This window comes from Kitasatospora sp. NPDC005856, from assembly GCF_040629945.1.
GTDB lineage: Bacteria > Actinomycetota > Actinomycetes > Streptomycetales > Streptomycetaceae > Kitasatospora.
On record NZ_JBEXWT010000075.1, the window covers coordinates 1 to 44838 of the forward strand.

The following is a 44838-nucleotide window of genomic DNA, read 5'->3' on the forward strand; positions in this document are numbered from 1 at the left end:
CCCCTCAAACGCGCCCAACACCGCAACTGGCCACCACTACAACCCGCAACAGTCGCGATCACCCAACCAGCGGCAACCTAAAGTCACCGGCATTGGGTCTAACCCTCTTCCGTGGGCGCCAGGATGGCCGAGATCACCCGGTTCAGGGTGCGGTCGAAGGCCTGGTCCGGGTCGGCGGGCGGGCCGGCGGTGGCGAACGCCTGGGCCAGGTGCGGGTATTCGCCGCTCGCCGCCGCCTGGCCGAGGTAACCGACCATCTCGGCCTGCCACTTGGCGCCCGCGGCGGCTGTCTGCTCGTACTGCGCGAACTGGCAGACGAAGCCGTTGAACAGGGCCATGGCCTCCATCCGCAGGCCCCCGCCGAGGCCGGTGGGGGCGGTGACGGCGAGGAAGTGGTCGGTGTAGCGCAGGGCGTTGGGGCCGATGCCGGGGCGGGCCAGCACCAGTGCGGGGGCCCAGGGGTGGCGGCGGAAGATGGCGAGCTGCTGGTGGGCGAGGTCGGTGAGGTCGGCCCGGACGTCGCCGCTCGGCTCGGGCGGCAGCCGGTACTCGGCGGCGACCGCGTCGAGCATCAGGTCGAGCAGGTGCTCCTTCTTCGGCACGTAGTTGTAGAGCGACATGGTGCCCGCGCCGAGCGCCGCCGCGACCCGCCGCATGGAGGCGGCGTCCAGGCCCTCGGTGTCGGCGATCCCGATGGCCGCGGCGGCGATCGAGTCGCGGCTGTGGGCCGGGCGCGGGCCGCGGCCGGTGCGCTCGGGGCGCAGCCAGATCAGCTCGGGGGCCTCGGGGGGCGTGGGCCTGTTGGTCGGATCGGGCCTGATGGACGGCTCGGGCTTGCTGGACGGCACTGGAAGATCACCTCGCGCTCCCATCTTAGATACGTACGGCGTACGTAGTACGATGGCGCCCAAGCGAGCTTCTACGTACGCTGTACCTAGAGAAGGGCAGAGCCATGTCCGACACCACCCGGCCCGCCATCGAGATGGCGGGCGTGGCGAAACGCTTCGGTGCCACCGAGGCGCTGCGCGGCCTCGACCTCACCGTCCCGGCCGGCACCGTCTGCGGTCTGCTCGGCCCCAACGGCGCCGGCAAGACCACCGCCGTCCGCGTCCTCGCCACCCTGGTCGCCCCCGACCGCGGCACCGCCAGGGTCGCCGGACACGACGTCGTCCGCGCCGCCGAGGAGGTCCGCCGGGCCATCGGCCTCGCCGGGCAGCACGCCGCCGTCGACGAGGGCATCACCGGCCGCGACAACCTCCGGCTGCTCGGCCGACTGCACCACCTCGGCGCCCGTCGGGCCCGGGAGCGCGCCGACGAACTGCTCACCCGCTTCGGCCTCACCGAGGCCGCCGACCGGCTCGTGCGCACCTACTCCGGCGGCATGCGCCGACGCCTCGACCTCATCGCCAGCCTGGTCACCAGTCCGCCGGTGCTCTTCCTGGACGAGCCCACCACCGGGCTCGACCCGCGCAGCCGACAGGCGATCTGGGACACCGTCAAGGAGCTGGCGGACGGCGGCACCACCGTGCTGCTCACCACCCAGTACCTGGAGGAGGCCGACCGGCTCGCCGACGACATCGTGGTGGTCGACCACGGCGCGGCCATCGCCACCGGCCCGCCCGACCGACTCAAGGCGGCGATCGGCAGTCAGGTCTCCGTCACCCTGGCCGACCCCGGGCAACTCGCCGCCACCGCCGTCGTACTGTCCTCGATGACCGGGGGCGACGCCCGGGTGGACGTCGCCGAGCGGACCGTCACGGTGCTGACCACGCCCGGTGTGTCCGTCCTGCTGCCCTCGCTGATGAGGGAGTTGGACGGTGCCGGGGTCGTCGCGGAGGACGTCGCGGTGCGGGCGCCCTCGCTGGACGACGTGTTCCTCGCCCTCACCCAGGAGACCGGGGACGCCGCGGAGGCTCAGGAGGCCGCGAACGCCGGGAGGGCCGCCCGATGACCATGGCGCACACCGCCCCCGCGCGACCGTCCGGCGCCGGCCGGCTCGCCTCCGACACCTGGGCCTCGATGCTCCGCGTCCTGCTCAACTACCGCCACTCGCCGGGCCTGTTGGCCGCCTCCCTGGGCGTGCCGGTGGTGATGGTGGTGGTCTTCGGATACGTCCTCGGCAGTGCCATGCAGGTGCCGGGAGGCGGCGACTACCGGGAGTTCCTGATGCCCGGTCTGTTCGCCATGGTGGCCACCAACGGCATCATGACGACCATGGTCGGCGCCGCCCGCGACGTCTCGCGCGGAGTCACCGACCGGCTGCGCTCGATGCCCGTCTCCCGCACCGGGCTGCTGCTCGGCCAGACGCTCGCCGACCTGCTGGTCAGCGTGGTCGTCCTGGCGCTGCTGGCCCTGGTCGGGCTCGCCGCCGGCTGGCAGGCCCGGCGCGGACTCGCCGACGCGGCAGGAGCGTTCGCGCTGCTGCTGCTCTTCCGCTTCGTGATGACCTGGGTCGGCACCCTGTTCGGACTGGCCGTCGGCAAGGAGGAGGCGGCCGGCCAGCTGTCCGTCGCGGTCTTCCCGCTGGCGATGATCACCAACGCCTACGTGCCGACCGGCGGCATGCCCGGCTGGCTGCGGTTCCTCGCGGACTGGAACCCGGTCAGCGCCGTCGTCCAGGCCTGCCGGGAGCTCTTCGGCAACCCCTCGGCGGGCGGGTCCGCCTGGCCGACGCAGCACGCCGTCCTCGCCGCGCTGCTCTGGAGCGCCGTGCTGCTGGCGGTCTGCGTGCCGCTCGCCGTAAGGAAGTTCGCCACCCACGGGCGGTGATCGGCCGGGTTGCGGCAAGTGGTCCGCCGGGATCCGGCCAGTGAATCGGCCGGGTTGCGGCAAGTGGTCGGCCGGGTTCCGGCACTCCCGCGGAATGTGCTGGACAGCAGGAGCCGGTGTGGTCTTGGGTGGGGCGCCATGGAGTACACCCACCTCGGCCGCACCGGCCTGACCGTCTCCCGCCTCTGCCTCGGCACCATGAACTTCGGCCCCCACACCGAGGAGGCCGAGGCCCACCGCCTCATGGACACCGCCCACGAGCGCGGCATCAACTTCTTCGACACCGCCAACAGTTACGGCCGCGACAGCGAGGGCCGGCTGCGGGGCCGTACCGAGGAGATCATCGGCCGCTGGTTCGCCAAGGGCGGTGGCCGCCGCGAGCGCACCGTCCTCGCCACCAAGGTCTACGGCGACATGGGCACCTGGCCCAACGAGAGCAGGCTCTCCGCGCTCGCCGTCCGCAAGGCGGTCGAGGCCAGCCTGCGCCGCCTCCAGACCGACCACATCGACCTCTACCAGATGCACCACATCGACCGGGACACGCCCTGGGAGGAGATCTGGCAGGCGATGGAGGTCCTGGTCGCCCAGGGCAAGATCACCTACGTCGGCTCCAGCAACTTCGCCGGCTGGCACATCGCCCAGGCCCAGGAGACCGCCCGCGCCCGCCACTTCCTCGGCCTGGTCAGCGAGCAGTCCCTCTACAACCTGCTCGACCGCACCATCGAGCTCGAAGTCGTCCCCGCCCTCCAGCACTACGGCCTCGGACTGCTCCCGTGGTCCCCGCTGCGCAGCGGCCTGCTCGGCGGCATCCTGCGCAAGGAGCGCGAGGGCACCCGCGACCGCAGCGCCATGCCCCACGCGAGCGAGCTCCTCGCCAGGCACCGCGACCGCATCCAGGCCTACGAGGACTTCGCCGCCGAGCTCGGGGCCGACCCCGCCGACCTCGCCCTCGCCTGGCTCCTCTCCCGACCGGCCGTCACGGCCCCCGTCATCGGCCCCCGCACCGCGGCCCACCTCGACGCCGCCATCGGCGCGCTCGACCTCAAGCTCGACCAGAAGACCCTCGACCACCTCGACGAGCTCTTCCCGGGCCACCGCCCCGCCCCGGAGGACTACGCCTGGTAGGCCCCGCGGTGGGCCGCCCGTGCCCCGGCCCCGGTCCCCTGCGGGGCCGGGGTACGGCACCCCAGGCCGCGGATGGTGTCAACGCGCCTGCACAGTAGCCGAATTGTGAGAGTGGTGAGCCTTGACCGGGTGGTCCGGCGCTGGTGTAGTCACCGCTGACACAGGCAATGAGCAAGGGGACGGGGAGGCAGACTTGGCCTTGTTCGCCAAGCCGCAGCCGGGCTTCACCACCGCCGCCGCCACCGGCGACACCGTGGTGCTGCTGATCGGCATGCGGATCAACCGGTTCTGGGCCGTGCACCACTGGGGCCCGGTGATGTTCGCGATGTTCCGGATGCTGTACGAGCTGCGCCGCGCCCCCGAGCGCGGCCTGCGCGGCCGCATCCTGCTGACCGCCTCGCCGCGCACCTACTACGTCGTCCAGTACTGGGAGTCGAAGGAGAAGCTGTACGGCTACGCGAGCGCGCCGGACGGCTTCCACCACACGGTGTGGGGCGTCGCCAACCGCAAGCAGCGGGAGGGCAAGGTCCGCGGGCACGTCGGGATCTGGCACGAGACGTACATCGCGCCGCCGGGCGGGTACGAGTCGATCTACTTCGACATGCCGCCGTTCGGACTGGCCGGCGCGACCGGCTCGCTGCCGGTGGAGGCGCGCGGCCGGCACGCGGCGCAGCGGCTGGCCTTCCGGGAACCGGTGGCGGAGCCGGTGTCGGTGTCGGTGCCGGTGTCGACGTCGGTGTTGGCGTCGGTGACCGAGCCGGAGCCGGAGCCTGCGAGTGCCGGTGCGGACCCGGCGACCGGTGGGGCGGGCGAGTCCGAGGTCGGGGCGGTGTCGGCCCCCGGCGCCTGACCGCGGCCCGCGCCGGGAGTGTCGTGAGCGGCCCGGCGGCCGTGCCGTGAGAGCGTCGGGCCATGGTGGATCGGGGCGACGCGCGGCCGCAGGTGCCGGCGCGGTCGGTGCGGGTGGTGCGGTCGGTGCGGGTGGTGCACGAGGTTCCGTACCACGCGCAGTGGGAGTCGGCGGAGCTGGTGCGGGAGATCGTCGACGGGCGGCTGGAGGCGTCCGCCGATCCGCGCTGGGGGCAGTCCGGCGCGGCCACCGCGGAGGAGTACGCGTGGTGGTCCTGGCGGCTGTGCGGGGTGGCCTGCCTGCGGATGGCGCTGGCGCACTGGTGGGGCGTGACCCCGGCGGCGATGGCGCTCGCGGGCGAGTGCGTGACGGCCGGCGCGTACCTGCGGGACGGTGACGGTCTGCGCGGGCTGATCCACGCGCCGTTCGCCGAGTACGTCGAGCGGCGCTGGGGACTGGCCGCGCGGGCAAGGGAGTTGACACCCGAAGAGGTGTCGGCCGAGGTGGCCGGCGGCCGGCTGGTCATGGTCTCGGTGCACCCGTCGATCCGGGAGCCGTACGGGCCGGAGCCGGTGCGGCGCGGCGGGCACCTGGTCCTGGCGGTGGGTGCCACGGACACGGCGTTGCTGATCCACAACCCCTCCGGGTTCCCGGGGGAGTCGCAGGCCTTCGCGCGCGTGCCGTGGCGGTCGTTCGGGCGGTTCTACGCCGGGCGGGGGATCGTGCTCGGCCCGCCCGCGGTGTCCTCGCCCTGACGTCGCGGACCGGGCGTCACTGGTTGTCCGGCAGCCCCATCGGGTTGATCGGGAGCTCGCCGCGACAGAGCGCCGATATCGGCTTCAACGCCGCTGCCAGCCGGTCGAGTTCGGTGCGCGGGTAGTCGTCCCAGACCCGGGCGGCGGACAGGTCGGTGGCGGCCTCCAGGGTCTGGTGGCGGATCCGGCCGAGCTCGGTGACCGTCCCCTCGGCGGTCAGCCAGCCGCGCTCGACCAGGCGTTCGGCGGCCGCCTCCCACTCGGTGTCCGTCCACCCGCGCAGCGGCTGGATCATCTCGCGCCGCATGTCCATCGCGCAGCGGACCACCAGCGCCTCGCAGCCGTCCAGCCCGGCCGTCACCAGGGCGGCCACGTGGCCGTCGCCGCGGTGCTCGCGCATCACCGTGGCGGCCTGCCAGAGCCGCTCGTACAGACCGCTCGGGCGGGGAAGCGCGGCGTTGGCGGCGGCCAGCACCCGGCCGGCGCAGTCCAGTCGGGTGGCGGCCTGCTCCAGGGTCTCGGCGACCAGCTCGACCTGCTCCTTGTCGACGTGCTCCAGCAGCCGGCCCAGGATCGCCGCCGAGGCCTTCAGTCGGGCGGTCAGCGCCTCCTCCGGGCTCGCGTGGTTCCACACCTCCGGCAGGGCGCGCTCGACCATCGCCGGCGAGAAGTTGAAGAAGGCGGCGGTCACCGGCGGGGCGTCCACCGCGCCGAGCGGGGCCGAGCGGGTGGCGAAGTAGCCGTGCAGGCGGCCGTGCAGACCGGCCTCCTCGAAGGCGGCGCGACCCTCGGGCAGGAAGTAGGTGACGGCGTGCACCGGCTCGAAGAGCCACCACAGCGCGCGGGCGGGGTGGACGAGATCGGTCATCGGGAGACCTTCCTCGGACGGAGCTCCGGGCGGGCCCGGGAACTCGGCTGATCGGGACGGCCCGGCGGGAGCCGCGGCAGGAGCCGGGGTGGGGCCGTGGCGGGCCGTGGCCCGTTCCAGGGCTGATGACCACGGCGAGGGCTCCGGTAACCCTGTCCGGGGTGTGATGACGGTCACGTGGAGGGAGCGCTGTGCGCCCGGCGTCGGTACGGCGCGGGATGATGGGATGAGGTGCCCGCTCCGGGGGCGCCCAGCCCTCGCAGGTCCTCGTACGAAGGTAGTCGGTCATGGCCCAGATCAACCCCAGCATCCTGTCCGCGGACTTCGCCCGGCTCGCCGACGAGGCCGAGGCCGTCCGGGGTTCCGACTGGCTGCACGTGGACGTCATGGACAACCACTTCGTGCCCAACCTGACCCTCGGCGTCCCGGTGGTCGAGTCCCTCGCCCGCGCCGCCGACACCCCGCTCGACCTCCACCTGATGATCGAGGACCCGGACCGCTGGGCCCCGCAGTACATCGAGGCGGGCGCGGGCTCGGTCACCTTCCACGTCGAGGCCGCCGCCGCGCCCGTGCGGCTCGCCCGCGAGATCCGGGCCAAGGGCGCCCGCGCGTCGATGGCGCTCAAGCCGGGCACCCCGATCGAGCCGTACGAGGACCTGCTGCCCGAGCTCGACATGGTGCTGATCATGACCGTCGAGCCCGGCTTCGGCGGCCAGGCCTTCCTGGACATCATGCTGCCGAAGATCCGCCGCACCCGGGAGCTGATCGCCAAGCACGACCTGGAGCTCTGGCTCCAGGTGGACGGCGGCGTAGCGGAGAGCACGATCGAGCGTTGCGCGGAGGCGGGCGCGGACGTGTTCGTGGCCGGCTCGGCGGTGTACGGGGCCGAGGACCCGGCCGAGGCGGTCCGCAAGCTGCGGGAGCTCGCCGACAAGGCGACGGCGGACGCCTGGTGGGCCTGCGGCCACTGAGGCCCGCCGGGCCGGTCGTCCGGTCGTCCGCCTCGCCGGTCGTCCGGCTGTCCGGTTGCCCGGCGGTGCGGCACCGCCGGGCGACCGCCGGCGGTGACGGCACCTCCGGATGGCCGGGCGCGGGTGGAGGAACGCCGCACCGTGACGGATGATCGGTGACGATGTCCCCCGAGGACCGTGCCCGGCCCCTCTCCGTACGGTGGTGGAACCGCGATGAGCAACCTCGACCTCAAGCCCGCCCCGGCCAGCTGCGGCCGCGAGGCCAGCACCGGCCCGGTGAAGGATCTGCTGACGGCCCGTCAATTCCCGCTCGGCGGCAGCACGGTGGTCCAGCGCCTGCTGCCCAACCTGGGCCGCCGGATGGTGGGCGCCTGGTGCTTCGTGGACCACTACGGGCCCGACGACATCGCCGACGAGCCCGGCATGCAGGTCCCGCCGCACCCGCACATGGGCCTCCAGACGGTCAGCTGGCTCCACCAGGGCGAGGTGCTCCACCGCGACAGCCTCGGCAGCCTCCAGACCATCCGGCCGTACGAGCTGGGCCTGATGACCTCCGGCCGGGCGATCTCCCACTCCGAGGAGTCCCCGCGCCCGCACACCCGCCACCTCCACGGCGCCCAGCTCTGGGTCGCCCTCCCGGAGGCCGGCCGGCACATCGCCCCCGCCTTCGAGCACCACCCCGACCTGCCCGTGGTCACCGCCCCGGGCCTGCGCGCCACCGTCATCCTCGGCACCCTCGACACCGCCACCTCGCCCGGCACCACCCACACCCCGCTGGTCGGCGCCGACCTCGCCCTCGCCGACGGCACGGACCTCCGCCTCCCGCTCGTCCCCGACTTCGAGTACGCCGCGCTCGCCATGTCCGGCCGCGTCGACGTCGACGGCGTCCCGGTCGAGCCCGGTTCCATGCTCTACCTCGGCTGCGGCCGCCCCGACCTCCCCCTCCGTGCCCACGGCGACTCCGCCGTCCTCCTCCTCGGCGGCGAGCCCTTCGACGAGAAGATCGTCATGTGGTGGAACTTCATCGGCCGATCCGGTGAGGACATCGCCCGGGCCCGTGCCGACTGGACGGCCGGCACCCGCTTCGGCGAGGTCCACGGCTACGCCGGCGACCGCCTGCCCGCCCCGGAGCTGCCCGCCGTCCCGCTGAAGGCCCGGGGGCGCGAGCGCTGAGCGGACCGTGGAGCATACGGCCCCCACCTCACGTACGGTGAGGGAAACAAGCCTCGGAAACGCACTTGGCTGTGATCCGTGCCTGGCGTCAATTCATCTGCGACGAACGGAGGAATTCGCTCGGCGACCCGCTCCATGTCACCCGCAGTGCTTCTCGTGCCCGGGTGCAGGCGACGAACAGGAGGCAGCGCTCGCGCAGTAGGTCGGACTCGTGCTGCAGCGGGTCGATGTCCAGCGGGGTGACCTCCCGGGCGAAGGGCACCGCGTCGGCCGAAGCGCCGAGAACGGCGACGGCCCGGAACTCCAGGCCTTTCATCGCGTGCATCGTCGCCAATCGCACACCGGAGGTACCGGCCGGGGTCTGTCCCTTGCTGCGGACAACCGGCACCCGGGCCGCCGTCAGCTTCTCCTCCGCCTTGTCCAGGGTCAGGTTGAAGCGGGCACAGACGCCGATCTCTCCGGGCGCGATGCCATCGGCGATCCACTGCTGGACCCGCTCCACGAGTGCGGTCACTTCCTCCTGTCGGGTCGTGTATCCGTGCGTTTCCGGCTTGCGGCCGTGCAGGAACGAGCGGTACCCCACCAGCGAATCGCTGCCCTCGCCCTCCAGGGTTTCGATGCTCACCGGTGCCAGCAGCCGCGCCGACCAGGCCAGGATCTCCTCGGTGGAGCGGTAGTTGACACGCAGGCGGAAGCTGCGGCCGGACGTCCGGATACCGAGGGAGCCGAGAGTGACGCGCGAGTCGTAGATCCGCTGGTGCGGGTCGCCGGTGAGGAACAGGTCGTCCGGGCCCGGTGCGACGGCGGCGCGCAGCACTCGCCACTGCGCCGGGTGCAGGTCCTGGGCCTCGTCGACGACGACGTGCCGGTGGTTCGGGCCGTGTGTGCCGAGCAGGTCAGCCGCTCGTGCGCAGATGTGCAGGTGGGTGCTCTCGCCGCGGTCGCGCAGGGTCCGTTCGAAGAGTTCGATGGCCTCCCAGAGCAGTTTGCGCCGACCGCCACCGAGCGGCGTGCCGCGTCCGTGCCGGGGGGCCGCGAGGTAGGAGTCCAGGTCGCGCAGGTCCTGGCCGAGGACGACGTGCCGGTACTCCTGGGCGAGGAACTGTTCGGTGAAGGGCAGGCTGAGCCGCTTGACGATCTTTCCCCATAGCTGCCGCTGCTCGCCGTCGCCGAGCGGCTGAGGCACTCGCGGGTCGTGGCGGCGCACGACTCCGTTGGCGTAGGCGTCGACGGTCGTGATGTCGACCCGGGCGAGGCGGTCGTCGTCGTCCAGAAGGAGGCCGAGGTTGTCCCGCAGGCCCGCGGCGAGGGCGTTGGTATAGGTGGTCAGCAGGATCCGGCCGTCGTCCGAGCGGTCGAGCAGGTGCTTGACGCGGTGCAGTGCGGCGACCGTCTTGCCCGTGCCCGGCCCTCCGGTGACCTGGACCGGACCGCTGTAGGAGGTGCGGTAGGCGACCCGCCGCTGGGACGGGTGGAGGAAGATCCGCCAGGCGGCGAACGGCTTCGCCAGCATCTCCTCCAGCTCGTCGGGTTCGGTGACGAGCCGGATCCGCCCGGAGGTGTTCGCGATGACGGTGGCCAGGTCCTCGACCGGCTCGGCCGGCGCTCCGACCGGGCGGCGCGCGGCGACGACGTCCCGGTAGACGTCTTCCGGGGTGAAGCCCTCCGCGAGGTACTGCAGCACTTCCAGCTGGTCCTCGGGCAGCAGCGTGGCGAAGGCCTCCAGCTGCGCCTTGTCCGCGATCGAGCGGACGGCGCGGAGCACCTGGTCGTCGATGCCGAGTTCGCGCAGCGTCCCGTCGGACACCTTCCGGAAGAGCAGCGCGGGCGCCTGCCGTGCGGCCTGTTCGTACATCGGCGTCAACTGGTCGAGGGCAACCGCGTTGCGGACCTCCAGCGCGCGGGTGGCGGTGTTCGCGCTGTAGAGGCGCTTGGCGGCCCACGTGTAGGCGTCGTCGTGGGGGAGGACGTTGACCAGCAGGAAGACGTCGCTGCCGTCGTCCGGGGCGAGCACAACACCGCGCCAGAAGTCGGTGATGCGGATGGTCCGCATCCGCGGGTCGCGGGAGTTCTCGACGGACTCCAGGTGGAGGCCCTTGTCGGCGTTCAGTTCGGCGACGCTCAGGGCCTGGAACTTCGCCATGGCCTTGCGCACACCGGCGCGGATCGGCTTCTCCAGGGTGTCGTAGCCGTCCCAGAAGCTGTTGGCGAAAGCGAGTCGAGGCATGTTCCCTCTCGTGTTCCGGTACTGGTCGGAGCAGGGCCCGCGGAATCGCTGCGAGCGCGCCGGACGGGGCCGGCATGGGGAGTTCGTCCGGTCATGATCCCAGACGGCTGTGGTCGCGGACCACGCGTGCTGCCAAGGTGCGGAAGACCGTGAGGAGTGCGGCGGGCTCGGCGTCCAGTTCGAGGGCGTGCTGGTGCAGCCTGATGCCCCGTCCGCCGAGGCCGGCCATGCCGCGCACCTCGTGGACGCGGCTGTCCGCCCGGCCGGCCGCGTACACCAGGTGGCCCTCGTCCAGACCGAGGGCCGTGCAGTAGGCGAGCATCTGGTAGAGGTCCTCGTTCGGGTGGGCGCCGCTCTCCTCCGTCTTGTACTTGGCGTCGACGACGGCCACCGGCGTCCGGCCGTCGGCGGCGTACACAACCAGGTCGGGGCGCAGCCGGACGCGGCGGGCGGTGTCCAGGTGGTGCCGGTCCTGGAGGCGGGCGGAGAGCCTGTGCTCGCGGACGGCTTCCCGCAGGGCGCCGGTGACGAAGTCCTCGAAGAGCGAGTTCATGTCGAACAGGAAGCCGTCCAGGCGGAGTTCGCCCGGCCGATGCTCCGGCGTGGAGCCGGCCAGCAGCGCCTCGGCCAGCCGGAGCGCGGGCTGGTAGCGGGCGTTGAGGCGGGACGGGGTCCAGGCGGGCAGTGCGTGCCCGCGCACCAGCGGCTCCGCGTCGACCAGGCGCACCCGCTGGTGCGACAGGCGCCGCCGCACCGGGCCCGGCACGCCAGTCAGCCGCAGCAGTGTCTCGGTGGCGGCCCGCAGGATCCGGTTCTCCGGGATGTCGGCGGTGTACGCGTCATAGGCGACCTCCAGAGGCGGAGTACGGCCGAAGTGCCGGCGGATCTGTTCCGCCTCGCGGATCCGGCCGCGCACGACGAGCGCGGATTCCTCCGTCCGCCGGTAGCCCTGCAGGACGCCCTGCCGCAGAGCCGCGTCGATCTGCCGCTCCACGGCGTGCGCGAGGGCGGGCACCACGTCCTCGTAGGCCCCCGCGTCGACCGTGCCGTCCCGGCCCTGCCGCCAGGCCTTCGCCGGGTCGAGGCTGAAACCGAGGAGGAAGAACAGGCGCCGCACGGGCGTCTTGGGCGCTATCCGGACGGTGAGCGCGGGGCCGCCGCTACCGGGCACGGGGATCCGGACCGCGCCGACCAGGCTCCCGGCCCGTAGTTGCCAGTGCCCGTCCCGGCTCGGGTCCGGTACCGCGCTCTTCAGGACACCCGAGGCGGCCAGCGCCCGGCCGGTGGCGGTGTCCAGCGGCACGGAACGGGCGGGGGCGTGCTCGCGCAGGGAGATGTCGGCGGGGGCGCCGCTGTCGGGGTTCACGGCAGCGACTTCCGCAGGGCGTCGAGCCCGTAGCGGGCCTCGATGTCCTCGCCCTCGCCGTAGTGGTGCTCCTCCAGCAGCGGCAGGATCTTCGTCCGCCAGACGCGGCGCAGCCGGTCGTCGGCGTGGATGCCCGGCTTCATCAGGTAGGAGGGGCCGATGGCGAAGTCGGGGTCCCCGATCCGGTCGTTGAGGGCGTCGAGGAGGCTGGCGGGCTCCGGGCCGAGCTGCTCGCGTTCCAGCCAGCGGTGCAGGAGGCCGCGGGTGGGCTCGGCGCGCGGGGAAAGCTCCACGAAGGCGAAGCGGCGGCGCATCGCGGCGTCGACGAGGGCGATGGAGCGGTCGGCGGTGTTCATGGTGCCGATGACGAAGAGGTTGGGCGGGAGGGCGAAGTCGTCGCCGGAGTACGTCAGACGGACCGACTTCTTGCGGTACTCGAGCAGGAAGTAGAGCTCACCGAAGACCTTGGCGAGATTGGCCCGGTTGATCTCGTCGATGATCAGGAAGTGGGGGAGGTGACGGTTGCCCTCGCGGGAGGCGAGGTCGGCGAGCTCGCGCAGCGGTCCTGCGGTGAGCCGGAACGCGACGTCGTGCGTCTCCGGGTCCTCGGTGGGCCGGAACCCCTCGAAGAAGTCCTCGTAGGCGTAGGAGGGGTGGAACTGGACCAGCTTCACCTGCTCCGGGCCGCCGCCGAAGTGCTCGGCGAGCCGCATGGCCAGGTAGGTCTTGCCGGTGCCGGGCGGACCATAGAGGACGATCTGCCGCTCCTCCCAGAGGAGTTCGCGCACCTCTTCGAGCCAGGCGAGGTCGTGGACGAGCAGGTCGTCGGCTAGGGCGGCTGTGACCCGCGGGAGGGCGAGTTCCTTCGGCTGCTCCTCCGGAAGGTCCACTATCGCGGCCGTGGGGGGCGCACCGAGCCTGGCGAGCGTGTCTGCGACGGTGGTCAGGTCCACCACGTCGTGCTGGACCGACAGCTTCTGCTGCAGTTCCTCGGGCAGGTCTTCGTACGGGTGGCCCTCCGGCTGCCAGACGGCCTTCCGGCGCAGGTTCGACAGGCCGCCGAGGGAGTCGGTCTGCTCGGCCGGGCCGTCGATCTCCCCGAGGTACAGCACGCCGTCGGCGAGGGTCACGATGGTGTCGCCTGCCCGCATCTGGGTCAGGAATGCGTGAATGTCGTCGACCAGGCCGCGCTTCTGGTTGTAGGTGGCGGAACCCTCGTAGCCTTCTTCGACGTAGTTACGCAGGGCGCTCTTGGTCGGGTCCGCCTCGTCGAGTGGGGGGAGATGGGCGCCGGACAGCGAGACGATCCCATCGGCGAGCCAGAGCCGCCGCACCAGGTTGTGCCCGGACACGTTGGAGCCGCGCACCAACCACGCCTTGTGCGGGATGCGCCAACTGCCGGGCAGGTAGTCGGCGAGGGGGTAGCCCTCGGTGGTCCGCCAGGTTTCGGGGCCGCCAGCGTTGTAGCCGAGCACGACAGTGGCGGCGGCCGAGGGCGAGTTGCACTCGATGTCGCGGTTTGCAACCCAGTACCCGGGACGGTCGTCCACGAGTGACCAGTCGGTCCGCAGGGCGGCGCGCAGTCGGCGGCCGTAGTCGCCCAGCTTGGGCCAGTCGGTCGCCGCCGCCGACGATCCCTCCAGCAGCAGGAACTTGGGCGAGCCGTTGTTGCCGATCTCGTCGAGAAGCCGCCCGCGTGCGACGAGGTCCACGCCAGGAAGTTTGATGCGGAACTCGGGGCGATCCGGGTGGGACATGGGGAGCCTTTCCTGCGTCAGCCTGGTGGGCGGCGCGCCTCAGCCTACGGGGCGGCGGGGGTGAGGGGGGTCTGTGCGGCGTTCTGCTTCGCCTGCTGCTTGTCCAGACGGTCCTGGTCGGCCCGGGCGCGGTAGTCGATGGGCTGGATGTGGACCTCGATGCCGAGGCGGCGCAGGGCGCGGGCCGTCTGGAGCAGCGAGATCTTGGACACCGTGAAGAGGGACTCCGGGGTGAGGGCGGCCCCCGTCTTCAGGGCGATGGCGAAGACCACCCGGCGCGGCGTGAAGTGGCCGTCGGGAAAGTCCGGGGACTTCGCCCGCACAGCCTCGACGAAGGCTCGGTTCGCGTCGACGGCGGTGTGCAGGGCGTCGGCCGAGATCCGCCCCTGGACGGCGAGGTGGCTGAGCGGTCCCGATTCGCCGGCCCGCTTGACGTGCACCAGGGTGCCGTCCGGCGCGACCAGGTCGGCCGCCTCGAAGCCGCGCACCGGGTGGAGCTCGCAGCGGATCATGTTCTTGTCGAGCACGTACCAGCCCAGCTTCCTGGCCACCAGCTCGTTGTAGCCGGCCTCGTGCGCGTCCTTGAGCCCCTCGACGCCGGCCTCGCTCTTCGTTGGCCACGCGGGGAAGCCGTGGTCCGGCGAGGCTGTGAAGAGTTCGCGCAGTTCGGTGTCGATGAACTCCTGGTGGTCAGCGCCGATCCTGCGCCACTTGTTCTCCTGGCGGAGGTAGCGACCGCTGTCCAACGAGATCTCGGCCGCGACCCACCTCAGCGCTGAGGTGGACCCGACAGTCACCTCGCCCGCGGGATCGGACACCACGTGGATCCTGGCCTTCCTCAGCGCCGCCAACCGTTTTTCCGCCGGCAGGCGGTCCAGCTGTTCGCGGAAGGCCTCGGCCGTCACCTCGTCGGTGAGGAAGCACTGGCTGTTGCCGGTCGGGTGGACGCGCAGCGCGGAGAACTCCGGCAGGTGGTCCAGCAGCGTGGTGGGCCACGCGAAGGCGACCCGCCCCGAGCTCTCCGGCTCGCCGAGTGCCTCGGCGAGCCGCTGATCGAGGTCCCTGACCAGCGGGTCGGTCTCCGGAAGACCGTCGATGCGCGAGAGCACATCGAGGCCCGGATTCGGCTCCTGGTCGAGCGTGGCCGCGATGGCGCGCAGGTCCGAGACGAGGTGGGTGGCGTCCACCGCGAGCGGGACTTTGAGGGAGGGGCCCCCGGCGACCCGAAGGCCGGCCCCCGGCTTCAGGGCCCGCTCGGCGGTCAGCCCGGTCCCCCGGGCGGTGGCGACCATGCGCGAGCAGATCTCGCCGTACTCGTCGAGCTCGAACTCCCGGGCGTGCCGGCCGCGCGCTGTGGAGGTGCGGTCTGTGTACACGCGCGGGTCCATCCGGGTGTGCGTCAGTTCCTTGAGGGTGTCCGGGTCGGCGGTACGCCGCACGTAGTCCATGCCGAAGGAGGGGGCGATCGACTCGGTCTCCAGCAGCAGGTGGCCGAACCCGAAGCAGACCGCGAAGACCCGGCCGGCCACGGACAGGAGGATGACGGCACCGGCACGACGGCTTGTCAGTTCGACCGGCTCGTCCACGAGCCGGCTCAGCGCTCCCAGCCAGGGCGGCTTTCCCGTCGCGCCGAGGTATCCGTACGCGGAGACGCAGGGGATGCCATCGACCGTGATGTCCCGGACCTGAAACTCCTTCCCCTGCTCGGAGCTCCGGCGGAGTGCCCGGCGCAGAGCCCTGGACGAGGAGCCCACGCCCTGGAGCAGGTAGAGCGTGGGCTCGGCAATCTCAGTGGGGGTGGCAAGGAGGGAGAGCTGTTCGTGCATGGCGGTACCAATCGTCGACAGGAAGCTCTGATGTTAACCAGAGTAGCAGCTGAGTGTGTTGGCGATGCTAACAAGCATGTAGCGTGCACGCTGTTAACTAGCGGTGCTGCTCGGTGCGCTGTCGCCGTGCCAGAAGGAGACGCCGGCTGTCGGCCGTACGAGGTCGCCGCTACGATCCGGAACTCGCTACGGAACCATGGACGGAGTCAGGGCGTGGAGAACGAGAACGAGGCCAGGATCAAGCGGGCGCTGGGAATCCCCTCCTGGAGGCACCTGTCCAAGGACAAGGTCGTCAATTTCGTGGCGGCGATGCCCGAGATGAGCGCCGAGGTGCGCCTGAAGCTCATTGAGAAGTTCCCCGTGTTCAAGGATCTCGCTAAGAACTCCGTGGAAGCGATGGTGGAGGCACACAAGTCGACGCTCTCGGCCAACGAGAAGAGTCAGGAACACTTCCACCAGGCCGCCCGGCAGCACAGGGACGCCCTCCAGAAGGACCTCGACAGGGACGACCTCAGCTGGGAACAGCGACTGTCACTCCATGAGTTCTTTCAGCAGAACGTCAATCAGGAGTCCCAGAAGGACAGCGAGAACAAGCCGTTCCTGGAGAGGACTTACAGGACGGTGGCAGTCGGCGCCGGCGCCGCAATGGCCCTTGGCGCCGTCTTCGTCGGCGCCAGGATCGTGGGTGGGAGCAAGGAGAGTGCCGAGGACTCTCCGGAAGCCTAGTCGCGGGCCTTTGGGTGGGTCATGGCTCATGCAGGCACCTCTGGCGCCTTGTCGAAACTGTGTGACCGGATCCTCCGTTCCGCGAGGATTCGCGCACCCGCGGCCCGGTCGCCCCGGGCAGGCCGGCGGCACCGGTTCGGGTACAGGTGGCGGCGGGTCCTCCGAGGGCGACAACACCTCGAACGGCAAGGGCCCGACGGGCGACGATGGAAGTCGGTGAGGGCGGGGCGGCGGAGGGCGTCTACATGGACTGCTTGGATGGGCTCTACTACCTCCACTCCGAGCGCGGTGGCTGCGAGTGGACCACCAGGCCGGAGAACGTCCAGCAGTTGGGTGCCGCCCGCTTCGTCAACGTGCAGCACCCGAGCCGGCCGCGTTCGGACGGCTCGATCGGAGACGTCGCGTGAAGCCCCGACTCGGTGTGATGGCGCCGCTGTTGTACGCCATCGTCGTGGCGCTCAGCGCACTCGTCGCCCTCGCGGTCGGCTGGCCCATCCGGCACGGACCCATCGGGCCGTGGCTCCTGGTCGGCGGGCTCGTCCTCGCGACCGGAGTGATCGGCGCGCTGCCGGTTCCTCTCTCGTTCAACCCTCCTGGAGAAACCGTGATGACCTCCCTGCCCAGAATTCTGACCGACCCGCCGGGCCGGCTCCCGGCCACCAGGCCCTCATCCTCAACCGCGGCGGGGCCGTCCTCTTGGTCGGCACCACCTGCAAGAGCGGCCTGACCCCTCCCGGCGGCAGCGCCGAGCGCAACGAACTCCCGCACCTCGCCGCCCGACGGCACATCGAGACCGAGACCGGCCTCGCCCTGCCGCTCGCCCGCGTTCTGGCCGTGGACTACGTGAACATGCAACTCCTGCCCGAGGGCATGAACTTCGTCTACTGGGGTGGCCGACTCGTGCCGACCCAGGAGCAGATCGTGAGACGCCACCGGCCGCCGGCGGAGATCGTCGAACTCCGCTGGGCCCGCCGTGCCGAGCTCGGCGGCCTGATGGAGGTTGACCAGCACCGGCGGGTGGAGCATGCCCTCGACGCCCTCAGTCGGGGCGCCCACCTGCAGATGCTCCTCCGGGGCGTCCCGGCGGCGTAGGTGCGGAGATGCACTTGCCCGCCTGGCGTCATGCGCCAGGCGGGCAAGAGCGTTGACGGCTACGCGTCGGCGGCAGGGTGGCGGGGCCCCTGGCCGGGCGGCGGGTTGAGCGTGGAACGGTAACTGCCGGACTCGCCCTCGGTCAGCGGATTCTCCAGAGTCAGCCCGGCGGCGGCCATCCGGTCGTACTCGGCGAGGATGAGCTCCTTGGTGCGGTAGGCGCCGTGGGCCTTGATGTCGTTGTCGCGGGTGACGTTGAAGGTGTCGAGGATGTACGCGGTGTCGTCGCGCGAGATTCCGTAGAGGTGGAAGAACAACGCGTCCAGCTCGGCGCGGATCACCGCCCGGCGCTCGGGATCCCAGCGGAACGGTGCACCCGTGTCACCGAGGTCGTGCGCGAAGGGCCCCATATCGGTTGCAGTGTAGGTGAGTTCCAGGACGCGTGGAGTGATAAACCCTGAGTGGGGCAGGAGCTGGTGTGGGGCGGGGACGGCCAGCTGTCGCACGATGAAGAAGCTCATGGATGTGCCGCCAACGGACTGTCGAGCCACGTAATCAACGACAAAAGAAGACCAGACCGCCGTAAGCAGCGCTGCGTGTGGGGAGAGAGCCAGCAGGAACTTGTGGCCGAATCCGTGGGCCGGAGCGACAGCCGCGATCAGCGTGCGCTCATCGCTCGAGCGACAGATGTCGCGCCAACCGAAGACCCACTCCCGATCCCACCCCTTGGCTGCCAGGCGACTGCGGACACCTTGCGCTTTGATCTCCCGGCCGGACTTGTCAATTTCGCCAGTAGGGGTGTCCTCTTCGGAGACCCAGTAGCGAGGCAGAGGGACGGCGCGTGGGTCTTGATGCTGTTCCACGGTGAAACGAGGGAGCGTGCCGACGGCGAGCTGCTTCTCAGTCGCGTTCTCGTATGTGGAGAAGCGGTGGTCGTAGTGGTGGAGCATCTTCGCCTCGTATAGCGGGAGCATGCGCGATCCAGCCTTGACGAACGTACTGCCCTCTGCGTGCCAGTCATCGGCGATGAGGTTCTCGCGGGTGTGAAACTTGTCGGAGTCCGTGTTCATCATGATCATGAGCTGGAACTTCATGTCCCACGGGTTGCCGTCAACATCGCTTTCTTTGATCAGTACCGGGGTGCGCCGGTAGATGCCCAGTGTGATTTCCATGTCGCGGCGGGAGCGGAAGACTGGGCAGGTTCCGGTGTTCGGGTTGAGGATTTGAATGTCGCGGCCTGTCAGAGGATAGGATCGTTCAGGAATCTGATCGACCTGCCTGAGTCGGAAGGCGATGGGGACCGGGGCCTCCGTGGAGCCTGATCCCGCCATGCAGAACAGGGCGAAGTTCACGCTGTGGTGGACGCCGGGAAAGACCTTCTCCTCGTTTTCGAAACCGTACAGCGCGACCAGGTGACCATGGGTTACTAGATCCTTGAAGAAGTACTGATTGAACGAGTCCGTGGCGATTCCTGAGGGCACAATCTGACCGCTCCGTCCGCGAACGGCCATGACGGTGCGAGCGTGTTCCGTGAAGAGTGAGTACGTGTTGAGTCGTCCGTATGCGGTCAGGGGGAATCGCCCAGAGCTGTGTGCGAAGTGTTTGAACCCGTCATTCTTGCGTTGTTCCTGCTTGAAGCGCGCATACAGTTCGGGGTCCTCGGTGGACAGCAGGTCGATCTTTTTGTTGCGGGCGGTCATGTTCGCCGCTTCAGCGATGTCCACTCGCTTTGCCGCGAAGAACTCGCGTGCGTCTACCTGAACTTGATCCCATGGAGGGTTCCCCACGACTGCGTCGAAGCCGCCGACCCATCCTGTTCCCGCCTGTACGTCCGCACTCGACTCCGGAACGGTGAACACCTCCGGGAACTCCAGGTGCCAGTGGAAGAAATGGTACTGATCGCGGAGCTTGGTGATCATGGAGTGAGTGTCGTCCGGTACCGCCGACTGGTTGCGGCCCCGAAGGGAGCGGAAGAGCTGGTCTGTCGGCGCCGCCGGAGCCCCGATGTGCTTTGGCCATACGAAGGCGGCGCACCAGGCGTCGGCGGCGTGCAGATCCTGAACGTACGTCGCCGACTCGACGTAGCCGCGATATGCCGCCTCCTGAGCCTGCACCTGCTCCAGGAGATCGGATGGCGCCGCCGTGATGCGGGTGAGTTCGGCGGCGTAGCGATCGTTGCCCGGGAGAGTGTCCGTGTCAAACAGGAGTTCGTCCGCACCTCCCCGCTGGGCTCTGTTGCGCTTGGCGAGACCTGCCGCGTACTTCTTGTCGTCGCCCTCGATCGCCTTGAACGCGTCCTCGGGGATGCCGTCGGCCAGCAGCTTGGGCGTCGCGCCGATCAGGCCGTTGCCGTGTTTGATATGCGCATCCAGGAAGCCGAGCGCCTTGCCGGGCTCCAGGGCCTCCAGCCACAGCGACACCTTGGCCAAGTCGACGGCCATCGGGTTGAGGTCGACGCCGTAGATGCATCGTGCCACAACCTCGTGCAGGGCGTGCCGGACGGCGTCTGTCGTCGGCTCGGGGTTGCGCTCGCGCACAGCCGCGATGCGTTTGGCGATACGCCGTGCGGAAGCGACCAGGAAGTGCCCGGACCCGCAGGCCGGGTCGCAGACCGTCAGCGACAGCAGCTCGGCGACGATGTCCTCCGTCGCGTCTGCACGCTCGGCTTCCTTCGCGCGCTGCTCGCCACGCTTCACGGCATCGTCTATCACCGGGTTCAGCGTCGTGTCGAGCAGGCACTCGATGAGCGAGGACGGCGTGTAGTAACTGCCGGTCGTCTTCCGGCTGTTGCCGGCGACCTCAACCAGTTCGAAGCTACGGTCCGTCGCCGAGTGCTTGGGCTCCAGCTCCAGCAGGGATTCGTAGACCGATCCCAGTTCCTCCGCGTCCAGGTGCCGGTAGTCCACCGCCCGCCACCGGCGGGCGCCGACGTCCCGGACCTGCGCGAGGTGGCGCACCGCCGTGAGCAGCGCCTCGTTGGAGAGCTTCAGCCCGTCGAGCGGCGCGTCCGCGCCGGTGTGGGAGAATAGGCCACCAAGGCCCGGCAGACCCAGCTCCTCCCGGCCGCCCGGGGTGCCGAGCGCGGTGAGCACGATCCGCAGCGCCTCGTACAGGTCGCCGTGGGCGGTGCCCTGACGTCGGCGGGCATGGGATCGAAGCCGCGCGGAGGAGAAGTACTTCTGGTAGGTCTCGCGCTGCCCCTCGGTCGCATCAGGATGGATCAGGGCGTCGCGGTCCTCGGCGACGAAGACGAACAGCAGACGGTAGACGAGACGCAGAAGGGCGTCGCGGAGGGCTTTCGGATCGGTGTCCTCGCGCAGCGCACCGTTGTCCGGGTGGCGCAGGAAGCCGGTGCCCAGCACCGTGAGCGCGTTCTGCACGCCGAGGCGCAACTGGTCGAGTGCCCGGGCGCCCGAAGTGACGGCCTCCGCGCGCCACTTCTCCAGCCAGCTGGCCGAGGCCGGGGCATCCTCCGGTACCGAGAACCGAGAGGCGTGCAACACGGAGTACAGCAAGACGAACTCGCTGAACAGCTCGCCGTCGAAGAGCGCTTCGAGATCGAACTCGACGTAGGCGGCAGTCGCGAAGGACGACGAATCGCGCAGCAGGCGCAGGCGGCGGCCGTTGGTCAGGACGGCCCACAGATGCGCCTCGGTCCGATTCAGGCAGTCCTGGAGCATGGACTGCGGCGGCATCTGTCCTGCCACGGCCCGCTTGTCGAGCTCCTGGTTCCACGGGATCTGGTGGATCAGGGCCGGGCCGTGGCGGTGGCTGACCGGGAAACGGTGCCCGGCATCCGCGTCGGCGGTGATGCCTTCCGCGCCGACCACTGTCAGCGTGCCGAAGTCGAGCTTGCGGAACAGCTGCGCAAGCCAGTCCGTCCCCGCCCGCCCGGTCGGGTCGGCGGCGGGCGCGCCCGTCTTTGGATCGGACGGCAGGGCCTCGCGCAACTCGCGCCAGAGCGGCTTCAGGTACTCCCAGGCCCGCTCGGCCTCGTCCCGCACCGGGACGGACGCGGGCAGCCCGTAGTCGGCCGGCTTGGTGCCCGGCAGGTTCCGGGCCTCCGCGATGCGCAGCAGCATGTCGGTGGGGAGCAGGCCGCCGACCGTGGTGACGGCGGTGAAGGCCTGGGCGGTGCGGGTGGTGGCGGCGGACATCAGGCGACGGCTCCAGCGGACGGGACGGCGGCGGGCGCGGGGTTGGCGGGCAGGTAGACGTACACGCCGAGGACGTCGGCGTCCTCCTGGGGCACGACCTTCAGGCCGCGGACGATCTCGTCGCTGGCCTTGCGGACCCGCCGGTGCGACGTGTCGAGCTCGGCGGCGAGGATCTTGCCGTACTCCTTCAGGTGGTCCGTCAGCCCGCCCAGACCGTCGAGGGTCCGGGCGGTCTGGTTGCGGGCCAGCTGCGGGTTGGTGTTGGCCGAGGCGCGCGCCGCCAGCAGGTCGGCCGCGGCCTCGTCGCTCAGCCAGCGGGCCCGGGCCGGCATGCCCTCGAAAGCGAGCAGCCGCGCGTCCTCGGCGACGATCTGCTTCTCGCCGCTGCGCGACGGCAGCGTCAGGTGGAAGCGGTACCGGACCAGCAGCAGCGTGGTGCGCACCGTCACCGCGTCCGTGGTGACCACGCCGCACCGGCGCGCGGGCCGCGGACCGGGGGTGTTGGCGTCGAGCGCGGAGTCGAGGACGTACGAGGCGATCGAGCCGACCGCCGGGTCGGTGCGGACCAGTGCCGCCTCGCCCCGACCGATCGCCGGTTCGGTGTGGAACGGGATCTCGCGGTCCTCCTCGACGATCCGCCCGCCCAGTGTGGCGGCCAGCGCGTCGCGCAGGCCCGCCGGTGTTCCGCCGACCTGCGCCGTGAAGTCCCCGGAGCCGTCGCGCGGGTCGCGGACCAGGGCCTCCAGCCCGTGCAGCGCCGCCAGGGTGAACTCGCGCACCTCTTCCGCCCCGCCCAGCGCCGCCCGGACCGCGGCCACCTCGCGGGCGACCTCCTCCGGGTGGATGGAGCGCTGCGCGTACTTGGAGCGGGAGGTCCGCTCGCGCTCCGCCGCCGAGTTCCACTCCCGCTCGGCCCGGTCGAAGGTCTCCTGGGCGCCGGGCAGGTCGAACAGGCTGTCCTGGACGCCCTGCCGACCGTGCAGCAGCAGCCACTCCACGATGGCGTCGGTGACGCCCGAGGCGGTCTCGTCCGGGACGGACACCGAGATGCCGAGGTCCTTCTGGATCTGCCGGTGCTTGGCGAACAGCACCTCCAGCACCTTGCCGTCGATGCCGTTGTCCTCGCCGAACATGGTGATGACGCGGACCTGGTCGCGCTTCTGCCCGTACCGGTCGACGCGGCCCTCGCGCTGGTCGTGGCGGGTCGGGTTCCAGGCGAGGTCGTAGTGGACGACGGCGTCGAAGTGGTGCTGGAGGTTGACGCCCTCGGAGAGACAGTCGGTGGCGATCAGCACCCGGCGGACGGCCGGGTCGTCGGCGCCCTCGGCGCCGAGCTCCTCGATGCGCTCCAGTCGCTGCTGCGGGGAGAGGGTGCCGGTGACGGCCGCGACCCTGGCCTTCTTGCCGAGCGCCCCGCTCAGCTCCTCCGCGAGGTACTCGGCGGTCGGGATGTAGCGGCAGAAGACGATCGGGTGGTAGCCGTCCGCGAGCAGCGACTTGAGGTGCTTGACCAGTGCCTTCAGCTTCGCGTCCTGTTGCGTTCCCTCCAGCGCCTTCGCCCGCTCGGCCAGCTCCTTCAGACGTGCTCCGGCGTCCTCGGTCTCGCTGGCGCCGGGGGCGACGTCCAGGCCTTCGAGGGTGTCGCTGTCGGCGGCATCGCTGTTCAGGGGCGCGCCCAGCGCGTCCGCCTCCTGGGGGGTGCGGGCGGCGGCCGAGGCCGAGCGGGTCCTGAGGGTCTGGGCGGCGGCGCGGGGCGAGGAGACCATCGAGCGCAGCAGCGCGATCACCGACCACCAGGCGATCCGTGCCTCGCGCCCGCCCTCGCCGCCGGCGGCCCGGACCCGCTCGCCGGCGTAGGCGATCGCGTCGTCGAGCAGGGCCCGGTAGCCGGGGGCGAGCTTGTACGGCTCGTCCTTCGTCCAGCGGTCGGACGGGAAGGCCGTGCGCTCGGCGAGTGAGTCGTCGGCGAGGCCGTCCTCCTTGGTGAGGTAACTGCGGACGTCGGCGCGCTTGCGGGCGACGAAGTGTTCGGCGAGCTTGGCCCGGTGGGCCGGGTTGTCCAGGTTCAGGTTCGCCAGCTCGGGCCTGACCAGGCCGAGCAGGTTGCGGAACGCGGACTCCTTGCCGGAGTGCGGGGTCGCGGTGAGCAGCACCAGGTGCCGCTCGGGATCGCCGGCCACACGCTGCAGCAGCTCGTAACGGAGCTGGTTGGCACCGGACTTGGACCCGTTCTGGGCATCGTCGGCGGCGACACAGGTGTGCGCCTCGTCGACGATGACCAGGTCGGGGCAGCGGCGGTAGAAGTCCTCCCGGTGGCGGGTGGACTTGATGAAGTCGCTCGAGATGATCGTGTACGGGTGCTTGTCGAAGATCGACTGGCCGAGCTCCAGACCGCGCTCCAGCCGGGAGACCGTGGAGGAGAGCACGAGCTCGGCGTCGATGCCGAACTTCTCCCGCAGCTCGCCCTGCCACTGCTCGGCCAGCGCGGGGGAGCAGAGCACGGCCAGCCGGCTCGCCTCGCCCTGCTCCAGCAGCTCCTTGGCGATCAGGCCCGCCTCGACGGTCTTGCCGATGCCGACGTCGTCCGAGATCAGCAGCCGGACGGTGCTCTGCCGCAGCGCCATCAGCAGCGGCACCAGCTGGTAGGCGCGCGGCTCCACCGCGATGGAGGCCAGCGAGCGGAACGGTCCGGCGCCCGAGCGGAAGCCGATCCGCAGGGCGGTGCGCAGCAGCCCGGCGGCGTACTGGCCGCCCAGGTCCTCCGGGCCGGGGGCGGCGAACTTGGCCTCCTCGACGTCCTCGAAGGCGGGGAAGACGGCGGCGATGTCGTCGTCGCCGCCGCCCAGCGGACGCAGCACCAGCAGGTCGGCGGCGCTCTCGGGCAGCACCACCCAGTCCCGGCCGCGGGCGGTCACCAGCGAGCCGGCCGTGTACGTGGGGCTCATGGAGTGTCTCGGTTCCTTACGGTGTGGTCGGCGGGTCGGGGTGTCAGGTCGGGGCGTCAGCGGGTGCGGAAGTAGTCGGCGTTCTTCTCGACGACGGCGTCCCAGTCTCCACCGACGGGGAAGCGCAGGACGTCCCAGCTGTTTTCCTGGAGCCGGTCCGCGGCCTCGTCGTCGCGGGTGGCGTCGTCGCCGTGGGCCGGGCCGTCGACGAAGACGGCCACGTTGGCGCCGTCGACCCGGAAGATCAGGTCGGGCTTGGCCGCGGCCTCCGGGACGAAGGCGGACACCTCGTCCGGCAGCCGGTGTCCCTTGGCCTTCAGCCAGCCGAGCAGGTCCCCGGCGGCGACGAGCGCGGCGACGTCGGTCTCCAGCCCGCCGGCCGGCCCGGTCCCGGAACCGTCGCCGGGCGCAGCGGCCGCCAGCAGCCGGTACCGCTCGCTGCGCGACTCGCCGCGGGCCTCGCGCTCGGTCCGTGCCGTCGCGAGCCGCAGCAGCAGCGGACGGGCCGCGTGGCGGCTGAGCTGGCGGTGGTGGCCCTGGTTGCCGTAGGTGAGGAGGCACTCGTAGCAGCCGCGGGCGCACTCCTCGCCCTCGGCGGGGCCGCCCCGGTCGGCCCCGTCTGCCGGGTCGAAGTGGCAGAGGTCCAGCGCGGTCCGGGCCGCCCGGGCGAGCGCGTCGCGGTCGTGCTGGAGCCGGCGCAGCACACCGGCGCCGCCCTCCGCGGCCTCGGTGAGGAGGATCCGGCGGCGCGGACCGTCGTCCGGGGGCAGGAGCTCGGCGGTCAGCTCGGCGTCCTCCAGCTCGAAGGCCGCCTCGATGCCGCGCTCCAGCGCGTACATGAACGACAGCGCGATCGGCTCCGGCTGGGCCTCGTCGAGGGTGACGACGAGGATGTTGCGGCGGTCCTCGACGTAGGGCAGGACCCGCTTCTTGCGGCGCTTCTCGTTGCCGTCCTCGTCGACGACCGGCAGGCCGGTGCCCTCGATGGCGTCGGCGGCGGCCTTGTCGTTGAGCCAGCGGCCGTCGCCGAGGTCGAGCCAGTAGCCGTCCGGCACGTTCTGCCGGTCCCGGACCCGGCCCAGGTTGGTGATCCGGACGGTGGCGGAGTCGCCGTAGTCGACGGTGAGCACCGGGGCGCCGCCGACGTCGGCGACGTGCGAGGTGAGACGGCCCTTGCGGTCACCGTGGTCCTGGAAGGCGTAGGAGGTTTCCAGGCGGAATCCGGCCCGGCGGCGCTCCTCCTCGTCGGAGGAGATCCGCTCGCGCGGGGTGGTGTAGACGGTGCGCAGCTGGAGCAGGCCGCCGCGCGGGTTGGGCAGGCGCTCCCCGCACATCTCGCAGACGTCGATGCCGGGCTGCACCTCGTGGTGGTAGCCGCAGCCGGCGCAGCGCCGGGACTCGGCCGTCGCCAGATCGCCCGAGGCGTCCGGCGGCAGCTGGACCCGGGTCACCTGGTAGCGGGCGCCCTCGTGGTAGATCAGCGCCCCGGGGCCGAACTCGCGGATGGCGAGGAAGCGGGGACGCTGGAGGTAGTCGCCGTCGCTGTTGCGGCGGTTGCCGGAGCGCGCGATGTAGGCGGCCAGCGGCAGGCGCGGGAAGCTGTAGCCGGGAAGGAAGCCCTCGGAGGCGAGGTAGCGGTAGGGGTTGAAGTCACTCATCACGGACTTGGCGTCCGTGGAGCGGTTCAGCAGCAGGTCCCGCTGGGTCTCGGCCTCGCGGCGGCGCGAACGGGCGCGCGACTGCTCGCCGTTGCTCAGGGTGGTGTCGACGACCCGCCGGTTCTGCTCGTACTGGTCGAGGACGGCGGCGCGGAACAACAGCCGCCACCGGCCGAAGGCGGCGTCGAAGGTGCCCGGGGCCTTGTCGATCTGGATCTCGATCCAGTCGTCGTACCACCAGGTGGTGTCCTCGAAGGCGGGGATGAGCGGGGCCAGCACGGTACGGGCGGCCGCGACCGCGCGGCGCCGCGCGCTCTCGTCGAGGGACAGGTCCCGGATGTCGGGGAGCAGCGGCAGCGGCATCTCCGGATCGGGGCGCTCCTCGCCGTCGGGGTCGTAGGCGACGTCGATCACGTCGGGGACGGCGCGCCCGAGCCTCATGCCCGTCTCGGCCAGCCAGATGGCCTGGAGGTGGGAACGGACCAGGTCCTCGTTGGCGAGGTCCAGACGCGGCGGGGCGACCTGGCCGGCGACCATGTCCCGTGAGCGGCGGAAGTAGTACTGGTCGTGGCTGTTGCCGGTCGCGCAGTAGGTGGTCACCAGCGCGGGCTGCCCGGACCGCCCGGCGCGTCCGGAGCGCTGGGCGTAGTTGGCGGGCGTCGGGGGCACGTTGCGCATCATGACGGCGTTGAGCGAGGAGATGTCCACGCCCAGCTCCATCGTCGGCGAGCAGTACATCAGCGGCAGGTCGGCCTCGTAGAAGTCCTGCTCGCGCTGCTGGCGCTCCTCCGGGGTGACCTGCGCGGTGTGCTCACGGGCGAACAGCCCGGCGAGCCCGGTGGCCGCGTCCCGGTACAGGCGACGGAAGAAGGGGTTGACGCGCGGCCCCTCCCCACTGTTGTAGGTGCGGGTCAGCGGGTCGAGGGCGCCGATGTCCCCGGTGCCCGCGCGCCAGACCAGCACGGCGGCGGAGACCCGGTACCCCGTGCGCTTCTCGGCGGCGCGGCGGCGGAAGGCCGGCCCGGAACTCTCCGGTGCGACCTCCACCTCGTTCACCAGCCCGGCGTCGCGGAGCACCCCGAGCAGCTCCGCGATGACCTGCTGGAGGTCCACCGGATCGAGTCCGCGGAAGGCGGGAACCGTGCGCCGCAGGTACTTGCCGAACTTGCCGCGCGAGGACAGGAACAGCGCGGACCGCTCCAGACCGGGCCGGGAGGCGGACGGATAGGCGGTGCCGATGGCGGGCCGGTCGCTCTCCGAGAGCACCCAGGCACCGGTCAGCCGTTCCTCGCTGGCGCGCTGGAGAGCGTCGAAATCGTCGCGGAAGTACTGCACGTCGACGGCGAGCGCCCGGCGCATGAAGTCCAGCAGGGTCCGCGCGACCTCGGCGCGCAGCGCCGGCTCGGCGTCGCGCAGGGCGGCGTGCGAGGCCTGCCAGCGCTCCTGCTCGGCGGCGATCCACTCCAGGTCCTCGTACTCGATGCGGAGCAGGCCCGTCTGCTCCAGGTTCGGCATGGTGATCCGCCACCCGCGCTCCAGATCGCGGTAGAGCCGGTATCCGACGACGTCGCGGAAGGTCTTGGTGGCCCGCCGCTCCAGAGCCGGGGCCAGCTTCGCGTTACCGGTGTACTCGTACGGGGCGAGGCCCATCACCTCGGTGACCGCCTGCGCCAGGTCGTCGTGGTGCAGGCCGTCCTCACCGGCCCGCAGCGCCGCCTGGTACAGGGCGCCGCGCAACTGCGTGACCTGGGCGAAGTCGTTGAAGTGCCCGGCCTGGAGGGAGGCGTCCTGCCGGTTGTCGACGAAGGTGAGCAGCTTGCGGGCCCGCTTGGACAGCACCTCCGCCGGGACCTCGCGCAGCGACTTCACGATCGTCGCGGAGATCACGGAGGTCGCGGAGGAGCGGCCTTCCTGGTCGAGGGTGGCGAGCTTGGCGAAGTCCCGGCCGCGGGTCTGTTCGTAGGAGATCTGGCAGTGCAGGCAGAACAGGAAGGGCGCGGGGACGAACGCGGCCACCAGCCCCTCGCCCGACTCCCGGCCGTGCGGGTCGACCACGACGCGCTGCGGCAGCCGAGGGCGGTAGGACTTCTTGACCGTGTTCACGCCCTGGGTGTCCGGCTCAAGCCAGGACTCGGGGAGCCGGCGGTCGTCCACCGCCCGCTGCGGGTCGGCCGGCCACTCGTAGTCCTCGCCGGGCACGCCGATGTAGAGGTAGCCCTCGCCGTCGCGCCCGCCGGAGGCGGAGGTGTCGCGGCGCGGCTCGTAGCGGACCGCGCCGTCCTCGGTGCAGCGCCACACGGTGACGTACTCCTGGCCGCACTCGCGGCAGAACGCCAGCGGGAAGAGCGGCCTGCCGTCGCTTCCGGGCTGCTCCAGCTGGTAGGTGCGGGTCAGCGGGCGGGTGAGCGGGTCCTCCAGGGTCGTGTAGACGGTGTCGCCCTTGGAGAGGAACTGGTGCAGCCGGAACGCGAACAACGGCCGGTCACTGACGGGGTGCTTGGCCTGGGAGCCGGCTTCCAGCGTCGCCCTGATCGCCTCCTGGACGGTCTCCTCCGGGACCCCGGAGGCTGCGGAGAGTTCGGCCGCGGCCTCCTCGATCTTGCCGGGGGAGCGGCGCCGGAGCCGGCCGGTCCCCTCCTCGCGCTCCAGCCCGAACCGGGACTCGATCCAGCGGGCCAGCGGGTCCTTCGTCAGCGCCTCGTACCCGCGGGGTGCGGCGACGGCCCGCAGCCGCTCGACCGGGACGGTCGCGGGCGGTTCCTCGGTGGCGCGGACGAGGGTCTCGCCGATCACCCGCCGGGGCAGGATGGTGGTGCCGAAGAGCCGACCGGCGACCTTGGCGACCTCCCGCTGCTGCTCCTCCCAGCTGCCCTCGGTCGACATGGTCGCGGACGTGCCGACGCACTGGAGCGTGTCCGCCGCCCGGCAGGCCTCGCGGACCCGGCGGATGAGCAGGGCGACGTCGGCGCCCTGCCGGCCGCGGTAGGTGTGCAGCTCGTCGAAGACCAGGAACTGCAGGCCCTCGGCCATCCGGACCAGGCTGTCCCGGTCGCCGGGACGGGTGAGCATCAGCTCCAGCATCACGTAGTTGGTGAGCAGGATGTCCGGCGGGTTCTTCCGGATCTCGTCGCGCCGCTCGTCGCTCTCCTGCCCGGTGTAGCGGGCGAAGGTGACCGGCTCGCGGCCCTCGCCGAACCCGTACCGCAGGAACTTCTCCAACTCCTTGAGCTGGGAGTTGGCCAGGGCGTTCATCGGGTACACGACGATCGCGCGCACCCGTCCCGCGGTGCCGGGCCCCGCCGCCGCGCGCTCCCTCAGTACGCGGTCGACGATCGGGACGATGTAGGAGAGCGACTTGCCGGAGCCGGTGCCTGTGGTGAGCACGTAGGAGTCGCCGGCCCGGGCCGCCTCGATCGCCTCGCGCTGATGGCGGTGGAAGGGGATCGGCCGGCCGTCCGGGCGGCGCGAGGTCTCCTTCTTGCCCGTCTGGAAGATCTCGGCGCACTTCGGGTGGAGGATGTCGTCCCGGACCAGGGCGTCGACCTGGCCACCGTCCGCGAAGAAGGGGTTGAGGGAGAGCCACGGGTCGGGCCACTGCGACTTGCCCGCCAGGTCGTCCTCGATGAAGCCGGCGATCCGGCCGTCCCGGACGACCGCGGCGCCCTTGGTGAAGCGCTCGTACTCGTCGATCAGGGTCTCGTGGATGCCGAAGACGTCCATCGCGTCCGGCAGCCTGCGGAGCGGGCGCGGAACCGGCACGGGGGCGGCCGGCGTGGGCTCGCGGAACTCGGTGCGCAGCCGCTCGACCGGGTCCATCGCCCTCCAGTGCGGGGGGAGCAGGGCGGCGGTCTCGTCCGGGGCCAGGGCGAGCGGGACCAGCGCCTCGCGGACCAGAGTCGCGTTCTCCGGCCGGTTGGCCTGGTCCTTCTCCAGCAGACGGGAGACGAGGCGGACCAGCTCGGGCGGCAAGTCCGGGCGGATGACGGTGAGTGGCGGAGGAGTGTCGTGCTGGTGCTGCTGAAAGAGGTCGTAGGGCGTCTTCGCGGAGAAGGGGGGCTTGCCGATCAGCAGCTCGTAGAGGATGCAGCCCAGCGCGTAGAGGTCGGCGGGGGCCGTCACCTGCTCGGCCCGGAACTGCTCCGGGGCCATGTACCGGGCGGTGCCGACGCTCACTCCGGTGCTGGTGAGCCGGGCCTGGTCGGGGTCGTCGACGATCCGGCCCATGCCGAAGTCGAGGATCTTGACCGTGCCGTCGTGGGTGAGCATCACGTTGGCCGGCTTGAGGTCGCGGTGAACGACACCGGCTGCATGCGCCGAGGCCAGCCCGGCCGCGATCTGCGCCGCGATGGCGGCGGCCCAGGAGACCGGGAGCTGGGGCTCCTCCTCGATCAGGTCACCGAGCGGGCTCCCGTCGAGCAGTTCCATCACCAGGTACGGCAGGCTGCCGCCGGTGGCTGGGGTGTCCACGCCGCCGGCGACGAGCCGGGTCAGATTGGGGTGGCGGGGGGAGAGGCGGCGCATGATGTCCACCTCGCGGCGGAAGCGCTCGACCTCCTTGCTGTCCTCGGACGCGTCGATCGCGAGGCCGGTCCGGCTGCGCAGGATCGTCTTCAGGGCGACTTTCCGGTCCGGGGAGCCGTCCGGGGCGTCGAGGTCGATCGCTTCGTGGACTTCCCCCATGTTGCCGCGACCGATAGGTCCCACGACGCTGAACCTGTTTGCGACCGTCCCCAGACCCACTGGCGCTCCCCTGCCTCACGTGTCTTGTTCTCGTCGTGCGCGGCAGACCGGCAGCCTGCTGGCTGCCAGCTTACTCGACGAGCTGTGCACACAATCTATTGCACGTTGACTATGTCAACGCGAGGCTATATAAAGTGACTGCCAACTGCTCCTCGCGCCGCCAGCGCGCTACGGGCGGAGCTGGTGCGTGAGTGATGTCAACACAGTGAGAGCCTCCTGTGTATATGGGTAACGGCGTGTACGGTGGCGGCCATGGAAGACCCTGCGACGTTCGGACCGGTCAGCGACGATGTGCCACCGACACTCGTCACCAGTGCTGAGATCGCCCGTTTGGCGGGTGTCACCCGAGCTGCGGTCTCCAACTGGCGGCGCCGCTACGACGACTTCCCGACGGCCGCAGCCGGAAGCGGTTCGAGCCCGCTCTTCGACTGGCCCGCCGTCCAGGAATGGCTGCGTCGACGCGACCGGCACCAGGAGGTCTCCCTGGAGGTTCAGGCCTGGCAGGCGCTGCGCACTGCGTACGGCGACGCGACTGTGGCTGCCGTGGCGGCTGCGGCGAGGTATCTTGCGGGCACCTCCGAAGGCGAAGCCGGCAGCGACACCGCGGGGACGACCTCACCTCTCCCGGACGCTGTGCAGGGCCTGTTGGACCGACTCGTCGAGGAGTCGGACCCGAGTACCGCGCTGCGCGCACTCACCGACCGGATGGCCGACTCCGTCCGCCGGTCGGGGTCCGATCAGGTCACCTCCCCGCTGATTGTCCGTGCTGTCGGCCACTTCGCGCCGACACCCCAGTCCGGCTGGACCGTGTTCGATCCGGCGTGCGGGATCGGCGCCCTGCTTTTCGCGCTGGAGTCCGAGCACGATCTCGTCCGGGTCGGTCAGGACAGCGATGTCGACGCCGTGGACATTTCCGTTGCTCGTGCCGGTCTCGCCGGTCACGGCGAGGTCCGGATCGCCCACGGCGACTCCCTGCGGTGTGACCGCTATCCGGGGCTCGCCGCGAACCTCGTGCTCTGCGACCCGCCCGTTGCCGCCGGGGACTGGGGGCGGGATGAACTCCTGCTCGACCACCGGTGGGAGTTCGGTACCCCGTCCCGCGCAGAGGGTGAGCTGGCCTGGCTCCAACACGCCTACGCGCACACCGCCCCGGGCGGCCAGGTCCTCATGGTGATGCCTGCCTCCGTCGCCTACCGCAAAGCCGGGCGTCGGATCCGCGCCGAGCTGGTCCGCCGCGGCATCGTCCGCCAGGTCGTGGCCCTTCCTGGCGGGATGGCTTCCGGTCATGTCCTCCCTGTTCACCTGTGGAACCTTCGGCGACCGGTGGACGGCGAACCGCGCCCCGAGAGCGTCCGCTTGATCGACCTGACCGGGAACACCCCCAACGGTCCGCTCCGGCCGACCGACGCACAGACTGTGGATGTTCCGCTGGTGGACCTCCTGGACGACGTCGTCGACCTCACCCCTGCTGTCCACCTGCCCACCGTCCGGCGGGATCTCGCCCACGAGTACGAGCAGGCGCGATCCGAACTCGCCGACGCCCTTGCCGGGCTGCACGGCCGGTTGCCCGAGCTGCGGCGCGGCGACGGCGCCGATTTGTGGGACGGTGCCACCGTCACCGTTTCCGACCTTGTCCGTGCCGGACTCGTCGAACTGCGCGATGGCGAACCCCGGGCGGTAGGCAGCCAGGTCGACCCCGAGTACCTCGACGGATTCCTCCACGCCAGTCCCAACGTCCGCCGCTCGACCTCCCAGAGCGGTTCGTACCGTCTGGACGTCAAGGGCGCCCGCATTCCCCAGCGCGAACTCTCCGTCCAGCGCCGCTACGGCATCGCGTTCCGGGCGCTGCGCGACATGGAGCGCGAGGCCACCAGGCTGGCGCAAGCCGCGCAGCGCCTCGCCGACATCGCCCGCGAAGGGCTGGGCACCGGAGATCTGGAGCCTGACGGAACGTAAGCGGAGCTCCGACCCCGACTCGTGGGTCTTCCCGCGTACGCGACGACATGCTCCTGCCGGTCAGGGCGGCGCCTTGTGGTGTAACACCGGAAACTGACAGGATGTCAGGCCGAATGCTTCTCGCGCGATGCGAGCCGGACGCCTCGCCCTGGCGGCACGGAGAAGGAGGCAGGATGGCACGGGTGAACCTGCGGGCCGTGTTCATGAGCGGCCTGTCGTCCACCGTCACGGCGCAGCAGGTCTTCACCAACCGGGTCGACGAGGTGGCGGCCTTCAATCGGTCGGTGGAGTGCCTGCGCCAGACGTTGGACGAGGCCGAGGTCTCGCCGGTGATGGACCGGGCGCAGGGGCGCCGCAACGTCCTGACGCTGTACGGGGTCGGCGGCATAGGCAAGACGACGCTCTCCCACGAGCTGGAGCGCCGGCTGCTCGCCGACGCGGCGGCCGAGAGCCGAGACGATGTCGTGGCCGTGCGCGTCGACCTCTCCGAGGACGGCGCATGCGACATCGAGGGCCTGCTGTTGCGCCTGCGGGCAGGGTTGGGGCAGTTGGGCACCCGCTGGCAGGCGTTCGACCTGGCTCTCGCTTCGTACTGGGCCCGCGCGCACCCCGGGGAAGCCCTGCAGGACTTCCTCGACTCCTCACCGGCCCTGCGCCGGGCCTCCCGGAGCATCGGACTCGGCGACCAGATCGCGGAGACGGTGCGGGACGTCGACCCCGCCGGGCTCGGCGGGCTGACCGGGCTCGCTCACCGTGCCGCCCTGGCCACCTACCGCGCCGTCCGCGACCGGGTACGCGAGGGGAGGCTGCTGGTCGACTGCGAGCTGTTCGCCGAACTGGTCGAGGCCGACGCGGACTACGAGACGCTCTCCTACTTCCCGTACCTGCTCGCCTGGGACCTCGACCGGCTGCCGCACCGGGGCCAGCCAGCCCGTCGGCCCACGGTGTGCGTGTTCCTGGACACCTTCGAGGTGGTCAACGGGCGCGCCGACCGCGCGGTGGAGCGCCTGATCCAGCGCTGCGCCTATCTGATGCCCAACGTACTATTCGTGATCACGGGCCGGAACCGGGTGGACTGGGCCGACGCTGGCATGGGCGGCGAGCTGGACTTCACCGGCCCGCAGTGCTGGCCCAACCTGCACTTCAGCAACGACACTGTGGAACCCCGTCAACACCTCGTCGGCTACCTCTCGGACTCCGACGCCGACAGTTACCTCCGCGAGGCGCTGGTCCGGGACGGCCAACCCGCCATGTCCGCCGAGGTCCGTCGGCGCATCATCTCCGGAGGCCAGGGGCTGCCGCTGTACCTGGACCTGTCGGTGTCGCACTTCGTCGCGCTCCTCGCCCGCGGCGGGCAGCCGTCGCCGGTCGACTTCGGCGGCTCGTTCACGGCGGTGGCCACCCGGTCGATCCGTGACCTACCCCGAGAGGAACGCGATCTGGTCCGGACCGCGGCGCTCACCGACAGGGTCGGTGCCGAACTGCTGCGGGCCGGACAGCCCGGCGTCTCCGACGGCAGCGTCGCCCGATTCCTGCGTCGGCCGTTCCTGACCCACGACGACGCCTACGCGCTGCCGTACGCCCTGCACGCGGCGCTCCGTCACGCCATCGGGGAGGCGGACCGGACCCTCCCGGACGGCTGGTCCGACCGCGACCGCAGCGAGGTCGCGGCCCGACTGCTCTCCTGGTGGGGACAGCGCCTCGGGCCGGGCGCCGGGCGGGTCGCCGTCGCCCACGCCCTGGAATCCGGGCTCAAGCTCTCGGCGGCCCACGGGGTTTTCGAGGACTGGATGGCCCGTGCGACGCAGCGCTTGGTCGAGGCGGGGCAGTGGTCCGAGCTGGGCGCCGGGCTCACCGTCGAACGGACCGGAACGCCGGAATACCAGGCCGTACTCGCCGCCATACGGGGTGTGCAACTCCGTCGTACGGGCCACGCCGCGCAGGCGGTCGAGGTACTCGGCGAGGCGGGGGAAGGCCTCCCCTTGGGCAGTCCGACCGCGCAGCTGGTGCGGATCCACCTCGCCCACGCGCTGCGCAACCACGGCGACTACACCGAGGCGGCCGAGATCTACCGTGCTCTGGCGGGGGGCGAGTTCGACGCGGCGGCCCGGTACTGGCTCTGCGACTTCGACTATCTCAACGGGCGGTTCGGAACCGCCCTGGGTTCACTGCGGGAACAGCGTAGCCGAGGGCCGGAGGACGAGGGCGAGCGACTCCGGCTGATCGGACACATCTGGCGAGTCAACGCCCGCTTCGACGAAGCGAGTGCCGCGTACGGCGAGGCAATCGGCCTGGCCCGGCGCGAGGGCCTGGCTGCCGCGGAGGCGAAGGCGCTGGCCAACCTGGCGCAGACCGTGTGCTGGTCCGGCGACACGGCAGCGGTGTCGGACGCGGCGGCCCGCGCGCGGAACCTGCTCGACCTGGTGCCCAACCCCGTCGAACTGGTCAAGGTCCGCTCCGCTGAGGCGGTCGCTCACGCGGTGGCCGGTGATGACGGGGCCGCTGTGCAGGCGATAGAGGGCACCCGGCGGCTGGCGGACGGCATCGGGTACCGCGGGGGTCACAACCTGGCCGACGTGGTTCAAGTCCTGCTCCGAGTCCTCGACGGTGACCTCGACGGCGCCCGCCGCACACGGGCCGAGCTCGACGCGCGAACCCGTCGGTCAGGCGGCAACACCTACTGGGTCCCGATCGTGACCAGTTGGATTGAGGGGGTCCAGGCGGCGATGGAGTACGAACCGCGAGTCGAGTGGGTCGACGGCCCGGCCGTGTCGTTGGGCCGGTGGGCGCAGGTAGCCGCGCGACGATGAGACACCGGAGCCCTGAGGTGTAGGGCCGGATCGGACGAGGGGAAGAGTGCTCATGACCAACCCGGGACGCATCGAGTCGGTACGCGTCGGCTTGGTCGGGGTCGGCATCATCGCCGAGACCCACTTCGCCGTCCTTGCCGAACGGCCGGACGTGCAGCTGGAGTTCACAGTCGATCCCCGACCCGCGGCGCCCGTGGAGTTCCGAGGTCGCAGGCCGCCCCACTACGGCGAACTCGCCCGCGCGCTCGACGAGCACCAGCCGGATCTGGTGGTGATCGCCACCCCGACCGAGACGCACGCCGAACTGACGGAGCTGACCCTGCTCCGCTCCACGGGCCGGGTACTGGTGGAGAAGCCGCTCGTGCATGATCGCGGAGCCCTCGCAGCGTTGCGCGACCTGGACGGCAAGGCCGACGTGTGCGGCCGCGTGTTCACCGCTCACCACTTCGCCTTCTCGCCGGAGGTCGACTGGGCGGCAGAGCTGATCGCCGCGCACCCCGACTGGGGGCCGGTCACGACCATCACCTCTGCCTTCTACGATCCCTATGTCCTGCGAGGAGCGGAAGCCTTCGCCTCGTACGTCTCCAGCTGGATGGACTCCGGGGTGAACCAGCTCAGCATGCTCACCCGCTTCGTGGAACTCACCGGACTCACCTCTGCCCGGCAGATGGACGGAGGCGCGAGTGCATGGTGCACAGTGGAATTCCGGTCCCAGGGCGAGATCGGCTCGGCCCGTTTGCGCAGCAGCTGGCTCACTGGCTCCAGCAGCAAGGAGAGTAACCTGGTGCTCGGCCGTTCCGGTGTCGAGGTCTGGATCGACCACACCGCCATGACCGGGTTCGCTGCCCGGGACGGTGAGTTGCTGGCTTCCTTCGGTAACGATGGCCGGACCGCACGGAAGATCGCCCACTACCGCCCGCTCTACGCCAGCTTGCTCTCCGACCGGCCTGATCCGGTACTCGGCTTCGACGCCGCAGCGACGATCACCGCGATCCATCACATGGTGTTGTGAGACCGATAGCCGCCGATCGCGGTCGATCTCCGTCCCGTCCGATGCTGACGATTTGCTGACCGTGGATGCTCCTCCAGGCTTCTGAGCTGGGAAGATATCGACATGTGCTCGGTATGTGGTGGAACTTCATCGGCCGATCCGGTGAGGAGATCGTGCAGGCACGAAACGACTGGGAAAAGGGAATTCGCTTCGGTGAAGTCCACGGCTACGACGGCGCCCGGCTGATGGCGCCGGAGCTTCCCGACATCCCGCTGAAGGTGCGCGGACGTGTGCGCTGACCGGGGACGATACCTCGCTGTCGGCCTCTGTGTCCGCTGCTGTCGACATGGCTTTGGGGGCATCTGGAGGTTCCTGGTGAGCGAGTTCCACTCCTCGTGCCTGCCTCCTTGGAAAGTCAACTCGTAGGGTCGGTCGATTCTCAGGTGTGGGCACCTCTCGCAAGGTCTGCCCGTATCGATGCTGACCCATTGCCGACTTCTCTGACTCCAAATCGGCTTTGGTTCGACGGCTTCGGAGAGGCGGAGCTTTGCCGGCTGGGGCGAACACTGGCCCGGTGTGCGCGACACGTAGCGCGAAGACATCGCGAGTTCGAACCGGCTCAGCTCGTAGCAGGTGCTGGAGGGGCAGGAAGCGGCAGCCACCGTCCTCGTCGGTTTGCGAGGAACGCGGCGAGCGTCAAGGTGCCGCCCAGGATGGCCCAGAGGCCGAACCAGGAGTTTGGCGCGACGCCCGCCCCGACGCGGATCCCGCTCCGGCGGCAGCGACTCGATCACCGCCCACTGAGCATCCGTCAACGACGAGGCATGGACCGGCTTGCACGAACACGCACATGGCGGTGATCTTCGCGGTCGAGACGCCCGCGAAGATCACCGCCCAACGTCACACCACGCAGTTGATCAATGACACAACACTTCCTCAGCCCGGCGGCACCGGTCGCCGGCCGATGTGCTCCGGGCCCGCCCGGTTCATCCGAGAGCGCCGGGGAACCCGCCGCCCTCCAGGTGGTCGCGCCAGACGGCGAGCAGGCTCCGGGTGGTGGACCGGTCGGCGCTCTCCGCCCAGAGGTGGGCGGTCGCGCGGGCGGGGTCGGGCAGGACGTGCACCCAGTCGCCGTTGGTCATTGTGGCGTGGACACCCTCGACGGCCCCGCTGGTGTCGACCAGGTAGCCGTGGCGGCCCGCGAAGTCGAGGGCGCGGCGCATCACCGCGCCCTTCGCCGCCGCGGGGACGGCGATCGGCACGTGCTGGACGTGCGGGACGGGGATGCCCGCGACGAGCTCGTGCAGCGGCCCGGTGGTCCGGGCGAGCAGCACCGCGAACCGGGCCAGCGCGGCGACGGCGTCGTGGGTGGCGGCGAGCGCGGGCACGGTGAACCCGCCACGGGCGTCGGCGGCCAGCACCGCCCGGTGCTCCCGGACCGCCGTGGCCAGGGCGGCCGCGCCGGCGGCGGTCCGTACGATCCGGGTACCGTGCGGCGCGGCCAGTTGCTCGGCCAGGCGGCTGGCGGTCACCGGCAGCACCACGGTGCCGCCCGGACGCCGCGTCGTGTGGAGGACGAGCAGGGTGAGCAGCGCGTGCTGGTCCTCGACCGGGTGGCCCTGGTCGTCGACCAGGGTGAGCCGCTCGCCCAGCGGGTCGAGCTGCGCGCCGAAGGAGGCTCGCGCCGAGGTGACCGCGTACCCGAGCCGCGTCAGCGCCGTGCGGCGCTGCTCCGGGGTCCGGGTGGGGTGGCCGCGGTCGGGGCCCGGGTTGGTGAGCAGTGCTTCCACGCCGAGCCGGCCGAACAGCTCGGGCAGCAGCTGGGCGGCGCTGCCGTGGCCGGCGTCGACCACGATCCGCAGCCCGACGGGGCCGGTGTGGTCGGTCCCGAGCGCGCCGAGCAGCGCGTCCAGGTAGCTCTGGTGCACCTCGCCGGGGACGGAGATGTCGGTGAACTCGTCCGGGAGCGCCCGGCGGTACTCCTGTCGGGCGAAGGCGCGGTCGAGTCGGCGCTGCGCGGCGTTGGGGAGGTCCGCGCCGTGCTCGTCCAGCAGCAGGATGTCCAGCGCGTCCGGGTCGCCCGGTGTGGTGTGCACGACGAGCCCGCCGGCGGCCTGCCGCGCGGTGTGCCACCGGGCGAGCGGTACCGGCACGTCGTCCAGGTCGTGGACCCGGACGGCGGACGCCTGGAGGGCGGCGGCGACCGCGTGCTTGATGCTCCGCGCCGCCCGTCCGTGGTCGCGTGCGAGCGTGACGACGGCGCCCTTGGGGAGGGTGCCGGCACAGGCGGTGGCCAGTTCGACGGCCAGCTCGGGGGTCAGCTCGACGTTGACCGTCCCGGTGGCGCCGCGAGCGCCGAACAGGCTGGCCCGGGCCTGCGTCTGGCGGATCAGCGACGTGCGCACGGTGGCGCCGGCGGCGATCGTGCGGGAGGGGTGGATCCGGGCCTCGCCGGTGACCGTAGCGCCCCGGCCGACCAGGGAGCCGTCGCCGACCACCGCGCCCTCGGTGATCCGTGCCTCGGCGAGGACGTCGACGTTCCGGCCGATGACGCAGCCGTGCAGGTCGGCCCGGGGGCCGATCCGGGCGCCCTCGTGCAGGACCGCCCGGTGCAGCCGGGCGCCGCGCCCGACCACGGCGCCGGCCCCCACCACGGTGTGTCCGTGCACCCGGGCGCCGGCCTCGACGGTGGCGTGCGCGCCGATGAGCAGCGGGCCGTGCAGTTCCGCGTCCGGGTGGACGCGGGCGCTGGCCGCCACCCGGACGCCCGGGGAGCGTTGGAAACCGTCGAGCTCGACGGTCACCCGCCCCTGCAGCACGTCGACCTGGGCCTGGCGGTAGCTCTCGTGGCCGCCGACGTCCTGCCAGTAGCCCTCGGCCAGGTAACCGTAGACGCCCTTGCCGTCCTCCATCAGCCGTGGGAAGACGTCCGCGGACCAGTCGACCGGGACTCCGGGCTCGATGAGGTCGAGCACCTCCGGCTCCATCACGTATATCCCGGTGTTGACGGTGTCCGAGAAGACCTGGCCCCAGGTGGGCTTCTCCAGGAACCGCTCGATCCGGCCCTCGTCGTCGGTCAGGACGATGCCGAACTCGCGCGGGTCGGGCACCCGGGTGAGGCAGACGGTGACCAGCGCGCCCTTGCGGCGGTGGTAGGCGATCAGGTCGGTGAGGTCGATGTCGGTGAGCGCGTCCCCGGAGATCACCACGAAGGTGTCGTCGGCGAGCTCGGTCTCGGCGTTCTTGACGCTGCCCGCGGTGCCCAGCGGGGTCTCCTCCAGCGCGTACGAGAGGTCGACGCCGAGCTCGTGGCCGTCGCCGAACCGTTCCTCCACCAGTGGGGCGAGGAATTGGACGGTGGCGACCACGCTGGTCAGTCCGTGGCGGCGGAGGAGCCGCAGGATGTGCTCCATGATCGGGCGGTCGGCCACCGGCAGCAGCGGTTTGGGCAGGTTGGAGGTCAACGGGCGCAGGCGGGTGCCCTCACCACCGGCCATGACGACGGCTTTCATCGCGAGGTCCTTTCAACGTCGGGCGGCTCCGCACCGTCCGGGTGGAGGTGCGGAGCCGCAGCGGGGGATGGTTCCGGTCAGGACTGCGGGTAGCTGACCTTGGCGAGGCCGAAGGCGACCCCCGCGACGATCGGGTCGAAGTACTCCCAGTAGGAGCTGATCAGTCCATCGGCGGTGAAGTGGAAGACGGAGATGTAGGAGTTCCGGTAGTCGGCGCCGTCCTGCATGACGCATTCGCCGTCGAAACGGGCGATGACGGTGTCGCCGTCGGTCCACAGTTCGCGGATCGGGAAGCTCAGGCTCTGGAACATCTTCGGCAGTCCCTGCCAGCGCTCCCCGATCACCTGACGGGACGCCAGTCGGGGCGGGAACATGGTGGTGCCGAAGGGGTAGACCTGTTCCGCGTCCTCGGCCCAGAGGCCGGTCCAGGTGTCGATGTCCTTCTCCTCGAGCAGGCGGAGGAAGGTGCGTACGGTCTCGGCGTTCCGGTCGGTGGTCATGGTCTCTCCGGGGCTGGGATCGGGGGGGGGTCAGCCGAGGCGGGTGCGGATCCGCTCGGTGACCCGGTGGCCCTCGCCGAACACCTCGACGGCGAGGTCGAGCGGGGTCTTGCCGTCGTGGCCGACCAGGTGCAGCGCGGCGCCGGCCTCCAGGACGGCGAGCGAGCACTCCTCGTAGCCGTGCCAGATGGCGTCGTGCAGCGGCGTGTAGCCGTTGGTGGCGCCCTGGAAGTCGAGGTCGACGTCGGGCCGGCCGGCGATGATCCGGGTGGACTCGGCGTGGCCGTTGTAGACGGCCTTGTGCAGCGGGACCGCGCCGAAGGTCGGCTCGGTGGCGTTCACGTCGGCCCCGGCGTCCAGCAGCAGCCGGACGATCTCGGTGTGCCCGTCGCGGGCGGCGACCAGCAGCGGGGTGTGCGCGTCGTTGAAGCCGTTGACGATCGGGAACCGCTCGTCCACCTCGGCGCCCTGGGCGAGCAGTCGGCGCACCCGCTCGGTGTCGCCCGCGGTGACGGCGGCCATCAGCAGCTGGTTGGCCGCGAGTTGCTCGTCGCGCCGCTTGCGGGCGCTCAGGTAGCGCTCGGCCAGCAGCAGGTCCTCCTTGCCGACGCTGTTGACGTTGAGCTCGTAGTCGAAGTGCTGCTGGAGCGAGAAGCCGTAGTGCGTGCTGAGGTTGAGGCCGGCGCCGCGCTCGACCAGGAACCTGGCCAGTTCGGGGTGCTTGTACCAGACGGCGTCCATCACGGGGGTGTGACCGGTGGTCGGGGCGACCGCGTCGATGAACGCGCCGGCGTCCAGCAGGGCGCGGGCCACCTCCACACTGCCGCCCTGGCAGGCCTTGTGCAGCGCGGTGGCGCCGGCGCCGCTGTCGGTGTCGTACACGTTGGCGCCCGCGTTCAGCAGCACCCGGAGCGTGGCGAGGTCGCCCCGGCCGGCCGCGATCATCAACGGGGTCAGGCCGCTGGCGGGGTCGCGGTGGTCGACCACGGCACCCTCCCGCAGTAGCTGCCCGACCAGTTCGGGCTCACCGGCCCGGACGGCGGCGACCAGCCGCTGCTCGCGGTCGGCGTTGAACGCGGCGATCTCGCCGTTGGGGTCGAAGTAGACCTTCCAGCTGGTGATCAGGCCGCTGTCGTCGACCACCAGGGTGTGCGCGTCCTCGATCTCGAACTCCTGCCCGGTGCGGACGTGTGCGGCCCGGGTGTAGATGATCGCGACCGCCGTGTCGCCCTCCGCCCGCACGTCGCGCAGCGCGTAGTCGAGCACGGTGGTGGTCTCCGCCCGTACCGCGAAGGCCTGTTCCACGGCGGGGCGGCCGGTGTGTCGGCCGAGATAGGGGATGACCGCGTTCCACCGGTCGAGCGGCAGCTCGAAATCGACGTCGGGGGAGAGGGCCGACAGCGCGGCGGGCAGGTCGCCCTTCTCCAGGTCGGTGAAGTACTTCTCGACCACCTGGCGGGTCTGCTGGGTGCTCATGGGTGTGTCCTCCGGACTTCTCAGCGGGCCAGATCGGGATGGGGGCTCTGCATGCCGAGCACTCGGACGTCGATGTCCTGTCGCAGGTAGGTCATCCGCCCGGCCATGAACTCCCGCATGTGCGGCTGGGCCAGGTGGTTGTCCAGGTCCTGCGCGGTGCGCCAGACTTCGTAGAAGAACAGAAGGTCGCTGTCATCGACGTCCTGGTGCACGTGGTATTCCAGACAGCCTTCCTCCCGCCTTGCCCGCAGGGCGAGGGAGATCAGCAATTCCTTGAGTTCGGCGGCCTGTTCCGGAAGTGCGCGGGCGAACCCGGCCACCGCTACGGGGTTTTCCATGGCTGCGCGTCCTTTCGACTCGTTGTCTGTCGGGAGAACACGTATCGGGGGTCGGAAGCCCGGCCCGGTGACGACTCTAGGTGGGCCGGGGCGGGCGCGGCAGCAGCCGGGAGCGAGCCGGCCGCCAGGTCGTTAAGTTCTCCGACGGCGGTCGGCGAAAATGACGAAGTACCTTCTGCCAAAGCGAGATGACTTGTCGTCAGGTAATGCGTCCGGCAAGCATTCACATCGACCTGCGGCACCGCGGAGCGTGTGCGCAGACCGAATCGTTCCCCCGAAGCTTTCCGATCCGCGACCACACCAGGAGTGTGTTGACCGTGACTCAGGACGGAACCGGCGCCCGGACCGTGCGCGAAGCGACGCTCGATCTGCTGCGCCAGCTGGGCATGACCACGATCTTCAGCAACCCCAGTCACACCGAGATGAAACTCTTCGAGTCCTGGCCGGATGACTTCCGGTTCGTGACCGGCCTCCAGGAGGCCACGGTGGTCGGCATGGCCGACGGCTACGCGCAGGCCACCGGCAAGCCCTCGCTGGTCGTCATCAACGGCGGTCCGGGCCTCGGCAACGCGATGGGCTCGGTCTACACCGCCGCCAGTGCGCACACCCCGATGGTGATCCTGGGCGGCCAGCAGGCCCGCAAGCTGCTGCTGGGCGAGCCCTTCCTCAACGCGGTGGAGGCGCCCTCGCTGCCCCGCCCGTACATCAAGTGGTCGGCCGAGCCGGCCCGCCCGCAGGACGTGCCCGCCCTGCTGGAGAAGGCCTACCACATCGCCCGCCAGGCGCCCGCCGGACCGGTCTTCGTGGCCGTTCCGGAGGACGACTGGGTCCGCCCGGCGAGCCCGACCCCGCTGCGGGTGCGCTCGGTGGAGAGCGCCGTCGTGCCCGACCCGGCGGTGCTCGCCCGGCTGGCCGACGCGCTCGACGCCGCCGACCGTCCGGCGCTGGTGGCCGGCCCCGGGGTCGAGATCGGCGGTGCCCGTACCGACCTGGTCCAGCTGGCGGAGAAGCTCGGCGCGACCGTGTACGGCAGCCCGGTCTGGCCGCGCGGCAGCTTCCCGGAGACCCACCCGCTGTTCGGCGGTGTGCTGGCACCGCTGCCGGAGCTGATCAACCAGCGGCTCCAGGAGCACGACGTGGTCGTGGTCCTCGGCAGCCCGACCTTCACACTCTTCACCACCGCGGACCTGTTCTCCACCGAGCCGGCCCCGCTCGACCAGAGCGACCAGCCCCAACTGCCGGAGGGCACCGCGTTCTTCCACATCACTGACGACCCGCAGGCGGCCGCCTGGTCGATGGCCGAGTCGGCGCTGGTCTGCCCGCCCGCGCAGGCCGTTCGCGACCTCGTCCCGCTGGTCACGCGCCGGGAGTCGCGGCCGGTGCGGCCGAGCCGTCCGGAGGTGGCCGTCCCCGAGGCGTCCGCACCGCTCACCCAGGCCTACCTGTTTCACCTGCTGGCTCAGGAACTCCCGCACGACGCCCAGCTGTTCGAGGAGCTGCCGATCGCCCGGGCGGACTTCCACGAGCAGATCCCGCTCGGCCCCGAGAACGGCTACTTCGCCACTGCCAGTGGCGCGCTCGGCTTCCCGTTCGCGGGCGCGGTCGGCTACGCCGTCGCGCGTCCGGACCAGCGGGCCGTGGTGGTGGTCGGCGAGGGGTCGGCCCAGTACACCCTGCACGCGATGTGGACCGCGGCGCACTACAACCTGCCGGTCACCTTCGTCATCCCGAACAACTCCGGCTACCTGTCGCTGAAGTACTACCTGGACGAGAAGAGCCAGCGGGCCTGGCAGGCCGGTTGGGACCTCAGCGGGGTGGACATGGCACAGCTCGCCCGGGGCTTCGGCTGCCCCGGTGAGCGGATCGAGACCCCGGAGCAGCTCAAGGACGCGCTGAAGCGGGCGTTCAGTACCGAGGGCCCGATGATGCTCGACGTCGTGGTCCAGGACCCGGGTCTGTTCCGGCTCTGATCTTCCGGCCGGACCACGCGGGCGGGTACGTCCGGAGCGAACGCTACGACGTGCCCGCCCGCTTTCGCATGTTCCGGGTGAGACGCTGAACTGCCGCTATTTCCAATGGATGTCACAGAAGTTATTGGACGGCGCGCCGGGTTTCGCGATCCACTGCTCGGGTGGGACCGCCTCCCGGACCGCCTCCCGGACCGCCTCCCGGAGCGGTGCCCGGTGCCCGGTGCCCGGTGCCCGGTGCCCGGCGCGCGGCGCGCGGCGCGCGGGCCGTGGCGGGGAGCGG

The 44838-nt window shown here is 71.1% G+C and carries 26 protein-coding genes and 2 pseudogenes; 15 read left to right on the forward strand and 13 right to left on the reverse strand.

Going from position 1 to position 44838, the window contains the following annotated elements; all coding sequences use genetic code 11:
• Positions 1 to 98: 98 nt before the first annotated feature.
• Entirely contained in the window at positions 99 to 848 is a 750-nt protein-coding gene (locus ABZ449_RS32105; RefSeq protein WP_360353193.1) for a TetR/AcrR family transcriptional regulator C-terminal domain-containing protein, read from the reverse strand.
• A 104-nt stretch (positions 849 to 952) separates the two neighbouring features.
• Between ABZ449_RS32105 and ABZ449_RS32110 the strand changes: the two genes are divergently transcribed.
• The 5 genes and pseudogenes from ABZ449_RS32110 to ABZ449_RS32130 all read left to right on the forward strand — a co-directional run bounded on the left by ABZ449_RS32110 (position 953) and on the right by ABZ449_RS32130 (position 5499).
• Positions 953 to 1951 carry an ATP-binding cassette domain-containing protein gene (locus tag ABZ449_RS32110; protein ID WP_360353195.1) on the forward strand — a complete coding sequence of 333 codons (999 nt, stop codon included), beginning with the start codon at positions 953 to 955 and terminating at the stop codon, positions 1949 to 1951.
• Entirely contained in the window at positions 1948 to 2769 is an 822-nt protein-coding gene (locus tag ABZ449_RS32115; RefSeq protein ID WP_360353197.1) for an ABC transporter permease, read from the forward strand. Before ABZ449_RS32110 ends, ABZ449_RS32115 begins: the two co-directional genes overlap by 4 nt.
• Positions 2770 to 2907: 138 nt before the next feature.
• Complete coding sequence (locus ABZ449_RS32120) at positions 2908 to 3894, forward strand: aldo/keto reductase (protein ID WP_360353199.1); 987 nt, start codon at positions 2908 to 2910, stop codon at positions 3892 to 3894.
• 199 nt (positions 3895 to 4093) lie between these two features.
• A pseudogene (locus ABZ449_RS32125) lies at positions 4094 to 4582 on the forward strand (DUF4188 domain-containing protein); the annotation flags it as partial.
• A gap of 224 nt (positions 4583 to 4806) precedes the next feature.
• The gene (locus ABZ449_RS32130) at positions 4807 to 5499 is read left to right on the forward strand and encodes a C39 family peptidase (RefSeq protein WP_360353201.1); all 693 of its coding nucleotides are present in this window, start codon (positions 4807 to 4809) and stop codon (positions 5497 to 5499) included.
• 16 nt (positions 5500 to 5515) lie between these two features.
• Here the strand turns inward: ABZ449_RS32130 and ABZ449_RS32135 are convergent, their stop codons facing one another.
• The gene (locus ABZ449_RS32135) at positions 5516 to 6367 is read right to left on the reverse strand and encodes a hypothetical protein (protein WP_360353203.1); all 852 of its coding nucleotides are present in this window, start codon (positions 6365 to 6367) and stop codon (positions 5516 to 5518) included.
• A gap of 287 nt (positions 6368 to 6654) precedes the next feature.
• Here ABZ449_RS32135 and rpe point away from each other — a divergent pair, with 287 nt between their 5' ends.
• Together rpe and ABZ449_RS32145 are read left to right on the forward strand one after the other, a co-directional pair.
• The gene (rpe, locus tag ABZ449_RS32140; RefSeq protein ID WP_360353204.1) at positions 6655 to 7338 is read left to right on the forward strand and encodes a ribulose-phosphate 3-epimerase; all 684 of its coding nucleotides are present in this window, start codon (positions 6655 to 6657) and stop codon (positions 7336 to 7338) included.
• A gap of 213 nt (positions 7339 to 7551) precedes the next feature.
• Positions 7552 to 8511 carry a pirin family protein gene (locus ABZ449_RS32145; RefSeq protein WP_360353206.1) on the forward strand — a complete coding sequence of 320 codons (960 nt, stop codon included), beginning with the start codon at positions 7552 to 7554 and terminating at the stop codon, positions 8509 to 8511.
• 88 nt (positions 8512 to 8599) lie between these two features.
• Here ABZ449_RS32145 and ABZ449_RS32150 read toward each other — a convergent pair whose 3' ends face one another.
• From ABZ449_RS32150 to ABZ449_RS32165, 4 genes are all read right to left on the reverse strand, one after another.
• Complete coding sequence (locus ABZ449_RS32150) at positions 8600 to 10738, reverse strand: UvrD-helicase domain-containing protein (protein ID WP_360353208.1); 2139 nt, start codon at positions 10736 to 10738, stop codon at positions 8600 to 8602.
• Positions 10739 to 10829: 91 nt separating this feature from the next.
• Positions 10830 to 12104 (reverse strand): restriction endonuclease, encoded by a 1275-nt coding sequence (locus ABZ449_RS32155; RefSeq protein WP_360353210.1) that lies wholly within the window; start codon positions 12102 to 12104, stop codon positions 10830 to 10832.
• On the reverse strand, positions 12101 to 13861 hold the full coding sequence (locus tag ABZ449_RS32160) for a DUF4357 domain-containing protein (protein ID WP_360353212.1): 1761 nt from the start codon (positions 13859 to 13861) through the stop codon (positions 12101 to 12103). The genes ABZ449_RS32155 and ABZ449_RS32160 overlap by 4 nt, the downstream gene beginning before the upstream one ends.
• Before the next feature lie 44 nt (positions 13862 to 13905).
• The gene (locus ABZ449_RS32165) at positions 13906 to 15687 is read right to left on the reverse strand and encodes a DUF6119 family protein (protein ID WP_360353214.1); all 1782 of its coding nucleotides are present in this window, start codon (positions 15685 to 15687) and stop codon (positions 13906 to 13908) included.
• 213 nt (positions 15688 to 15900) lie between these two features.
• On the opposite strand from ABZ449_RS32165, the gene ABZ449_RS32170 reads away from it, so the two are divergent.
• From ABZ449_RS32170 to ABZ449_RS32180, 3 genes are all read left to right on the forward strand, one after another.
• Positions 15901 to 16413, forward strand: a complete 513-nt coding sequence (locus ABZ449_RS32170) for a hypothetical protein (protein WP_360353216.1) — start codon at positions 15901 to 15903, stop codon at positions 16411 to 16413.
• A 245-nt stretch (positions 16414 to 16658) separates the two neighbouring features.
• Positions 16659 to 16820 carry a hypothetical protein gene (locus ABZ449_RS32175; RefSeq protein ID WP_360353218.1) on the forward strand — a complete coding sequence of 54 codons (162 nt, stop codon included), beginning with the start codon at positions 16659 to 16661 and terminating at the stop codon, positions 16818 to 16820.
• Between the two features lie 109 nt (positions 16821 to 16929).
• A complete protein-coding gene (locus ABZ449_RS32180) occupies positions 16930 to 17505 on the forward strand; it encodes an NUDIX hydrolase (RefSeq protein ID WP_360353220.1) in 576 nt (191 codons plus the stop codon).
• A gap of 59 nt (positions 17506 to 17564) precedes the next feature.
• Here ABZ449_RS32180 and ABZ449_RS32185 read toward each other — a convergent pair whose 3' ends face one another.
• Genes ABZ449_RS32185 through ABZ449_RS32195 form a run of 3 tightly spaced genes read right to left on the reverse strand, consistent with a single transcriptional unit; the run spans position 17565 to position 31005 of the window.
• Entirely contained in the window at positions 17565 to 21662 is a 4098-nt protein-coding gene (locus ABZ449_RS32185; RefSeq protein WP_360353221.1) for a DNA methyltransferase, read from the reverse strand.
• Complete coding sequence (locus tag ABZ449_RS32190) at positions 21662 to 24607, reverse strand: DEAD/DEAH box helicase (protein WP_360353223.1); 2946 nt, start codon at positions 24605 to 24607, stop codon at positions 21662 to 21664. Before ABZ449_RS32190 ends, ABZ449_RS32185 begins: the two co-directional genes overlap by 1 nt.
• Positions 24608 to 24663: 56 nt before the next feature.
• Positions 24664 to 31005, reverse strand: coding sequence for a protein kinase (locus ABZ449_RS32195; RefSeq protein WP_360353225.1), 6342 nt, complete (start codon positions 31003 to 31005; stop codon positions 24664 to 24666).
• A gap of 252 nt (positions 31006 to 31257) precedes the next feature.
• Between ABZ449_RS32195 and ABZ449_RS32200 the strand changes: the two genes are divergently transcribed.
• The 4 genes and pseudogenes from ABZ449_RS32200 to ABZ449_RS32215 form a co-directional block, all read left to right on the forward strand.
• Positions 31258 to 32961, forward strand: coding sequence for an N-6 DNA methylase (locus tag ABZ449_RS32200; protein ID WP_360353239.1), 1704 nt, complete (start codon positions 31258 to 31260; stop codon positions 32959 to 32961).
• Between the two features lie 173 nt (positions 32962 to 33134).
• Positions 33135 to 35771: a tetratricopeptide repeat protein gene (locus tag ABZ449_RS32205; protein WP_360353227.1), complete on the forward strand. Its 2637-nt coding sequence runs from the start codon at positions 33135 to 33137 to the stop codon at positions 35769 to 35771.
• 52 nt (positions 35772 to 35823) lie between these two features.
• Complete coding sequence (locus ABZ449_RS32210) at positions 35824 to 36783, forward strand: Gfo/Idh/MocA family oxidoreductase (protein WP_360353228.1); 960 nt, start codon at positions 35824 to 35826, stop codon at positions 36781 to 36783.
• A 107-nt stretch (positions 36784 to 36890) separates the two neighbouring features.
• Positions 36891 to 37061: pseudogene (locus ABZ449_RS32215) on the forward strand (pirin family protein); the annotation flags it as partial.
• 687 nt (positions 37062 to 37748) lie between these two features.
• Here ABZ449_RS32215 and ABZ449_RS32220 read toward each other — a convergent pair.
• The 4 genes from ABZ449_RS32220 to ABZ449_RS32235 form a co-directional block, all read right to left on the reverse strand.
• Positions 37749 to 40274 carry a sugar phosphate nucleotidyltransferase gene (locus ABZ449_RS32220; protein ID WP_360353230.1) on the reverse strand — a complete coding sequence of 842 codons (2526 nt, stop codon included), beginning with the start codon at positions 40272 to 40274 and terminating at the stop codon, positions 37749 to 37751.
• A 77-nt stretch (positions 40275 to 40351) separates the two neighbouring features.
• Complete coding sequence (locus ABZ449_RS32225; RefSeq protein ID WP_360353232.1) at positions 40352 to 40774, reverse strand: nuclear transport factor 2 family protein; 423 nt, start codon at positions 40772 to 40774, stop codon at positions 40352 to 40354.
• A gap of 30 nt (positions 40775 to 40804) precedes the next feature.
• Complete coding sequence (locus tag ABZ449_RS32230) at positions 40805 to 42250, reverse strand: ankyrin repeat domain-containing protein (protein ID WP_360353234.1); 1446 nt, start codon at positions 42248 to 42250, stop codon at positions 40805 to 40807.
• Positions 42251 to 42270: 20 nt separating this feature from the next.
• Entirely contained in the window at positions 42271 to 42588 is a 318-nt protein-coding gene (locus ABZ449_RS32235) for a putative quinol monooxygenase (RefSeq protein ID WP_360353236.1), read from the reverse strand.
• Positions 42589 to 42905: 317 nt separating this feature from the next.
• Here ABZ449_RS32235 and mdlC point away from each other — a divergent pair, with 317 nt between their 5' ends.
• Positions 42906 to 44558 carry a benzoylformate decarboxylase gene (gene mdlC, locus ABZ449_RS32240; protein ID WP_360353237.1) on the forward strand — a complete coding sequence of 551 codons (1653 nt, stop codon included), beginning with the start codon at positions 42906 to 42908 and terminating at the stop codon, positions 44556 to 44558.
• Positions 44559 to 44838: the final 280 nt, after the last annotated feature.

Bases quoted from the DNA above. Each gene is read 5' to 3' on its own strand.
- ABZ449_RS32110 (WP_360353195.1), top strand. From the start codon at position 953: ATGTCCGACACCACCCGGCCCGCCATCGAGATGGCGGGCGTGGCGAAA.
- ABZ449_RS32115 (WP_360353197.1), top strand. From the start codon at position 1,948: ATGACCATGGCGCACACCGCCCCCGCGCGACCGTCCGGCGCCGGCCGG.
- ABZ449_RS32120 (WP_360353199.1), top strand. From the start codon at position 2,908: ATGGAGTACACCCACCTCGGCCGCACCGGCCTGACCGTCTCCCGCCTC.
- ABZ449_RS32130 (WP_360353201.1), top strand. From the start codon at position 4,807: ATGGTGGATCGGGGCGACGCGCGGCCGCAGGTGCCGGCGCGGTCGGTG.
- ABZ449_RS32135 (WP_360353203.1), bottom strand. From the start codon at position 6,367: ATGACCGATCTCGTCCACCCCGCCCGCGCGCTGTGGTGGCTCTTCGAG.
- rpe (WP_360353204.1), top strand. From the start codon at position 6,655: ATGGCCCAGATCAACCCCAGCATCCTGTCCGCGGACTTCGCCCGGCTC.
- ABZ449_RS32145 (WP_360353206.1), top strand. From the start codon at position 7,552: ATGAGCAACCTCGACCTCAAGCCCGCCCCGGCCAGCTGCGGCCGCGAG.
- ABZ449_RS32150 (WP_360353208.1), bottom strand. From the start codon at position 10,738: ATGCCTCGACTCGCTTTCGCCAACAGCTTCTGGGACGGCTACGACACC.
- ABZ449_RS32160 (WP_360353212.1), bottom strand. From the start codon at position 13,861: ATGTCCCACCCGGATCGCCCCGAGTTCCGCATCAAACTTCCTGGCGTG.
- ABZ449_RS32165 (WP_360353214.1), bottom strand. From the start codon at position 15,687: ATGCACGAACAGCTCTCCCTCCTTGCCACCCCCACTGAGATTGCCGAG.
- ABZ449_RS32175 (WP_360353218.1), top strand. From the start codon at position 16,659: ATGGACTGCTTGGATGGGCTCTACTACCTCCACTCCGAGCGCGGTGGC.
- ABZ449_RS32185 (WP_360353221.1), bottom strand. From the start codon at position 21,662: ATGTCCGCCGCCACCACCCGCACCGCCCAGGCCTTCACCGCCGTCACC.
- ABZ449_RS32190 (WP_360353223.1), bottom strand. From the start codon at position 24,607: ATGAGCCCCACGTACACGGCCGGCTCGCTGGTGACCGCCCGCGGCCGG.
- ABZ449_RS32200 (WP_360353239.1), top strand. From the start codon at position 31,258: ATGGAAGACCCTGCGACGTTCGGACCGGTCAGCGACGATGTGCCACCG.
- ABZ449_RS32205 (WP_360353227.1), top strand. From the start codon at position 33,135: ATGGCACGGGTGAACCTGCGGGCCGTGTTCATGAGCGGCCTGTCGTCC.
- ABZ449_RS32210 (WP_360353228.1), top strand. From the start codon at position 35,824: ATGACCAACCCGGGACGCATCGAGTCGGTACGCGTCGGCTTGGTCGGG.
- ABZ449_RS32220 (WP_360353230.1), bottom strand. From the start codon at position 40,274: ATGAAAGCCGTCGTCATGGCCGGTGGTGAGGGCACCCGCCTGCGCCCG.
- ABZ449_RS32225 (WP_360353232.1), bottom strand. From the start codon at position 40,774: ATGACCACCGACCGGAACGCCGAGACCGTACGCACCTTCCTCCGCCTG.
- ABZ449_RS32230 (WP_360353234.1), bottom strand. From the start codon at position 42,250: ATGAGCACCCAGCAGACCCGCCAGGTGGTCGAGAAGTACTTCACCGAC.
- ABZ449_RS32235 (WP_360353236.1), bottom strand. From the start codon at position 42,588: ATGGAAAACCCCGTAGCGGTGGCCGGGTTCGCCCGCGCACTTCCGGAA.